The organism is Micromonospora sp. DT227 (assembly GCF_049841835.1).
Classification (GTDB): Bacteria; Actinomycetota; Actinomycetes; order Mycobacteriales; family Micromonosporaceae; genus Micromonospora.
The window spans coordinates 182,268-239,133 of the sequence record NZ_JBNCLA010000002.1 but is presented as its reverse complement, the minus strand read 5'-3'; the positions used below and the strand labels follow the sequence as shown (position 1 = coordinate 239,133).

Below are 56,866 nucleotides of genomic sequence, written 5' to 3'. Positions count from 1 at the left end.
GCACCGAGAGCATCCCGCCCGGTGACGGCAGCGCGCTCCAGGCGTTCGGCGCCGCGCTCGACCAGTTGCTGGCGGAGGTGGACGCCGGCACCCGCGACCACCGCTGCGACGTGCGGTTCGGCCGGGACGTGGTGGCGGTGCTCGACGCCGCCGAGACCGCCCGGGCGCAGGGGCGCACGGTCGACGTGTGAGAAAACCCGTCGCGGGGCGGCGGGCCGGCCGCTAGCGTCGCGCGCATGTTCACGCATGCCCTGATCGACGCGGCCGTCGCGCCGGCCGCGTCCGGGCTCCTTCTGGTCGCCCGCCCGCGGGTCCGGCACCCGGCCCTGGCCGGCCGGGACGCCCACCGCGCCTGACGCCCCGCGTCCCGACCACCTTCCCAGGGCCGTCCGAGTCCCGATCCACTCGGACCGCCCGCCCGTGCGATCCACGCCGGCTCGTCGAGCCCGGCGGCGTCCTGGCTCCTTCCGGACCCCGCCGCCGTCCGGCGTGGCGTCGACCTCTGCGCAGCGGTCCGTACCCGTCGCCGTCCGGCGACAGACAGGACGAACCCGTGGCGCCCCGCCGACTCCGCACCACCGCACGCGACCGGTCCCGTCGCGTACTGTCCCAGAACTTCCTCGCCGATCCGGCCGCCGTCGCACGGATCGTCCGGGCGGCCCGCCCCGGCCCGGCCGACCTGCTGCTGGAGGTGGGCGCCGGACGCGGCCAGCTCACCCGCCCGCTCGCCGCGCGGTGCGGGCGGCTGATCGCGTACGAGGTGGACCCGGCCGTGTTGCCGGAGCTGACCGCGACCTGCGCGCCGCTGCCGCACGTCGAGGTCCGGGCGGCCGACTTCCTCTCCGCGCCGCCGCCCGAGGAGCCGTTCTCGGTGGCCGGCAACATCCCCTGGTCGCTGACCGCGGCCGTGGTCCGGTGGTGCCTCGCCGCGCCCGGACTGCGCGCGGCCACGCTGCTCACCCAGCTCGACTACGCCCGCAAACGCGCCGGCGACCACGGCCGGTGGAGCCGGCTCACGGTGCTCACCTGGCCGGAACACCACTGGCGGCTGGCCGGGCGGGTGCCCCGGGGCGCGTTCCGGCCGGTGCCCGCGGTGGACGGCGGCATCCTGCGCCTGGAGCGCCGGACCGAGCCGCTGCTGGCGTCGGGCGTGCTGCCCGCGTACCGGAGGATGGTGGAGCTGGGCTTCGGCGGGGTCGGCGGCTCGCTCGCGGCCTCGCTGCGCACCGCCCACCCGCGCCGCCGGGTCGACGGCGCGTTGCGGGCCGCGCGGATCGCGCCGGACACCCCGGTCGGGTTGGTCTGGCCCGAGCAGTGGCTGGTGCTGTTCCGCCTGCTGCACGCCGCTGATCCGGGACGGGCCGGCAATTCGGGGCCATCCGCGGCGGCGCCGACTCCGAATGCCTACCGTGCTGGCAGACGGAGCGGACGGAAGGCGGGACCGGATGACCGAGGGCGACAGCGCCGGTGACGTGCCGGGGCGGTCGAGGCTGCACGTCGTGCCCCCGGCCGCCCCGGACCAGCGGGCGGAGACCGACGAACTGGTGCGGGCGGTGGCGCGCGGCGACGAGGCGGCGTTCGAACGCCTCTACGACATCGTGTCGCCCCGCGTCTACGGACTGGCCCGACGCGTGCTCCGCGACCCGGCGCAGGCCGAGGAGGTCGCGCAGGAGGTGCTGGTCGAGGTGTGGCGCACCGCCGCCCGCTTCGACCCGGCCAAGGGCTCGGCCACCGCCTGGGTCTTCACCATCGCCCACCGCCGGGCCGTGGACCGGGTCCGGTCCGAGCAGGCCGGCGCCGACCGCACCCGCCGCGTCGCCGCCGGATCCGCCGAGACGCCGTACGACGAGGTGGCCGAGGAGGCGGCGGCCCGGTGGGAACGGCAGCAGGTGCGGCACTGCCTGGACGTGCTCACCGAGATGCAGCGCGAGGCGATCACGCTGGCCTACTACGGCGGGCACAGCTACCGCGAGGTGGCCGGCCTGCTGGGCGCCGCGCTGCCCACCGTCAAGACCCGCATGCGGGACGGGCTGATCCGTCTCCGCGACTGCCTGGGAGTGGAGTTCAGCCGATGACCGACATCCACGCGCTCGCCGGGGCGTACGTGCTCGACGCGGTGGACGACGTCGAGCGGGCCGCGTTCGTCCGGCACCTGGCCGGCTGTGAGAGCTGCGCGCTGGAGCTGGCCGAGTTCCACGAGACGGCGGCCCGGCTGGCCGACCCGACCTGGTCCGTGCCGCCGCCCGCGTTGCGCACGTCGGTGCTGGCGGAGATCCGGCGTACCCCGCAGGAGCGACCCGGCCCGGTCGGTCGGGCGGCCCGCGACCGGACCGGGGGGTGGCGCCGTCGGGCGGCCGTCGCGGCCGCCGCCGTGCTGCTGGCCGGCGGCGCGGGCACGGCCACCTGGACCGTCCAGGAGCAGCGGGTACGCGACGCGCGCACCGAAGCCGGCGCGGCGCGGGACGAGGCGGGCCGGATCCGTGCCGTGCTGGCCGCGCCGGACGCGGTGGTCCGGACCGGAGCGGTTCCGGCGGGCGGCCGGGTCACCGTGGTGGCGTCGCCGAGCCGGAACGAGGGAGTGGCGCTGCTCGACGGGTTGACCGTCCCCGCCGCTGGCCGGGCCTACCAGCTCTGGCTGATCGACGGCGCGACGGCCACCTCGGCCGGCGTGCTGCCGGCTGGCCGGGGTGGCGGTTCGACGCTGCTGTCCGGGGTGCGGGGCAAGGGTCTCCTCGGGGTGACCGAGGAGCCGGCGGGCGGGTCGGCGCGGCCGACCACGACCCCGCTGGTGGCGGTCGCGCTCGCCTGATCTTTTTCGCGGACCGACCCATCCACGGGCCGGTGGGCACCGAATCCCTTCCAGACCGACAGTTCACCATCTGAAGGGATTTACCTGATGCGTCCCATGAAGCTCACCGCTGTCGCCCTTGCCGCCACGCTCAGCCTCGGCCTCGCCGCCTGCGGCGGGGACGACACCGACACCGCCGCGCCGGCCAGCAGCGCCCCGATGAGTTCCGCGCCGGCCAGCAGCGCGCCCGCGATGGCCGACGGCCAGTTCGGCCCCGGCTGCGCCGCGGTGCCTACCGACGCGTCGAACCCGGGCAGTTTCGCCGCCATGGCCAAGGTGCCGGTGGCCACCGCCGCGTCCGGCAACCCGGTGCTGAGCACGCTGGTCACCGCCGTCAAGCAGGCCGGCCTGGTCGACTCGCTGAACAGCGCGCAGGGCCTCACCGTCTTCGCGCCCAGCAACGACGCGTTCGGCAAGCTGCCCAAGGCCGACCTGGACAAGGTGCTCGCCGACAAGAAGATGCTGACGGACGTGCTGACCTATCACGTGGTCGAGGGCCGGCTCGGCCCGGACCAGCTCGCCGGCGCGCACAAGACGCTCCAGGGCGGCGAGGTGACGGTCGCCGGCAGCGGCACCGAGTTCACCGTGAACGGCAACTCCATGGTGATCTGCGGCAACGTGCAGACCGCCAACGCGACCGTCTACATCGTCGACTCGGTCCTGATGCCGAAGTCCTGACGCGGCCGGCGATCGGCGAGAGGAGAGACCGATGATCCGCCGTACCCTGGCGGCCGCCGGGACGGGCCTGCTCGTGGCCGCCGCCGGGGTGGCGGTCGCGGAACTGCTCGCCACCGCCGTCCGCCCCCAGGCGGCGCCACTGGTCGCGGTCGGCGGCGCCGTCGTGGACGGTGCGCCGACCCCGGTCAAGGAGTGGGCGGTGCGCACGTTCGGCACGTACGACAAGCCATTGCTGCTGGGCGGCATCGGGCTGGCGTTGGCCCTGCTGGCCGCGCTGACCGGGATCGCCGCCCGGCGCCGCCCGGCGCTCGGCCTGCTCGGGCCGGCGGTGCTCGGGCTGGCCGGCGTCGGCGCCGCGCTGACCCGACCCGACGCCGGCCCGGCCGACGCCCTGCCGGCCCTGGCCGGCGCCGCGGTGGCCGCCGGCCTGCTGCGTCGGCTGCCCCTGCCCGGCCGGCCGGCCGCCCCGAACACCCCGGACGCCGCCGCCGACCCGGTGGGGGTGGGCCGGGCGGCGTCCGGGGGCGGCGCGGCCGGTTCCGCCGGGGTGGGCGGTCCCGGCGGGGGCGGCTCTGATGGGGACGGCCATGGTGCGGGCGGCTCCGGTGGCTCGGGATCGGCGGGCGGGCCGACGCGGCGGGCGGTGGTGCGGAACGCGACGCTGGTCGCTGCCGGAACCGTGGTCGCCGCGGCCGGCGCGGCCGTGCTGCGCCGGCTGAACGTGGCCGACGCGGCCCGGTCCCGGGAGGCCGTCCGGCTGCCCGCGCCGGCCTCGCCGGCCCGGCCGCTGCCCGCCGGCGTGGCACCCGGCTTCCGCACCCCGACCGAGGAGTTCTACCGGGTGGACACCGCGCTCACCGTGCCCCGGCTCGACGTGGACACCTGGCGGCTGCGGCTGCACGGCCTGGTGGCGCGACCGGTCGAGGTGAGCTTCGCCGAGTTGCTCGACCGCGGCCTGATCGAGCGGGACGTCACGCTGAGCTGCGTGTCCAACGAGGTCGGCGGCCCGTACGTGGGGACCGCCCGGTGGCTCGGCGCGCCGCTCGCCCCGTTACTACGCGCGGCGGGCATCCGGGCCGGCGCCGACCAGCTCGTCGCCCGCTCGGACGAGGGAATGACCATCGGCACCCCGATCGAGACGCTCCTCGACGGCCGGGACGCCATGCTCGCGGTCGGGATGAACGGGGCGCCGCTGCCCTTCGCGCACGGCTTCCCGGTCCGGATGCTCACCCCCGGCCTGTACGGCTACGCGGGCGCGTGCAAATGGGTCACCGAGTTGGAGGTGACCACCTTCGACGCCTTCGACGCCTACTGGGTGCGGCGGGGCTGGGCGCGGGAGGCGCCGGTGAAGACCGCGTCCCGGATCGACCGGCCCGCGCCGTTCGCCCGCATCCCGGCCGGACCCGTCACCGTGGCCGGGGTGGCCTGGGCCCAGCACCGGGGCATCGCGGCGGTGGAGGTGTCGGTAAACGGTGGCCCGTGGCGGGCGGCCGAGCTGCTGCCCACCGCCTCCACCGACACCTGGGTGCAGTGGCGCTACGCCTGGCCCGCCACGGCCGGCCCGCACAGTCTTCGGGTACGCGCCACCGACGGCACCGGGGCGACGCAGCCCGAGCGACGCCGCACCCCGTTCCCCGACGGCGCCACCGGCCACCACACCATCACCCTCACCGTGCGGTGAAAGGAGGGGCCCCCTGTTAACGCCTCCGGTAGAGGCGGGGGCCCCGCTTAACACGCGGCATCGTGCGGGGGCCCCGCTAGCCGGTGTACGGGGCCAGCGCCTCGCCCAGCTCGCCGGGGGTGTCGAACTCCTCGGCCGGCAACGTCCGGAGCATCTGGAGCGTCTCGGTGCTGGCGCCGTTCTCCTGGGCCCAGCGGACCAGGTCCTCCCGGGAGACCGGGTAGTCGAGTCCGGCGACGAACTCCTGCAACTGCGCGTCGCTGACGGTCATGTCGCGCGGCTACCCGCTGGGCGGCGCGGCATGCCGGTCCCGACGGCGGTTTGCCCAGGCGGGGCCCGGGTAGCCGCGGACATGCTGGTTCAGCGGCTCGGCGCACCGAGCGACTTCGACCCCCTGCTGGAGCGCGTCCGCGACGCCCGCATCGTGATGATCGGCGAGGCGACGCACGGCAGCTACGACTATTACCGCCTGCGCGAGCAGTTGACCCGGCGGCTCATCGCCGAGCAGGGGTTCGACTTCGTCGCGGTGGAGGGGGACTGGCCGGACTGCGACCGGGTGCACCGTTCGGTGGTGGGCGCACCGGGCGGACTGGCCGATCCGATGGTCGCGTTGGAGCGGTTCGAACGCTGGCCCACCTGGATGTGGGCGAACGCGGAGGTGGCCCGGTTCTGCCGGTGGCTGCGCGCCTGGAACCTGGAGCGGCCGGAGGGGGAGCGGGCGGGTTTCCACGGCCTCGACGTCTACTCGCTCTGGGAGTCGATGCAGGCCATCTTCGACTACCTGGGCGAGGAGGACCCGGCGTCGCTGGAGGCGGCCCAGGAGGCGTACCGCTGCTTCGAGCCGTACGGCAAACAGGCCGAGGAGTACGGCCTGGCCAGCCGGTTCGTCTCCGCCCGGTGCGAGGAGGAGGTGGTCCGGTTGTTGGCGCGTACCCGGGAACAGGCCGCCGCGGACGGCCCGGACCGCTTCTCGGCCTGGCAGAACGCGGAGGTGGTGGCCGGCGCGGAACGGTACTACCGGGCCATGATCGGCGGCGGCCCGGAGTCGTGGAACGTCCGCGACATCCACATGGCGGACACGCTGGACCGGCTGCTCGACCGCTACGGGCCGGACGCGCGCGGCGTCGTGTGGGCGCACAACACGCACGTCGGCGACGCGCGGGCCACCGAGATGGCGGCGGACGGCATGGTCAATATCGGTCAGCTCGGTCGGGAACGGCACGGCCGGGACGCGGTGGCGCTGATCGGCTTCGGCAGTTGGCGGGGGAGTGTGATCGCCGCCCCGCGCTGGGGCTCCCCGGCCGAGACGATGGTGGTGCCGCCGGCCCGGGAGGGGTCCGTGGAGCACCTGTTGCACGAGTTGATGCCGGACCGGGCGGTGCTGGTCTTCGGCGGCCCGGACGAGCCGGAGTGGGTGACCGGGGAGGCGGACCACCGGGCCGTCGGCGTGGTGTACGACCCGAGCTTCGAATCGTGGGGCAACTACGTGCCGACCCGGCTGGGGGAGCGGTACGACGCGTTCGTCTGGTGCGACGAGACGACCGCCCTGCATCCCCTGCCGGCGTTGGTGACACCGGGCGAGATGGAGACGTATCCCGCTGGCGTGTGAGGTGGGGTGTTAAGCGGGGCCCCCTGCTATACGCCAGGCGTTAACAGGGGGCCCCTCCTTTCACTTCACCGGGGCGGGCTCGCGTTCGGCGAGGTGGGCGCGCAGGCCCTCGCCCTCGACGTCCACGTTGGGCAGCAGCTTGTTCAGCCAGCGCGGCAGCCTCCAGGCGGCGTTGTTCAGCAGCGACATCACCGCCGGGACGATGGTCATCCGGACCACGAACGCGTCGATGGCGACACCGATCGCGAGCGCGAAGCCCATCGACTTGATGATCGGGTCGTCCAGGAAGACGAAGCCGCCGAACACCGACATCATGATGAGCGCCGCGGCGGTGACCACCCGGGCGCCGTGCCCCATGCCGTTGATGGTGGCCTGGCGGGCGGCGTCCCCGTGCACGAAGTCCTCGCGCATCCGGGAGACCAGGAACACCTCGTAGTCCATGGCCAGGCCGAACAGGATGCCGATGAGCAGGATCGGCAGGAAGCTGACCAGCGGCGCCGGCGTGTCGACGCCGAGCAGCCCGGCCAGGTGGCCCTGCTGGAACACCGCGACCGTGATGCCGAACGTGGCCGCCACGGTGAGCAGGAACCCGAGCGCCGCCTTCACCGGCACCAGGATCGACCGGAACACCAGCATCAGCAGCAGCACGGACAGGCCCACCACCAGCAGCAGGTAGACCGGGAGCGCGTCGGAGAGCTTCTCCGACACGTCGATGCCGATCGCGGTGACGCCGGTGAGCAGCACCTCGGCGTTGCCGATGCCGCCGACCTGCCGGCGGATGTCGTGCACCAGCTCCTCGGTCTTCTCCTCGGTCGGCCCGGTCTTCGGGATCACGCCGAGCAGCGCGGTGCGGCCGGACGGGTCGAGCTGCGGCGGAGCCACCGCCAGCACCCCGTCGGTCTTCTGGATCAGCGACGCGACCTGCGGCACGGCGGCCTGGGTGGCCTGCGGCGAGTCGGCGGTGACCACGACCGCGAGCCGGCCGGTGAAACCGGGGCCGAAGCCCTCCCGGATCAGGTCGTTGCTGACCCGGGCCGGGGTGCCCTCGGCGGCGGCGGAGGCGTCCGGCAACGCCAGGCGCATGTCCTGGGACGGGATCGCCAGCAGGCCGAGGCCGAGCAGGCCGACCAGGATCACCGGGATGCGGAACCGGGTCACCCAGTTCGCCCAGCGGAACCCGAAGCCGGAGCGGTCCTCCGAGCCGGTGCCCGGGTCCGCGACCGCCTCACGGTTGCGGAGCTTGCGTGGCAGCACCTTGCGGCCGGCGAAGCCGAGCAGCGCCGGGGCCAACGTGATCGCCACCAGCACGGCCACGGTGACGGTGCCGGCGGCGGCCAGGCCCATCACGGTGAGGAACGGGATGCCCACCACGGCCAGGCCGGCCAGCGCCACCACCACCGTCGCGCCGGCGAACACCACGGCGGAGCCGGCGGTGCCGACCGCGCGGCCGACCGCCTCCTCGGGGGAGAGCCCGTCGAGCAGGTTCTGCCGGTGCCGGGAGGTGATGAACAGCGAGTAGTCGATGCCGACCGCCAGGCCGAGCATCAGCGCCAGGATCGGTGCGGTGCTGGTCAGCTCGACCGCGCCGCTGAGCGCGAACAGGCCGGCCATGCCGACGCCGACGCCGATCAGCGCGTTCAGCATGGTCATCCCGGCCGCCACCAGCGAGCCGAACGTGATGACCAGGACGATCGCCGCGACCAGCACACCGAGCGCCTCGGTCGAGCCGACCTCCGGCTCGCCGTTGAGCACCTCGCCGCCGGGGGCGATCTGCCAGCCCTGCGCCTCGGCCTGCTGGCCGACCTTCTCGTACGCGTCGCGCTGCTCGGTGGTCACGTCGTCCGCGCGACCGGCGAACTGCACCTGGATCAGCGCGTACCGGCCGTCCGGCGTGAGCGCCTGCGCCTGGTAGGGGTCGATCGCGCCGACCACGCCGGGCAGCGTGGCCGCCTCCTGGGTGACCTGCTTGACCACCGCCTGGCCGGCCGGCGAGGTGAGCGCGCCGTCCTGCGGCGCCTTGACGGCGATGGTGCCGGTGGCGCCGCTGGCCGCCGGGAACCGGTCGGCGAGCAGGTCGATGGCCTGCTGCGACTCGGTGCCGGGCATGGTGAAGTTGCTCGCCGTCGGGCCCCGCAGCGTGGCCGCGGCCAGGCCGAGGCCGACGAGTACGACGAGCCAGACGACGGCGACGAGTCGCCGTCGGCGTAGGGATGCCCGGCCGAGCCGGTACAGCAGGGTCGCCATGGACCTTCCTTCGTCCTCGGGTGCGAACTGGTGGGATCAGGTGGTGGGTTCGAGCGCGCGGTGCGCCACGGCGAGCAGCGCGGGTCGCAGCTCCTCGTCGGGGATGTCCAGGAACTCGCCGCAGGTCTCGGCGATGCCGGCCAGCACGACAAGCGCGGCGACGCGGGCCACCGGCCGGTCGGAGAAGCCGGCGAACGCGGCGACCAGCCGTTCGGAGATCTGCTGGATGTGCGCGAACGCCGGCTGCTGGAGCAGGTCCGGGAACTCGCCCCGGAGCAGCGCGATCTCCCGGCGGAAGCGGACCGCCAGGTCGACGAAGCCCTCGGCGGCGGCCCGCTGGGCCGGCGCGCCGGTGAGGTCGGCGAGCCGGGCGTCGAGTGCCTCCAGCATCGCGATGGCCGGGGCCATCAGCTCGCAGAGCAGGGCGTCCTTGCTGGCGAAGTGGTAGAGCACGGTGGCCTTGGAACAGCCCACCTCACGGGCGATGTCCTGGAGCGAGGTGCCCTTGTAGCCGGTGACGGCGAACCGACGGGCCGCGGCGGTGAGCAGCTCGTCGTGGGTGGCCGGGGTAGCGCGTGCCATGCTTTCCAGCATGCCTGACCGATCGGTCAGCACCTGACCGATCGGTCAGACGGATCGCGTGGGCTTCGCCACAGGATGCTCCCGGTCGTACGCGGCCCGGGCCGCGCTGATCGACTCGCGGTGCCGCTCCGCCCAGCGGGTGAGCGCGACAAGCGACTCGTACAGCTCCCGGGCCATCGGGGTGGCGGTGTACTCCACCCTCGGCGGCACCGCCGCATGCACGTGCCGGACCAGCAGCCCGTCGCGCTCCAGGTTACGCAGCGTCAGCGTGAGCATCCGCCGGCTGATGCCCTCCACCCGCCGTTCCAGCTCGGTGAAGCGCACCGGGCCGGTCGAGGCGGCGATCAGGATGCCGATGCTCCACTTGCCGCCGACCCGGTCCAGCGCCTCCCGCACCGTGCAGGCCCGCGCCTGCGTCCCGTCCGCGGTCCGGCCGGCCGGGTCGGACGCGCACCGGTCGTCCTGGGTCGTCACCGCGGCTCCTTCTGCTCGGCCCCGACGGGAGCCTCGGTGACCATCATGCGTCACGGGTGGCAGCCGACCGCCCGGAGTGCGTACGGCTACCGCGTGCCGGGCCGGTGGAGACCTGGGTTGTTCCGGCCTACGAACTTGATGGCACGAATGCATCAGCCGCCGAGAGGGCAGCCCGGCGGCACGTTCCGGGCCGGGACCGTGCCGAGCCGGGCGACCTCAGGGGCGCCGGGCCGAGCCGACCCACACCGTGCGGACGTGCGTCACGCACCCGTTGACCCGTTCACGCCATCAAGTTCGTAGCGTGGTGGCGCATCACCCAGGCGTTCGACGTCTCGCCCAGCGGGAGTTCGGACACCCGCCTCGAGCGGGCCGTCACGCCGGCGCCGTGTCGGGGTTGCCGAGCCGCCGCCGGGCCGGGAAGGTGGTCGGATGGGTGCCGCTGACGAGACCCGGGACGGGATCTCGCTGACCAACCTGGACCAGCCGCTGTTCGACTCCGCCGGTGCGACCAAGCGCGACCTGGTCGACTACCTGGACGCGTTGCACGGGCGGATCCTGCCGGAGCTGCGCGACCGGCCGCTGTCGGTGCTGCGGGTCCGGCCCGGCCAGGAGCCGTTCATGCAGAAGAACCTGCCGAAGTACACGCCGGAGTGGGTGCGCCGCACCGAGGTCTGGGCGGAGGCGTCGCACCGGCGCATCTCGTACGCGCTCTGCGACGACCGGCGGACGCTGCTCTGGTTCGCCAACCAGCGGGCGGTGGAGTACCACCCCACGCTGGCCCGCACCGGGGCGCCCGAGCACGCCACCCACCTGGTGCTCGACCTGGACCCGCCGGCGGGGGAGACGTTCGGCGCGGCGGTACGCGTCGCGCTGCTGGTGCGGCAGGCGCTCGGCGACGCCGGGCTGGCCGGTGCGGTCAAGACCAGCGGCGCGAAGGGCCTGCACGTGATCGTGCCGGTGACACCGGAGACCACGGCCGAGGAGGCCGCCGCCGCGACCCGGGCGCTCGCGGCCCACACCGAACGGCTCGACCCGGCGCTGGCCACCACCGCGTTCATCGTGGCCGACCGCGGGGGCCGGGTCTTCGTGGACTCGACCCGCGCGCACGGGGCGACGGTGGTGGCCGTGTACAGCCCGCGGATCCGGCCCGGCGCGCCGGTGTCGTACCCGATCGGCTGGGCCGACCTGGAGTCGGCGACGCCCGCCGACTTCACCGTGAAGACCGTGCCCGCGCTGCTCGGCGACCGCGACCCGTGGGCCGAGGCGCTGCCCGCGCCGCAGTCGCTGCCGGCGGAGCTGGTCGCCGAGGGGCGGACCATCCCGGTGGCCCGGGTCCAGGCGATGCACGAGGGCAAGCGGCGGGCCCGGGCCCGCCGGGAGGCCGGCTGACCGGCAACGCGAAAGCCCGGGCACGACGGCCCGGGCTTCGAGATGTTGTCTGGTGCCCCCGGCAGGATTCGAACCTGCGCCCCCGCCTCCGGAGGGCGGTGCTCTATCCCCTGAGCTACGGGGGCTCAGCGACCCGAGAAGAGTAGCAAACCCCTTCCCGGATCACCGAATCGGTATCGCCCGCGAGTCGATCTTCGCCGGTCAGGCGGCGGCGACGGTGCGACCGCAGCTCGGCAGCGGGTGCAGCGCGATGCGGCGGGGCAGTCGTCGGGGCCACTCGTTGCGCGGCCAGGAGCCGTCCACGATCAGGTGCACGGGGCGTTGGTCGGCGCCGCTGAGCCGCAGGACGAAGTCCCGGGGCAGCGGCGGGTCCACCGACGGCGTGGTGACCATGAACCGCACCCGCCCCCGGGAGGAGACCGCGGAGACCACGTCGGCGGCGGGCATGGTGCCGCGCAGCCGGACCCGGCCGAGCCAGTAGATCTCCGCCGCGTGCTCCTGGGCCGCCCGGGTGATCGCCGGGTACTCGCTGCGTACCCACCGCTCGACCGCGCCCACGCAGAGCCCGCAGGCCCGCTCGCGCGGCTCGCGGGGGCCCAGGCCCCAGGCCCGGAGGTACGCCCCGACGGTGCCGGCGTCCATGGCCAGTGCGAACCGGCGTTCGATGAGCGTGGTCAGGCTCTGCCGTGTCCACAGCTCCTCGTCGAGGCCGAACTCGTCCGGGTGGACGCCCCGCAGCACGTCGATGAGTTCGAGTTCCTGTTCGCGGCTGAGCGTTCCCGGCTCGCCTTGCCGCAGTCCGCGACGGACGGCTGCCACCGCTCCGTCACCGCCGATGGTGTGGCGTCGGCACCAGCTGGTCACCGACCGCCCTGCGTCTCTGAGTGCAACCCCCACGTCCTGCGCAACGACCCCGAATCACAACTGGTCACGATATGTGGGTAGAAAAAGTCTACGAACGGCATAACGGACAAAGTTGCCAGCCTCGGACATGTCGGAGCCCGCGTCGCGGGCGCGACGCGGGCTCCGGTGCGCGGAGGGCGGGACGGTCAGGGCGTGCCACCCAGGCGCTTGAGCGCCGCGGTGAGGTTGGCCAGGTCGTTCTGCTGGGTGTTCTTCATGACCTGGGCGACCGCCAGCACGTCGTCGTCGTGCCCCTCGGCGAGGATGCCGTCGATCATGTGGACCCCGCCGATGTGGTGCTGGATCATCATCTTCAGGAACATCACGTCGAACTCGCGACCGCTCGCCGACCGCAGCTTCGCCATCTCCTCGGGGGTGGCCATGCCCGGCATCAGGCCGTTCCTGACCAGCCCGGCGCCGTCCGGCATCCACGCCATCGGGGCCTGATCGCCGGTCGGGTCCAGCTTCCAGGAGCGCAGCCAGGTCTGCATGGTGCCGATCTCACCCTGCTGCCCGGTGGCGATGTCCACCCCGACCTGGCGGACCTCCGCGTCCTGCCCCTGGCGGAACGCCAGCAGACCCATGGCCACCGCCTGGTTGTGGTGGGCGGTCATGTCCCGGGCGAAACCGGCCTCGGCCGAGTTCTGGCCCGGGCGGGTGAGCGTCGGGGTGAGCAGGCCGCCGGCGTACCCGAGGAGCAGCCCGACCACGACGGCGGCGGCCACGGCCAGCAGGCCGTAACGGCGCGCCGCCGGCCGGCCGGCCTCGTCGGCGGCCGGGGCCTCGTCCAGCTCGCTGTCGGTGGTCACCGGGGCGGTCATCGCGGCGTCCTCACTGGGTGGGCTGCTCGGGCATGTTCTGCTGGAGGTTGTCACGCGGGGTGGTGCCGGTGGCCGTCACGCCCTGGTCGCAGAGCGCGTTCGGGCCCTCGATCGAGGCGTTCACCCGCAGCGTCTTGATGAACTCGTCGATCCGGCCGTCGTCGGCGTTGTCGACCTTGAGCTGGAAGCCCCAGGCCTGGAGCGAGATCGGCTTGTCCAGCCCCTCGTACGGGCTGAGCATCAGCTTCTCCTTGCCCTGCACCTTGCTCTTGAGCTTCGCCACCTGGTCGGCCGGCAGGTCCGGGCGGTAGGTGATCCAGACCGTGCCGTGCTCCAGGCTGTGCACCGCGTGCTCGTTGGCGATCGGGGCGTCGTAGACGTCGCCCATGCAGTTCTGCCACGCCTGGTTGTGCGGGCCGGCGACCGGCGGGGAGACGTCGTACTTGATCGTGCCGGGCTGGTGGTTTCCGCCCTTGACCAGGTCCTTGTCCTTCTTGCGGAAGTCGGTCATGCCGTCGATCGCGTCGGCCCGCTTCTGCCAGGGCTGGGCGCCCTGGTAGACCGCCCAGGCGCCGATGCCGATGATGCCGACGGCCAGCACGCCGACCGCGACGAAGAGGGCGATCGGGCCCCACGAGCGACCCTGGCTCACCTTGACCGGGGTGACCGGCTTGCGGCCCTTGCCCCCGGCGCCCGCCCGGGGGCCCTTGCCGCCGCCGGGCTTGGTCGCGCCGGCCTTGGTGGCGGGCTTCTCGGCAGCCGCGGGCCGGCCGGCGGCCGGCTTCTTGCCGGTGCTGACCACGGTGGGACGGCGTTCCGGGCCGCCCGGGGTGCTGATGCTCATCGTGCCTCGTCAGGTCGGTCGGTCAGGGGAGCGCGGGGCCTGTTCACATGCTGGGTCGCCGCCGCGGTGCCCGAGTCTACCCCCGATAACATGGTTCGGTGACTCCCGCAGAACTCGCCGAGGTCGTCCTCGCCGCAGCCCACGCCGTCTTCGACGAGCGGGGCCTGGACCCTGCCGCGTTGCCCGCGCAGACCACCGTCGAGCGACCCCGTAACCCCGATCACGGTGACTACGCCTCGACGCTGGCGTTGCAGCTCAGCAAGAAGGTCGGCGTGCCGCCGCGGGAGCTGGCCACCGCGCTGGCCGAGCAGCTCGGCAACGCGCCGGGGGTCAAGTCGGTGGAGATCGCCGGCCCCGGCTTCCTGAACATCCGGCTCGACGCGGCCGCCGCCGGCCAGCTCGCCAAGGTCATCGTCGAGGCCGGCCCGGCGTACGGAAGCAGCGACACCCTGGCCGGGCAGCGGATCAACCTGGAGTTCGTCTCGGCGAACCCGACCGGCCCGGTGCACATCGGCGGGGTCCGCTGGGCGGCGGTCGGCGACGCGCTCAGCCGCCTGCTGCGCGCCACCGGCGCGGACGTGGGCACGGAATATTACTTCAACGACGCCGGCTCGCAGATCGACCGGTTCGCCCGGTCACTGCTGGCCGCCGCCAAGGGCGAGCCGGCGCCGGAGGACGGCTACGGCGGCGCGTACATCGCCGAGATCGCGGCCGAGGTGATCCGGCGCCGGCCCGAGGTGCTGGACCTCGACGACGCCGCCGCCCAGGAGGTGTTCCGGGTCGAGGGCGTCCAGCTCATGTTCGCCGAGATCAAGTCCTCGCTGCGCGACTTCGGGGTGGAGTTCGACACCTACTTCAACGAGAAGGACCTGCACGACCGGGGCGAGCTGGAGGCGGCGCTGACCCGGCTGCGCGAGCAGGGGCACGTCTTCGAGTCCGAGGGCGCGACCTGGCTGCGCACCACCGACTTCGGCGACGACAAGGACCGGGTGCTGCGCAAGTCCAACGGCGAGTGGACCTACTTCGCCGCCGACTGCGCCTACTACCTCGACAAGCGGGAGCGCGGCTTCGAGCGGGTCGTGATCATGCTGGGCGCCGACCACCACGGTTACATCGGCCGGATGAAGGCGATGGCCGCCTGCTTCGGCGACGACCCGGCGCGCAACCTGGAGATCCTCATCGGCCAGCTCGTCAACCTGGTCCGCGACGGCGCCCCGGTGCGGATGAGCAAGCGGGCCGGCACCGTGGTCACCCTGGAGGACCTGGTCGACGCGATCGGCGTGGACGCCTCCCGGTACGCGCTGGCCCGTTACTCGGCCGACTCACCGATCGACATCGACGTGGAGCTGTGGACCCGGGCCAAGAACGACAACCCGGTCTACTACGTCCAGTACGTGGCCGCCCGCACGGCCGGGGTGGCCCGCAACGCCGCCGAGATCGGGCTGACCCGGTCCGACGCCGCCGCGTTCCGCCCCGAGCTGCTCGGCCACGAGAAGGAGAACGAGCTGCTCAAGGCGCTCGCCGAGTTCCCCGCCGTGGTGGCCACCGCCGCCGAGCTGCGCGAGCCGCACCGGATCGCCCGCTACCTGGAGGAGAGCGTCGCGCAGGCGTACCACCGGTTCTACGACAACTGCCGGATCGCGCCGCAGGGCGACGAGGAGATCACCGACACCCACCGGGCCCGGCTCTGGCTCAACGACGCCACCCGGGTGGTCATCGCCAACGGCCTGCGCCTGCTCGGCGTCTCCGCGCCGGAAAGGATGTGATCCCCGGTGCGCGCGCATGAGGCCGGCGCCCTGCACGGCGACATCGGCAACCGGGGTCCCGCCTGGCTGCGTACCCCGGTCGACGTCAACGCCCTGGTGCCGCAGCTCTGGCCGCGCCACGTGGCGCGCGGCCCGGCCGGCGCGCTGACCGTCGCCGGCCTGGACGTCCGCGACGTGGCCGCCGAGTTCGGCACCGCGGCGTACGTGCTGGACGAGGACGACCTGCGCGGACGCTGCCGCGAGTTCCGGGCCGCCTTCCCGGACGCGGACGTCTACTACGCCGGCAAGGCGTTCCTCTGCCGCGCGGTGGTCCGCATGATCGCCGAGGAGGGCCTGTTCCTCGACGTCTGCACCGGCGGTGAGCTGGCCACCGCGCTCTCGGCCGGGATGCCGCCGGAACGGATCGGCTTCCACGGCAACAACAAGTCGGTGGCCGAGCTGACCCGGGCGGTGGACACCGGCGTGGGCCGGATCATCGTCGACTCGTTCACCGAGATCGACCGGCTCACCGCGCTGGCCCGCGAGCGTGGGGTCCGCCCCCGGGTGCTGCTGCGGGTCACCGTCGGTGTGGAGGCGCACACCCACGAGTTCATCGCCACCGCGCACGAGGACCAGAAGTTCGGCTTCTCCCTCGCCGGCGGCGCCGCCGCGACGGCCGCGTTCCGGATCCTCGACGAGGACGTGCTGGAGCTGCGTGGGCTGCACTCGCACATCGGCTCGCAGATCTTCGACGCCAGCGGCTTCGAGGTCTCCGCCCGCCGGGTGCTCGCCCTCCAGGCGCAGATCCGCGACGCCCGCGGCGTGGAGCTGCCCGAGCTGGACCTGGGCGGCGGCTTCGGCATCGCGTACACCACGCAGGACGACCCGGCGTCCCCGCACGAGCTGGCCAAGCGGCTCCGCAAGATCGTCGACGGCGAGTGCGCGGCGGAGAACCTCGCCGTGCCGCACCTCTCGGTCGAGCCGGGCCGCGCCATCGTCGGCCCGGCCGTGTTCACGCTCTACGAGGTGGGCACGGTGAAGGACGTGGACGGCCTGCGGACGTACGTGAGCGTGGACGGGGGGATGAGCGACAACATCCGCACCGCGCTCTACGACGCGTCGTACTCGGCGACGCTGGCGAACCGCGCGTCTTCCACGGTGCCGATGCTCGCCCGCGTGGTGGGAAAGCACTGTGAGTCCGGGGACATCGTGGTGAAGGATGAATTCCTGCCCGCCGACGTGCAGCCCGGAGATCTTCTCGCGGTGCCCGGCACGGGGGCCTACTGCCGGAGCATGGCCAGCAACTACAACCATGTGCCGAGGCCCCCGGTCGTCGCCGTGCGTGACGGTCACGCCCGGGTGATCGTTCGGCGGGAGACCGAAGACGACCTGCTCGCATTGGATGTGGGATGACCTCACCGGTTCGCTTGGCGTTGCTCGGCTGCGGCACGGTCGGCAGTGACGTCGTACGCCTGCTGCACGCGCAGTCGGCCGACCTCGCCGCCCGGATCGGCGCCCCGCTGGAGATCGCCGGCATCGCCGTCCGCCGGCTCGGCCGCGACCGCGGCGACCTGCCGGTCGACCCGGCGTTGTTCACCACCGACGCGCTGGGGTTGATCAAGCGCGACGACGTGGACGTGGTGATCGAGGTCGTCGGCGGCATCGAGCCGGCCCGCGGCTGGCTGGTCGAGGCGCTGCGCGCCGGCAAGAGCGTGGTCACCGCCAACAAGGCGCTGCTCGCCGAGGACGGCGCCACGCTGCACGACGCGGCGGCCGAGGGCGGCGCCGACCTCTACTACGAGGCCAGCGTCGCCGGGGCCATCCCGCTGCTGCGCCCGCTGCGCGAGTCGCTGCACGGCGACCGGATCACCCGGGTCACCGGCATCGTGAACGGCACCACCAACTTCATCCTCTCCGCCATGGACGCCACCGGCGCCGGGTTCGCCGAGGCGCTGGAGGAGGCCACCGAGCTGGGGTACGCGGAAGCCGACCCGACGGCCGACGTGGAGGGCTTCGACGCCGCCGCCAAGGCCGCCATCCTCGCCTCGCTGGCGTTCCACACCCGGGTCACCGCCGCCGACGTGCACCGCGAGGGCATCACCGAGGTGACCGCCGCGGACGTGGCCAGCGCCAAGGCCATGGGCTGCACGATCAAGCTGCTCTGCATCGCGGCCCGGGGTGCCGACGCGGCCGGCCACGAGACCGTCAACGTCCGGGTGCACCCGGCGATGATCCCGCTGAGCCATCCGCTCGCCGGCGTCGGCGACGCGTTCAACGCGGTCTTCGTCGAGGCGGACGCCGCCGGGCAGCTCATGTTCTACGGCCGGGGCGCGGGCGGGGCGCCGACCGCCAGCGCGGTCCTCGGCGACGTGGTGGCGGTGGCCCGCAACCGCCTCGCCGGCGTGCACGCGGCCAGCGAGTCGGCCTATGCGGACCTGCCGGTGCGGCCGATGGGGGAGGCGCTCACCCGCTACCACATCAGCCTCGACGTGGCCGACCGGCCGGGTGTGCTGGCGTCGGTGGCCGGGGTGTTCGCCCGGCACGAGGTCTCGATCGCCACCGTCCGGCAGGGCCCCGCCGGCGGCGACGCCGAGCTGGTCATCGTCACCCACGTCGCACCGGACGCCGCGCTCGCGGCCACCGTGCGCGAGCTGCGCGGGCTGGACACCGTCCGGTCGGTCACCAGCGTGCTGCGGGTCGAGGGCGGCGCGTAACCCCGGCGTCCCGCCTGATGGTTAGGTCGGAGTGTGCCGGTGACCGGTCGGGCAGGCTGGTCCACGCTTGAGACGGGCCCCGGACCGGGGCGGGAGAGGCGAGGAGCGCGACATGTGGCGAGGGCTGATCGAGGCGTACCGGAACCGGCTGCCGATCACCGACGCCACTCCGGTCGTCACGCTGCACGAGGGGAACACGCCGCTGCTGCCGGCCCCGGTGCTCTCCGCCCGGGTCGGCGCGGACGTGTGGCTCAAGGTCGAGGGCGCGAACCCGACCGGCTCGTTCAAGGACCGGGGCATGACGCTCGCCGTCTCCAAGGCGGTCGAGGGCGGCGACAAGGCGATCATCTGCGCCTCCACCGGCAACACCAGCGCGTCGGCCGCCGCGTACGCGGCCCGCGCCGGGATCACCTGCGCGGTGCTGGTGCCGCAGGGCAAGATCGCGCTGGGCAAGCTGGCCCAGGCGCTGGTGCACGGCGCGAAGCTGCTCCAGGTGCAGGGCAACTTCGACGACTGCCTGGCGCTGGCCGGCAAGCTCGCCCAGGACTACCCGGTCGCGCTTGTCAACTCCGTGAACGTGTACCGGCTGCACGGCCAGAAGACGGCCGCCTTCGAGATCGTCGAGGCGCTCGGCGACGCGCCTGACATCCACTGCCTGCCGGTCGGCAACGCCGGCAACATCACCGCCTACTGGATGGGCTACTCCGAGGACCTGCACGACGGCAACGCCACGAAGGCCCCCCGGATGTTCGGCTTCCAGGCGGCCGGCGCGGCCCCGATCGTCACCGGCCAGATGGTGCCCGAGCCGTCGACCATCGCCACCGCCATCCGGATCGGCAACCCGGCGAGCTGGACGAAGGCGGTCGACGCGCGGGACGCCTCCGGTGGGCTGATCTCCTCGGTCACCGACCGGGAGATCCTCTCGGCGTACCGCCTGCTGGCCCGCGAGGTGGGCGTCTTCGTCGAGCTGGGCAGCGCGGCCAGCGTGGCCGGCCTGCTCCAGCAGGCCGCCGCCGGCCAGGTGCCGGCCGGGTCGCGGGTGGTGTGCACGGTCACCGGCCACGGTCTGAAGGACCCGGAGTGGGCCATCTCGACCGCCCCGGCGCCGGTGACCATCGCCAACGACGCCCTCGCCGCCGCCCGCTCCCTCGACCTGGCCTGAACCCCCCGCCCCGCAGGCGGGGAGCGGGACCGGGTGCGGCAGACTCAGGGCACCCCGCAGACCCCTTCCCAGGAGTGACCAACGCCCATGTCGTTGCTCGCCAGATTCAGTCTTGCCAACCGGGGCCTGATCGCCCTGATCGCGTTGGTGACCGCGGCGTTCGGCTTGTTCGCCGTGCCGTCGCTGAAGCAGCAGCTGCTGCCCTCGCTGGAATTCCCGGCGGCGTTCATCGTGGCGCCGTACCCGGGCGCCGCCCCCGAGATCGTCGAGTCCCAGGTCGCCGAGCCGATCGAGAACAGCCTCCAGGGCATCCCGGGGCTGGAGAAGGTCACCTCCACCTCGCGCGAGGGCGCGGCCACCGTCCAGGTGCAGTACGAGTTCGGCACCGACCTGGACGATGTGGTCAACAAGATGGAGACCGCGATCAACCGGGCCCGGCTCCCGGAGGGCGTCGACCCGCAGGTGATCGCCGGCAGCACCGACGACCTGCCCGCGGTGGTGGTCGCCGCGACCGGCGACGGCGACGAGCGGGCGCTGGCCGAGAAGCTGCGCGCCACCGTGGTGCCGGAGCTGGAGGGGCTGGACGGCGTCCGGTCGGTGGACGTCACCGGCGCCCGCGACCAGGTGGTGGCGATCACGCCCGACCCGGCGAAGCTGGCCGCCGCCCGGGTGGCCCCGGCCGCCATCGCGTCGGCGCTCAAGTCGAACGGCGTGGCGGTGCCGGCCGGCGCGCTGGCCGACGGCGACCGGTCGCTGCCGGTGCAGGTCGGCACGCCGATTCGCACGGTGGACGACCTGCGGGGCATCGTGCTCACCACCGCGCCGGCCGCGCAGGTGCGCCTCGGTGACGTGGCGAGGGTGGAGCAGCAGCTCGCCCCGGCGACGTCGTTCACCCGCACGAACGGCAAGCCGAGCCTGGGCATCGCGGTGACCGCCAGCCCGGACGGCAACGCGGTCGGCATCTCGCACGACATCCGTGACCGGCTGGCCGAGTTGCAGACCGCCTCCGGCGCGGAGCTGACCGTGGTCTTCGACCAGGCCCCGTTCGTCGAGCGGTCCATCGAGAGTCTCACCACCGAGGGCCTGCTCGGCCTGCTGATGGCCGTGGTGGTGATCCTGGTGTTCCTGCTCTCCATCCGGTCCACCGTGGTCACCGCGGTCTCCATCCCGCTGTCGGTGCTTGTCGCGCTGCTCGTGCTCTGGGCCGGCGACTACTCGCTGAACCTGCTCACGCTGGGCGCGTTGACCATCGCGGTCGGCCGGGTGGTGGACGACTCCATCGTGGTGCTGGAGAACATCAAACGGCACCTGGAGTACGGCGAGGAGAAACGCGACGCGATCCTGGCCGCGGTCCGCGAGGTGGCCGGCGCGGTCACCGCCTCCACGCTGACCACGGTCGCCGTCTTCGCGCCGATCGCCCTGGTCGGCGGCTTCGTCGGGCAGCTCTTCGCGCCGTTCGCGATCACCGTGACGGTGGCCCTGCTCGCCTCGCTGCTGGTGTCGCTGACCGTGATCCCGGTGCTGGCGTACTGGTTCCTCCGGCCGCGCCGCGGCGTGGACGACGAGGCCGCCCGTCGCGCCGCCGAGGAGAAGGAGCTGCGCAGCCCGCTCCAGCGGGCGTACCTGCCGGTGATCGGCTTCGCCACCCGGTCGCGGAAGAGCCGGTGGGCCACCGTGGCGCTCGGCCTGCTGGTGCTGCTGGGCACGTTCGGCCTGGCGCAGAAGCTGGAGACCAACTTCCTGGACGACTCCGGCCAGGACACCCTGGCCATCCGGCAGGAGATGCCGGCCGGCACCGGGCTCACCGGCACCGACCGGGCCGCCGCCCGCGTCGAGGAGGTGCTGAAGCGTACGCCGGGCGTGGAGACCTACCAGGTCAGCGCCGGTGGCGGGGACAACCCGTTCGCCGGGGGCGGCGGCAGCGACCGGGCCTCCTGGTCGCTGGCGCTCTCCGACGACACCGACGCCAAGGCGGTGCGGGAGACGCTGCGCAAGGAGTTCGACGCGCTCGGCCCGGAGGTCGGCGAGCTGACCTTCGGCGGCGGGCAGGACGCCTCGGCCAACCAGGTCGAGGTGGTGGTGCAGGCCGCCGACCAGGAGACGCTGACCCGGGCGGCGGAGGAGGTCCGGGCCGCGATGGCCGGCACCTCCGGCGTCGAGGACGTCACCAGCGGCCTGGCCACCCGGGTGCCCCGGGTCGAGGTGACCGTGGACCGGGTCGCCGCGGCCCGCGCGGGTCTCACCGAGGCGGCCGTCGGGCAGCTCGTCGCGCAGACGTACCGGGGGGCGCCGCTGGGCCAGGTCACGCTGGACGGCGCGGCGCAGGACGTGGTGCTGAGCAGCGGGGCGAAGCCGCCGCTGAGCGTGGCGGAGCTGCGGGCGCTGCGGGTGGGGCCGGTGACGTTGGACGCGATCGCCGACGTCAACCAGGTCGACGGGCCGCAGCAGGTGACCCGGATCGACGGCGAGCGCAGCGTCTCGGTGACCGGCACGGCCACCGGCTCGAACCTGGGCGCCACCACGGCTGAGCTCCAGAAGAAGCTGGACGCGCTGGACGTGCCGGGTGCCACGTACGTCATCGGCGGGGTGAGCGCCGACCAGGCGGACGCGTTCGCGGACCTCGGCCTGGCGGTGCTGGCCGCCATCGCGATCGTCTTCCTGATCATGGTGGCCACGTTCCGCAGCCTGACCCAGGCGCTGATCCTGCTGATCTCGGTACCGTTCGCGGCGACCGGCGCGATCGCGCTGCTGCTCGCCACCGGGACGCCGCTGGGCGTGCCGGCGCTGATCGGCGTGCTCATGCTGGTCGGCATCGTGGTGACCAACGCGATCGTGCTGCTCGACCTGATCAACCAGTACCGGGCACAGGGCATGGGCGTCACCGAGGCGGTGGTCGAGGGCGGCCGGCGCCGGCTGCGACCGATTCTGATGACTGCGGTCGCCACCGTGTTCGCGCTGCTGCCGATGGCGTTCGGGCTGACCGGTGAGGGCGGGTTCATCTCGAAGCCGCTGGCGATCGTGGTGATCGGCGGTCTGCTCAGCTCGACGCTGCTGACGCTGGTCCTGGTGCCGACGCTCTACACCATGGTCGAGCGCACCAAGGGCTCGTTCCGGGGCCGCCGGGACCGCCGCCGGGGCGTGCCGGGGCCGACCGGCCCGGCCGCGCCGGTCGAGCGGGCCGAGGTCCCGACGCCGGTGACCGTGGGCGGCGGCGAGGGGCCGGTCGCGCCGCCCGAGCCGCCGGCGCGCCCGTCCGGGGCGCTGGTCGACGGCACGGACCAGTTCGAGGTGCTCCGGCTGCCGAAGAGCCGCCGTTCCCCTCTTCCCCCGACCGAGTGAAAGGCGGGGGCCCCGCTTAACGCTTTCTGCATAAGCGGGGCCCCCGCCTAACACCTCCCCCGGTAAGGCCTCGCGGAGCGGTACGCTCGGTGAGCTGGTGCCTACTTTGGGTGCGGGGGCGCGATGGCGGACGGCAGAGGCCGGTGGGGTCGCCGAGCGCTGCTGCGCCGGTCGGCGCTGCTGCTCGGCGGCGCCGCGCTGGGTTCCGCCGCGACAGTGGAGAGCACGTGGGTGGCCGACCGCCGGCTGCCGCTGGCCGGCGGCCCGGCCAGCGCCACGCTCGGCAACCGCCGCCAGGACGTCGGCGGGGGCGGCGTGCAGGTGGTGTGGGGTGTCCGCACCGATGAGCCACTGGTGGCGCTGACGTTCGACGACGGGCCGCGGCCACAGTGGACGCCGATGGTGCTGGACACCCTGGCCGAGCACCGGGTGCCGGCCACGTTCTTCCTGGTCGGTGAGCGGGCCCGCCGGCACGCCGCGCTGGTGCGCGGCCGGATGGGCGGCCACGAGGTGGGCAACCACAGTTGGGCGCACCACGACCTGGCCCGGATGGACGCCGCGACGGTCCACGACGACCTGCGCCGCAGCCACGACGCGATCACCGCGGCCACCGGCACGGCGCCCCGGCTGCTCCGCCCGCCCTGGGGGCACCTGGGCGGGGCGGTGCTGTACGCGGCGGCCCAACTGGACTACCGGCTGGTGCTCTGGACACTCCAGATGGTGGAGAGCGAGTTCCCGCACGACCCGGGCGGACACGCCCGGCGCATCGTGGCCGACGTGCGGCCCGGCACCATCCTGCTCGGCCACGACGTCGGCGACGAGCGGCGGCTGGTCGCGCTCCGCGGCCTGCCCGACCTGATCGCCGGGCTGCGCGCCCGGGGCTTCGCGTTCGTCACCGTCTCCGACCTGCTGCGTCGCACCGCCGCCCCGGGAGCCGCCCGATAGGGTGCCGGCGTGTCACCCACCCTCTCGGTCCTCGTCCGCAACCGCGACTTCCGCAACCTGTTCCTCGCCGAGCTGGTGGTCTTCGGCGCCGACTGGTTCGTCATGGTGCCGCTGCTCGTGCTGCTGCCGGAGCTGACCGGCAGCGGGATCTGGGGCGCGCTGGTGCTGGCCGTGGACACCGGCACCACCGCCCTGCTGCTCCCGTACGCGGGCACCGTCGCCGACCGGTTCGACCGCCGCAAGGTGATGATGGCGGCCAATGTGGCCGCGTTCGCCGGCATCCTGCTGCTGCTCGGTGTGCGCGGCGCCGGGACCGCCTGGCTGGCGCTGCTGGCCATCGCGGTCGTGGCCGTGGCGAAGGCGTTCTACTCGCCGGCCGCCCAGGCCGCGCTGCCCAACGTGGTCGATCCGGTGGACCTGGCGGCGGCCAACGCGGTCGCCGGCTCGGCCTGGGGCACGATGGCGGTGGTCGGCGCCTCGCTCGGCGGCATCCTGAGCGCCGCCGCCGGCCCGTACGCCTGCTTCTGGGTGGCCGCGGCGGGCCTGGCCGGGGCGGCGGCGCTGGCCGCGCTGATCCGGCGGCCCCTCCAGGCGCCCCGGGACCCGGCGGCGGTCGTGCCGCGCCCCGCGGCGGCGATCCGCGAGGCGCTCGGCTACATCGCCCGCCGGCCGCGCGTGCTCGCGCTGGTGACGGTGAAGTCGGCGGTCGGCCTGGGCAACGGCGTGCTGACCGTCTTCCCGCTGCTGGCCGGCGTGTACGGGGTCGGGGCGGTCGGCGCCGGTCTGCTGTTCGCCGCCCGGGGCGCCGGCGCGCTGGTCGGCCCGATCCTGATGCGCCGGGTGCTCAGCAACCGGGCCTGGCTGCTCACCGGCCTGGCGCTGTCCATGTCGACGTACGGCCTGGCCTACCTGGGGGCCTCGGCGGTGTCCTGGTTCCCGCTGGTGCTGGTGCTGGTCTTCCTGGCCCACCTCGGGGGCGGCAGCAACTGGGTGCTGTCCAACTACGCGCTCCAGGGCGAGGTGCCGGACCGGCTGCGCGGCCGGGTCTTCGCCACCGACATGATGCTCGCCACGCTGGCCATCGCGCTCAGCCAGCTGGTGGTGGCGCTGGTGGTGGACCGGGTGGACGAGCGCACCGTGCTGGCCGGCTGCGGCCTGGTCACCGTGGTCTACGCGATCGGCTGGCGGTTCGCCACCCGGCGCCTGTCGCTCACCGATCCGGCGCAGCCGCCGGCCGGTTGACCGGGGTGCTGCTGGCCGGCGTGCTCCGGTCGTGGTGCGGCGGCGAGCGGGTGCGGCGGGACGGGCGGTCCGTCCGGCGGTCCCACGCTGCGGGCGGTCCGTCGCGGTGTCGGTGCCAGGCCCTAGCATGAGCCGGTGCCGACGACTTTCGCCTCCGGTCCGGTCCGGGTCCGGGTGCCCGCGACCAGCGCCAATCTCGGCCCCGGTTTCGACGCGCTCGGGCTGGCCCTCGGCCGGCACGACGACGTGACGGCCGAGGTGACCGGCGGCGGCGTCCGGGTGGCGGTCACCGGCGAGGGCGCCGGTGAGCTGCCGGCGGACGACCGGCACCTGGTGGTGACCGCCATGCGGGCCGCGTTCGACGTGCTGGGCGCACAGCCCGCCGGCCTGGCGCTGGAGTGCGTCAACCGGATCCCGCAGGCCCGTGGTCTCGGTTCGTCCTCGGCGGCCATCGTGGCCGGGGTGCTGGCGGCCCGCGCGCTGGTGGTCGACGGCGGGCAGCGGCTGGACGACGCGGCCGCGCTGCGCCTGGCGGCGGAGCTGGAGGGGCATCCGGACAACGTGGCCCCGTGCCTGCTCGGCGGCTTCACGATCGCCTGGACGGAGCCGTCCGGCGCCCGGGCGGTCTCGCTGCCGGTGGCGTCCGCCGTCCGGCCCACCGTCTTCGTGCCGGCCGAGCGGGGCCTGACCGCGGCGGCCCGGGCCGCCCTGCCGGCCACCGTGCCGCACGCCGACGCCGCGGCCAATGCGGGCCGGGCCGCGCTGCTGGTGCACGCGCTGACCGTCGACCCGGCGCTGCTGCTGCCGGCCACCGTCGACCGCCTGCACCAGGAGCAGCGCGCCCCGGGAATGCCGGCCAGCGCCCGGCTGGTCGCCGCGCTGCGTGCGGCGGGTGTGGCTGCCGTGATCAGTGGGGCGGGCCCGACCGTGCTGGCGCTCTCCGACGTGCCGGCGGGCTTCGAGCTGGGAACAGAATGGCGCCGGTGGGAGTTGCCGACAGATGTCAGCGGAGCCCGGGTTTTCCGGGGTACACTTTGACACGCCGAGCGGGACCCTGTTGCCGCAGGTCGGAAGAGTTGATTACCCTCTAGACCGAGCACAGCCGCGAAGCATGCGATCTTCCTGCGGTTCGGCGCACCCCCGAAGCTCTCGGCGGTCAGCCCGTCACCCCTGCCAAGGCCCACGCCGCACCGCAGTTTCCGCAGGTCGCCGCAGACGGCGAGACCTGCTCACCGAGGTTGGTGAGTCGGGAGACCGCCCTGCTGCTGTGTTCAGACTCCCGCGACGCGTCCATGCGAGGCGGGTGCACCGAGGCCGCCCGGCCACCTGGTTCCACGACCCCGGGCAGCCCCGGCCTATCGAGGGAAGGAATCCATTGAGCGACACCACCGACGTGACGTCGGATGTTTCCAACGTCGCTGGCGATGCCACCACCGCCGCCCCCACGCGCCGTCGGCGTAGCGGTACCGGCCTGTCGGCGATGCTGCTGCCGGAGCTCCAGAGCCTGGCCGCGTCGCTCGGCATCTCTGGTACGGCTCGCATGCGCAAGGGCGAGCTGATCAGTGCGATCACCGAGCGGCAGGGCGGCGCCGCCGCCGGTACCCCTCGACCGCGGGCCGAGGTTGCGGCTGCGGCGGCTCCCGCACGCGAGGAGGTGCACGCCGAGGTCCGTGAGGAGCGGGCCGAGGCCGGGCGTCGTCCCGCCGAGAAGGCGCCGGCCGCCGAGGCGACCGAGGGCCGCACCCGTGGCCGCCGTACCCGGGCCACCACCGCGGCCACCGAGGCGCGTCCGGCCGAGGCATCCGCCGTGGAGGCGCCCGCCGAGACCGGCGAGCGGACCGAGCGGCCCGAGCGCGGTGCTGACCGGACCGAGCGGCCCGAGCGTGGTGCTGACCGGACCGAGCGGGCCGAGCGCGGTGCCGAGCGGACCGAGCGGGCCGAGCGTGGTGCCGAGCGGGCCGAGCGCGGTGCCGATGGCGGTGGCGAGCGGGCCGAGCGCGACGAGCGTGCCGAAGGCCGGGGCCGTGACCGGGGCGAGCGCACCGACCGGGGTGAGCGGGCCGACCGCAACGATCGGGGTGAGCGTGCCGAGCGGGGCGATCGCAACGAGCGTGCCGACCGGGGTGAGCGTGCCGAGCGGGGTGACCGCAACGATCGGGGCGACCGCAACGACCGGAGCGACCGCAACGACCGGGGTGAGCGTGCCGAGCGGAGCGATCGCAACGACCGGGGCGACCGCAACGACCGGGGTGACCGCAACGACCGGGGGCAGCGCGCCGAGCGGGACAACCGCGACAACGACGACGACGACGAGGGCGGCGGCCGGCGGGGCCGGCGCAGCCGGTTCCGGGACCGTCGGCGGGGCCGTGGCGAGCGGGGCGAGAACGGCGACGGCGGTGCCGTCCGCGAGCCGCAGGTCGGCGAGGACGACGTGCTCGTCCCGGTGGCCGGCATCATCGACGTGCTCGACAACTACGCCTTCGTCCGGACCACCGGCTACCTGGCCGGCCCGAACGACGTGTACGTCTCGATGTCCCAGATCAAGAAGTACGGCCTGCGCCGCGGTGACGCCATCACCGGCGCGGTGCGGGCGGCCCGGGACGGCGAGCAGCGGCGCGACAAGTACAACCCGCTGGTCCGGCTGGACACCATCAACGGCATGGAGCCGGACGAGGCGAAGCGCCGGCCGGAGTTCTACAAGCTCACCCCGCTCTACCCGCAGGAGCGGCTGCGGCTGGAGACCGAGCCGCACATCCTGACCACCCGGGTCATCGACCTGGTCATGCCGATCGGCAAGGGTCAGCGGGCGCTCATCCAGTCGCCGCCCAAGGCGGGCAAGACGATGGTGCTGCAGGCGATCGCGAACGCGATCACCCGCAACAACCCGGAGTGTCACCTGATGGTGGTGCTGGTGGACGAGCGGCCCGAAGAGGTCACCGACATGCAGCGGTCGATCAAGGGCGAGGTCATCGCGGCCACGTTCGACCGTCCGCCGCAGGACCACACCACGGTGGCCGAGCTGGCGATCGAGCGGGCGAAGCGCCTGGTCGAGCTGGGGCACGACGTGGTCGTGCTGCTCGACTCGGTGACCCGGCTGGGTCGGTCGTACAACCTGGCGGCGCCGGCCAGCGGCCGGATCATGTCGGGTGGTATCGACTCCACCGCGCTCTACCCGCCGAAGCGCTTCCTCGGCGCGGCCCGCAACATCGAGAACGGCGGCTCGCTGACCATCATCGCCACGGCGCTGGTGGAGACCGGGTCCATGGCGGACACGGTCATCTTCGAGGAGTTCAAGGGCACCGGCAACGCCGAGCTGAAGCTGGACCGGAAGATCGCCGACAAGCGCGTCTTCCCGGCGATCGACATCAACCCCACCGGTACGCGCAAGGAGGAGGTCCTGCTCGCGCCGGAGGAGTTGGCGATCATCCACAAGCTCCGCAAGGTGCTGCACTCGCTGGACTCGCAGGCCGCGCTCGACCTGCTCCTGGACCGGCTCAAGCAGTCCCGCACCAACATCGAGTTCCTGATGCAGATCGCGAAGTCCACTCCGGGCGAGTGACCTGACGGACCGACGACGAGGGGCACGGCCACCGGCCGTGCCCCTCGTTCGCGTCGGCGACCCCCGGCCTGCTGAAGTTTTTCTACGGTTCAGCCGCGAGGTATTGAAACTTCTGTTCAGGGTCGGGTTGACTGTCGTCCATGCGATTGCGCAGTCGATCCATCCGTTCCGCCGGCGTCCTGCTGCTGACGCCGCTGCTCACCCTCGCCCCGCCGATGCCGTCCGCCGCGGCGGCCACCCCGTCGACCACGGCGGCCCCGGGCACGGCGACCCCCACGGGCACGGCGGCCGAGGACGCGCCGGCGGCCTCCTCCCGACCCGAGTCGGCGGTCACGCTGGCCGCGGTGGAACCCGCCGGTGGCCTGGAGACCGCGAAGACCACCCGGCCGGTCGCGCCCGGTCTCGACCTGACCTCCTTCGACAGGTACGACGCCGCCGGCTGGCTGCGGGCCGACGCGCTCACCGCCGACCTGTCCGGCGGGCTGACCGTTGATTACGTCAACTCCGGCGCGGTCACCCGGGACGAGCCGCTGCGGGCGGCGGCGGACCGGTCCCGCGCCGTGGCGGCCGTGAACGGCGACTTCTTCGACATCAACAACTCCGGTGCCGCCCAGGGCGTCGGCATCCGTTCCGGTGAACTGGTGCAGTCGCCGGTCACCGGGCACCCCAACGCGGTCGGCATCAGCGCCGGCGGCCTCGGCCGGGTGGTCGAGGTCGGCTTCGAGGGCACCGCCGCGCTGCCCGCCGGCCCGGTGCCGCTGACCCAGTTCAACAACATGGTGCAGCGCGACGGCGTGGGCGTGTTCACGCCGCTCTGGGGCGCGTACCCCCGGCAGCGCGCGGTGGACGGCGCGGCGCGGGTGGTCGAGGTGACGGTGACCGGCGGGCGGGTGGCCACGGTCGCCACCACGGCGGGGGAGGGACCGATCCCCGCCGGCAGCACGGTGCTGCTCGGCCGGGAGGCCGGGGCGGACGCGCTCGCCGGGCTGCGTGCCGGCGACGCGGTGGACCTGTCCTGGCGTCCGCGCGCCTCCGACGGCGGCGACCTGCGCGCCGCGGTGGGCGGCGGGAACGTGCTGGTCCGGGACGGCGTGGTGCAGAGCATCGCCGACCAGTCGCTGGCTCCGCGTACGTCGGTCGGCTTCTCCGCCGACGGACGTCGGATGATCATGCTGACGGTGGACGGCCGGCAGGTGGACAGCCGTGGTGTCACCCAGACCGAGATGGGCCGGATGATGGTCGAGCTGGGCGCCGCGAACGCGCTCAACCTCGACGGCGGCGGCTCCTCCACGCTGCTGGCCCGGGAGCCCGGCGCGGCGGCGGTCCAGGTGGAGAACAGCCCGTCCGACGGCAGCGAGCGGCCGGTGCCGAACGGGCTGGCCGTCTACGCGCCGAAGGGCAGCGGCCGGCTCACCGGGTACTGGCTGGAGACCGCGAGCGACCCGACCGCCGCGCCGGGCGTCGCCCCGGTCCGCGGCGGCCGGCCGGACCGGGTCTTCCCGGGCCTCACCCGCCGGCTCACCGCTGCCGGTCACGACGAGACGTACGGGCCGGCGGCCGGCGAGCCGCGCTGGCGCGCCACCCACGGCCGGGTGGACGGCGACGGCATCTTCCGGGCCGGCAGCCCCGGCCGGAGCACCGTCACCGCCGCGCGCGGGCGGGCCCGGGGCACGCTCGACCTGACCGTGCTCGGTCCACTGGCGCGGATCGACGCCACCGTCGACCGGGTCGGCCTCGACGGGGCCGGCGACACCGGCCTGTTCGGCGTGGTCGGCTACGACGCCGAGGGCAACACCGCGCCGATCGAGCCGGCCGACCTGAAGCTGGAGTACGACCACGACCTGCTCTCCGTCACCCCCACCGCCGACGGCAACCTGTCCGTGACGGCGCTCGGCGGGTCCGGCTCGGCGCTGGTCACCGCCCGGGTCGGCGGGCACCGCACGGTGCTGCCGGTGACGGTCGGACTGACCGACGTGCCGGTGGCCGGCTTCGACGACGCCGCGTCCTGGCGGTTCAGCCAGGCCCGGGCCACCGGCGCGGTCGCCCCGGCGGACGGGCACACCGGCGCCGGCCTGAAGATGTCGTACGACTTCAGCCAGTCCACCGGCACCCGGGCCGCGTACGCCGACCCGCCGGCCTGGATCGACGTGCCCGGCCAGCCGCAGGCGTTCGGCATGTGGATCAAGGCGAACGGCGCCGGCGAGTGGCCGAGCCTGCACCTGCACGACGCGCAGGACACCCAGTTCGTGCTGCGCGGCCCGTACCTGGACTGGACCGGCTGGAAGTACGTCGAGTTCGCGGTGCCGCCCGGCGTGCAGTACCCGGTGCGGGTGCGCCGGTTCTACGTGGCCGAGACCGACCCGGCGAAGCAGTACCGCAGCGAGGTGGTGATCGACGACCTGGTGGCCCGGGTGCCGCCGGACGTGCAGGCGCCCGCGGAGCCGAACCGCACCGACCGGGTGGTGCTGCGCGACGGCACCGTCGACGGCGCGCCCTGGCGCTTCGCGGTGCTCTCCGACGCCCAGTTCGTCGCCGCCGACCCGGACAGCGAGTTGGTCGCCCAGGCCCGCCGTACGCTGCGCGAGGTCCGCGCCGCCCGGCCGGACTTCCTGATCATCGACGGCGACTTCGTGGACACCGCGTACCCGGCGGACTTCGCGCTGGCCAAGCGGATCCTGGACGAGGAGCTGGGCGGCGAGGTGCCCTACCACTACGTGCCGGGCAACCACGAGATCATGGGCGCCCCGATCGACAACTTCCGCAGCGTGTTCGGGGACACCACGCGTGTCTTCGACCACCGGGGCACCCGGTTCCTCACCCTGAGCACGGCCAGCGGCTCACTGCGCGGGGGCGGCTTCGACCAGGTGGAGCTGCTGCGCCGGACGCTTGACGAGGCGGCTGCCGATCGCGCCGTCGGCTCGGTGGCGGTGCTGTTCCACCACCCGCCGCGCGACCCGAGCCCGGTCAAGGCCAGCCAACTGGGGGACCGGAAGGAGGCCGCGCTCGTCGAGCAGTGGCTGGCCGACTTCCAGCACCGCACCGGCAAGGGCGCGTTGATGGTCAACGGGCACGTCGGCACGTTCCACGCCGACCGGGTGGACGGTGTCCCGTACGTGATCAACGGGAACGCGGGCAAGGACCCGTCCACCCCGGCCGGGCTGGGCGGTTTCACCGGCTGGACCGAATTCGGGGTGGACCCGGTCACCGCACGGGAGGCGGAGCGGGCCCGCCGCGACCCGCTCGCCGAGGGGCCGGAGTGGGTGGCCGCGGAGACGCACGCCCACGTCGACCGGCTTGCGCTGGACGCGCCGGCCCAGGTGCGCCTCGGCGCCCCCGCGACGGTCGTCGCCACGCTCACCCAGCCCGGCGGCCGGCAGGTGCCGGTGGGGCCGCCGGTGAGCGCCGACTGGGCGGGCTCGCCCAACCTGCACGTCGGCGACGCGACCGGGGTACGCCCGTGGCACGTGGCCCGGTTCGACCCGTCGACCGGTCAGCTCACCGCGCTGCGTGCCGGCGCACGGATCCTGCTCACGGTCACCGTCAACGGCGTCCGCGCCGAGGCCACGGTGACCACCACCGCGGCGGCGCAGGCGCGCCCCGCCGCATGAGGCCCGGCGGGGGCTCCTCGTCCTGGGGGAGGAGCCCCCCCCGGCCCGGGTTTCCCGTCTCGTCGATCATGAAGTTGGCGGCGACAAAACGGACAGAAATCCCGGCCAACCTCATGATCGACTGGGTGGGCGGCGGGTGGGCGGCGGGTGGGCGGCGGGTGGGCGGCGGGTGGGCGGCGGAGTGGGCGGCGGAGTGGGCGGCGGGGTGGGGGAGTGGTGGGGCGGGGGGTGGGAATGCCGAGGGGTGGCCGGGCGTTACTGCTGCCGGACCTGCTGTGCCGGCCGGCCGACGCCCATGGCACACTGGTCAATCGGCCACCGGTTCCGGTTCACGCCCGAGCCCGTCACCACGACGGGGCACACCGACGGCGACCCGGCGACCACCCACGAAAGGACCGAGGCGACATGAAGCCCAACATCCACCCGGAGTACGCGACCACCGAGGTCCGCTGCTCCTGCGGCAACACGTTCACGACCCGCAGCACCGCCAAGGGCGGCGCCATCAGCGTCGAGACCTGCAGCGCCTGCCACCCGTTCTACACCGGTAAGCAGCGCGTGCTGGACACCGCCGGTCGGGTCGCGAAGTTCCAGCAGAAGTACGCCAAGGTTCAGGCCAAGAAGGCCAAGTAGCTCCGTCGACGACGCCCGTGTCCGGCCCCGTGCCGGACACGGGCGTTCGTCCGTTTCCGCCCGGCGTCTTCTGAAGGAGCATCCGCAGCATGAGCAGTGAGCGCCTGGCCGCCCTCCTCGACGAGTACGCCGAACTGGAGAAGCGGCTGGCCGACCCGGCCATCCACGCCGACCAGGGCACCGCCCGGCGGGTCGGCCGGCGGTACGCCGAGCTGGTGCCGCTGCACAAGGCGGCCGGCGAGCTGGAGCAGGCCCGTGCCGACCTGGTCGCCGCGCGCGAGCTGGCCGCCGAGGACCCGGCGTTCGCCGCCGAGGCGGACACCATCGCGGCGACCCTGCCGGCGCTCGAGGAACGGCTCGCCGAGCTGCTCATCCCGCGTGACCCGCACGACGCGAAGGACGTGATCGTCGAGATCAAGGCCGGCGAGGGCGGTGAGGAGTCGGCGTTGTTCGCCGGTGACCTGCTGCGGATGTACACCAGGTACGCCGAGCGCCGGGGCTGGACCACCGAGGTGATCGACGCCCAGGACTCCGACCTCGGCGGCGTGAAGGACGTCTCGCTGGCGATCAAGACCAAGGGCGTGCCCGAGGGCGGCAACGGCGTCTGGTCCCGGCTCAAGTGGGAGGGCGGCGTGCACCGGGTGCAGCGCGTCCCGGTGACCGAGTCGCAGGGCCGGATCCACACCAGCGCGGCCGGCGTGCTGGTGCTGCCCGAGGCGGAGGACGTGGACGTCACCATCGACGCGAACGAGCTGCGGATCGACGTGTTCCGCTCGTCCGGGCCCGGCGGCCAGTCGGTCAACACCACCGACTCGGCGGTCCGGATCACCCACGTCCCGACCGGCATCGTGGTGTCCTGCCAGAACGAGAAGTCGCAGCTCCAGAACCGCGAGCAGGCGATGCGGATCCTGCGCGCCCGGCTGCTCGCCGCGGCCCAGGAGCAGGCCGACGCCGCCGCCTCGGACGCCCGCAAGGCGCAGGTCCGCACCGTGGACCGGTCGGAGCGGATCCGCACCTACAACTTCCCGCAGAACCGGATCACCGACCACCGGATCGGCTACACCGCGTACAACCTCGACCTGGCGCTGGCCGGCGAGCTGGACGGGGTGCTCGACGCGCTGACCGAGGCGGACCGCGCGGCCCGGCTGGCCGGCGAGACCGAACTGTCCCGCCGCTGAGGGAGCGCTGTTAAAAGGGGGCCCTGCCTATACCGGAGGCGTTAACACGGGGCCCTTCCTTACACCCCTCAGCTGGCGCGGAGGCGGTCCTTCGCGCGCAGCATCTCCCGGTCGGCCAGCTCGAACGCGGCGCCCAGCGCCTCCCGGACGCTGATCGTGGTGCTGCCGTCGACCTCCGCGAACCCGATGGTGACCCCGACCGGGGTGCCCGGGACCAGGGTGTCCCAGTCCTCGGTGCGTACGGCCGCCTCGATCCGCCGGGCCACCTCGACCGCCTCCGGCATGCCGGTGTCCGGGAGCACCACGACGAACTCGTCGCCGCCGTAGCGGGCCACGAAGTCGCCCCGCCGCATCACCCGGTTGATCACGCCGGCGACCCGTTGCAGCACCAGGTCGCCGGAGTGGTGCCCGTGCCGGGTGTTGACCGCCTTGAACCCGTCGAGGTCGCAGACGCCGATCACCACCCGCTCGCCCCGGGACACCACCGCACCGAGGTAGCGCTCCAGCCGGCGGCGGTTGGGCAGGCCGGTGAGCGGGTCGGTGAGCGCCTCGCCCTCGTACCGGGCGGCCTCGCGGCGCATCTCCTCGTGGTCGATCCGGGCGGCGATGCCGTCGATGTAGACGTCCCGCAGGCGGTCGCTGCGCCGGGCGGCCAGCCGGAACGCGTGCCGGTCCGCCCGGTGCGCGCCGGCGTGGTCGCCGGCCCGGGCCAGCGCGATGCTGCGCAGCCGGGGCTGTTCGGCGGCGCCGAGCGTCTCGTCGGAGACCCGGATCGCGTCCAGCCGGGTGACCCCCTCGATCGGCCGGCCGGCGGCGACCGCCAGGCAGACCTGGCCGAGCTGGCGCAGGTCGCGGGCGCGGGCGCTGTCCCCGCCGTGGCCGAGCAGGCGGGTCGGGTCGGCGTCCCCGGCGGACTCCACCCGGTCGCCGAGCGCGGCCCGGCGGGCGGCGGCGTACCCGTACGCGGCGAGGCTGCTGGGCCGCAGGTTGGCGGCCCGCCCGCCGCGCAGGAACCGGGCCAGGTCGCCGGCCACGTCGCGCAGCACCCGCAGGCAGCCGTCGCTGTCGCCGTTGTGGTCCAGGGCCACCGCGTTGCGCAGCCGGATCCCCGGCGCGGCGAACGTCTCCTCCGGGATGCCCGCGCCCAGTCCGACCTCGCGCGCGCGTTCGATCGCGCCGAGCGCGTGGCCGTGGAAGCTGAGGTACGAGTACGCCATCGCCAGGTCGTGCCAGCCCCAGGCGGTGTCCCGGTCCGGCGTGTCGTCGGCGCCGAGCGCGCGGGCGGCCCGGACCAGGTGCATCACGCACCGGTCGAGCGCGCCCTGGTGGTGGGCGGCGAGCGCGGCCAGCGCGTTGAGGTGCCCGTGCAGGTAGGGCTCGGCCAGGTCACGCACGGCGGCCGAGGCGTCCTCGACGGCCCTGGTGAACTCGGCGGTCCGACCGAGATTGATCAGCGCGGACAGGCGTTGCACGAGCGCGTCGGCGCGGGCGTACGGGTCGTCGGTGGTGCGGATCACGCGTTCGAGCAGCACGCACGCCTCGGCGGAACGGCTCGCCTCCTGCAACGCCCGGGCACGTCGGAGGGCGTCAACCTGGTCCTCGACCTGGTCGAGCCAGCCCACTCGCGACCTCCCTGACGTGTGCGCCCGGACGCACCCGCTCGTGTGGCGACCCGCGACGCTTCATGATTATTGCGTGAGCACACTCCCGCAACACCCGTCCGAAGGGACAGAACGCGAACGCGTCTCGCCGATGATCGCCCGGGCGGCCCGGACACTGGCCGCCGCCGGGGTGGCGGCGCCGCGGGCGGAGGCCGAGCAGTTGGCCGCGTACGTGCTGGGGGTGCCGCGCGGCCGGCTGGCGCTGGCCGACGGGTTCACCGCGGTCCAACGTGACCGCCTGGCGGCGCTGCTCGACCGGCGGGTGGCCCGGGAGCCGTTGCAGCACCTCACCGGCGCGGCCGGTTTCCGGCACCTGGAGCTGGCGGTCGGGCCGGGGGTGTTCGTGCCCCGGCCGGAGACCGAACTGCTCGCCGGCTGGGGGGTCGAGGTGGCCCGGCGGCTCGCCGCGCCGCTCGTGGTCGACCTGTGCAGCGGCTCCGGCGCGATCGCGCTCGCGGTCGCCCAGGAGGTGCCGGCGGCCCGGGTGGTGGCGGTGGAACGCTCCCCGGCCGCGCTGGCCTGGCTGCGGCGCAACGCGGCCCTGCGGGCCGACGCGGGGGACCGGCCGGTCGAGGTGGTGGTCGCCGACGTCACCGACCTGGAGCTGCTGGCGGAGCTGGCCGGCCGCGTCGACGTGCTGCTGTGCAACCCGCCGTACGTGCCGCGCGCGGTGACCGTGCCGCCGGAGGTGGCCGGCCACGACCCGGACGAGGCGGTGTTCGGCGGCGCGGACGGCCTGGACGTGATCCGGCCGGTGGTGGCCCGCGCCGCGACGCTGCTGCGTCCGGGCGGGGTGATCGGCGTCGAGCACGACGACACGCACGCCACGGCGGTGCCGGCCCTGCTCGCCGGCGACGGCCGGTACGAGCACGTGGCGGAGCACCGGGACCTGGCCGGGCGGCCCCGCTGGGCGACCGCGTCCCGGCGGGCGGACGGCCGACACGCCGACCCCGGCGCGGCGTGGCAGACTGACTCCTCGTGATGCTCTACGACTGTCGGTCGCCCGCCGACCGGGACCGCGGCATCGCCGCTGCCATCGAGGCCGTCAAGAACGGGGAACTCGTCGTCCTGCCGACCGACACGGTCTACGGCATCGGGGCGGACGCGTTCACGCCGTACGCGGTGAAGGCCCTGGCGGACACCAAGGGTGGCACCCGGCAGGCGCCGCCGGTGCTGATCGGCTCCCGGCACACCCTCGACGGCCTGGTCTTCTCGCTGCCCCAGGTGGCCCGCGACCTGGTCGAGGCGTTCTGGCCGGGCGCGTTGACGATCGTGGTGGAGCACTCGCCGAGCCTGGCCTGGGACCTCGGCGACACCAGCGGCACGGTGGCGGTGCGGATGCCGCTGCACCCGGTGGCCTTGGAGGTGCTGCGGGAGACCGGTCCGATGGCGGTCGCCTCGGCCAACAAGGTCGGCCAGCCCGCCGCGCTGACCGCCGAGGAGGCCCGCGACCAGCTCGGGTACGGCGTCCGGGCCTATCTGGAGGCCGGGCCGGCGGTGGACCCGGTGCCGAGCACCATCGTCGACCTGACCGGCGAGGTGCCGCGGGTGCTGCGCCAGGGCGCGGTGTCGGTGGCGAAGCTGCGCGAGGTGGCGCCGGAGCTCCTCGACGAGCGGGGGGTCTGAGTGCCGCCCTTCACCGTCCTGCACGTCTGCATGGGCAACATCTGCCGGTCGCCGATGGCCGAGCGGCTGCTGCTGCTCGCCGTGCGGGAGCGGCTGGCCCGGCTCGACGTCGACCCGGCCGGCTCGGACGCGCTGGTGCACAGCCACAGCGCCGGCACCGGCGGCTGGCACGCCGGCGAGGAGATGAACCCGCCGGCCGCGCGACAGGTGACCGCGCGCGGTGGTGACGTGGCCGGGTTCGCCGCGCGGCGGTTGCGCTCGGATCTGATCGACGCCGCCGACCTGGTGCTCACCGCCACCGCCGACCAGCAGGAGTACGTGGTGGCGCTGCGGCCGGACGCCGCCGGGCGCACGTTCGTGCTGGGCGAGTTCGGTCGGCTGCTGGGTGGCCTGGACCGGTCCGCCCTGCCGCCCGCCGGGCCGACGCCGGAGGCGGTGCACGCCCGGGGGATGGCGCTGGTGGCCGCCGCGGACGCGGCCCGCCGGGGCGACCCGGCGTTGTCCACCGACGACCTGGACGACCCGTGGGGCCGGGGCGACCAGTGTTTCAGCCGGGTGGCCGACGAGATCGAGGAGACGGTCCAGCCGCTGGCCGCCGCGTTGCTGCCCTGAGGTTCATCCTTTCTCGCGAACTTCCTGCGCATTTCGGCGAAGGGGCCGGCAAAAACGGCAAATCCGGTCATTCTTGACGGGTCCGTACGGCCGGCTCCTGCGGGGAGAGCTGATGAACCGCGCCCATCTCGACAAGCTGTTCACCGTGCTGCTCGCCGGCGTGCTCGCCGGACTGGCCCTGGCCGCCGCCGCGCTGCCGGCCGCGCTGGTCTTCGGGCTGGGCGTGAAGAACCTGATGCCGTACACCGAGCTGCCGGAGGCGCTCCGGGCGCCGCAGCCGGCGCAACGCGCCAACCTGTACGCCAACGACGGCCGCACGCTGATCACCTCGTTCTACGTCGAGGACCGGGTGGACGTGCCGGTCGGCGAGGTGGCGCCGGTGATGCGGGACGCCATCGTGGCCGCCGAGGACGTGCGCTTCTACGAGCACCACGGCGTCGACGTGCGGGGCGTGCTGCGGGCGTTGACGGCCAACCGCACCGAGGGCACCCGGCAGGGCGCCTCCACGCTGACCATGCAGTACGTGCGCAACGCGCTGGCCGGTGACCCCCGGCTGACCGAGGCGCAGCGGACCGCCGCCACCGAGATCACCGCCGGCCGCAAGATCCGCGAGATGCGGTACGCGCTGACGCTGGAACGCCAGGTCGGCAAGGACGAGATCCTCGGGCGCTACCTGAACATCGCGTACTTCGGCGCCGGGGCGTACGGCATCGCCGCCGCCAGCAAGCGCTACTTCTCCACCACGCCGGACCGGCTCACGCTCGCCCAGGCCGCGCTGCTCGCCGGGCTGGTGCGGGCACCGGACCACGACGACCCGATCAACGGCGACGCCGGGGCGGCGCTGGACCGCCGGGCGTACGTGCTGGACCGGATGGTGGAGACCGGTCGGGTGAACGCGGCGGAGGCGACCGCGGCCAAGGACACCGAACTGGCCCTCAAGCCCAGCACCACCCCGAACGACTGCGCCGCGGTGCCCGCCGGCCACAACGACTGGGGTTTCTTCTGCGACTGGTTCACCCAGTGGTGGAACGCCCAGCCGGCGTTCGGCAAGACCGTCGACGAACGGCAGCGCACGCTGCGCCGGGGCGGCTGGTCGATCGTCTCCTCGCTCGACCCGGACGTGCAGGCCAAGGCGAGCGAGCAGGTACGGACGGTCTACCCGGAGACGATCGCGCGGGCCGCGCCGACCGCGGTGGTGCAGCCCGGCACCGGACGGGTGCTGGCCATGGCGGTCAACCGCGGCTACGGCGTGGGCGACAACCCGGCCGGGCAGCAGAACTACCCGAACACGGTCAACCAGCTCGTGGCCGGGGGCGGCGACATCACCGGCTACCAGGCCGGCTCCACGTTCAAGCTGTTCGCGCTGCTGGCCGCGCTGGAGTCCGGGCTGCCGCTGGACACCGAGTTCGACGCCCCCCGGGTGTACGTCACGAAGTACCCGGTCTCCGGTGGCCCGGCCAGTTGCGGCGGCCGGTGGTGCCCGGCGAACGCCAACACGTACTGGATGGACGGCGACCGTGACATGTGGGACGCGTTCGGCCGCTCGGTGAACACCTACTTCGCCTGGCTGACCGAGCGGGTCGGCGCGGACCGGGTGGTCGAGATGGCCCAGCGGCTGGGCATCGTGTTCCGCGCGCCGCAGGACGCGAAGATGGCCCGGGACGGGGCGGCGAACTGGGGACCGTTCACCCTCGGCGTCTCCGCCACCACGCCGCTCGACCTGGCCAACGCGTACGCCACGGTGGCCGCCGAGGGGACCTGGTGCCGGCCCACCCCGGTCGTCTCCATCACGGACGCGACCGGCCGGCGGGTGGCCGCCGGGGACGCCGACTGCCGGCAGGTGCTGGACACCGAGGTGGCCCGCGCGGCGGCCGACGCCAGCCGCTGCCCGGTGGGCGACCAGTCGATGTACCGCAGGTGTGCCGGCGGCACGGCCGAGGAACTGGCCCCGGGTCTGCGCCGCCCGTTGGCCGGCAAGACCGGCAGTTCGGAGCGGAACGCCACGGAGACCGTGGTCGCGTTCACCCCGCAGCTCGCGGTGGCCACCATCGCCGCGAACCCGGACGACCCGCGCGACGCGGTCGGCGGCGGTGTGCAGAAGCGGCAGATCGCCGCTGTCGGCCGCATCCTCGCCTGGGCCCTGCGCGACCAGCCCGTCCGCGACTTCGTCCCCCCGGGCGAGTCAGTCGCCTTCCAGCACACAAGCCCCCGCACCGGCAACTGACCCCCACCCCCACCCTCGGTCGGGCGCTGTTTCACGGAAAGCGTGGCCAAACGGCCCGGAACAGCCACTCTTTCCGTGCAAGAGGCCCCTGGGGGAGTGGGGGTGGGTGGGGTGGGGAGGGTGGTCAGGGGGTGGGGTGTTCGGCGTTGCGGGCGATGTTGCGGGCCATGCCGCCGAAGACGACGGCGTGGAACGGGGCGACCGAGGCCCAGTAGAGGTGGCCGGGCAGGCCGTGCGGGAGGAAGACGGCGCGCTGGACGTACCGGCTGTGGCCGCCCTCGGCCGGCTCGGCGCGCATCTCCAGCCAGGCCCGGCCGGGCAGCCGCATCTCGGCGCGCAGCCGCAGCAGCTCACCCGGGACGATCTCCTCCACCCGCCAGAAGTCCAGCGCCTCGCCGACCTGGAGCCGGTGCGGGTCGCGCCGGCCGCGGCGCAGCCCCACGCCGCCGACCAGCCGGTCCAGCCAGCCGCGCACGGACCAGGCCAGCGGGAACGAGTACCAGCCGTGCTCGCCACCGACACCCTCGATGACCCGCCACAGCGCCGCCGGTGGGGCGCCCACCTCCTGTTCCCGCAGGTCGGTGTAGGCGGTGCCGCCGGACCAGTCCGGGTCCGAGGGCAGCGGCTCGGCCGGCGCGTCCGGCCCGCTCGCGGTCGACCAGCGCGTCTCCACCTCCGCGTCGCGCACCTTGGCCAGCGCCAGGTCGACCGCCTGGTCGAAGCCGGTCAGCCCGTCGGGCGGGTCGGGCACGTACCGGGCGATGTCGTGCTCGTGCGCCACCGCCTCGTGGATCAGGCTCTCCACCAGCGGCCGGGCGATCGCGTTCGGCACCGGGGTGATCAGACCGACCCAGTGCGAGGAGAGCCCGGGGGTGAGCGGGCGCACCGGCAGGATGATCCGGGGCCGCAGCCCGGCCACCCGGGCGTAGCGCTGCATCATCTGCGCGAACGTCAGCACGTCCGGCCCGGCGATGTCGAAGCCACGGTTCACCTCGGGCGGCAGCTGCGCGCAGGCGGCCAGGTAGCGCAGCACGTCCCGGACCGCGATCGGCTGGATCCGGTTGCGTACCCAGCGGGGGGTGATCATCGCCGGCAGCCGCTCGGTCAGGTAGCGCAGCATCTCGAACGAGGCCGAACCGGAGCCGATGATCACCGCGGCTCGCAGCACCGCGGTCGGCACGCCGCTGTCGAGCAGGATGTGGGCCACCTCCGCCCGGGAGCGCAGGTGCGCCGAGGGCAGGCCGTCCCGTCCCGCCGGCTCCGGCCCCCCGAGGTAGACGATCCGGCGTACGCCCGCGGCGCGCGCCGCCTCCGCGAAGTTCGTCGCCGCCTCCCGGTCGGCCGCCTCGAAGCCACGCTGGCCGAGCGAGTGGACCAGGTAGTACGCGACGTCCACGCCCTCGAACGCGGCCGGCAGCGTCTCCGGCCGGCGCAGGTCGCCCTCGACGATCTCCGCTTCGGCGGCCCAGGGCACGTCGCGCAGCCGCCCGGCCTTGCGGGCCAGGCAGCGCACGGTGTGCCCCTCGGTCAGGAGGCGGGGCGCGAGGCGCCCGCCGATGTAGCCGGTGGCACCGGTGACGAGGCATCTCACGGGCTCCAGTGTGCGGCTCCGTAGACTCCTTCGCTGTGGAGAACGCGAGGGAGCGGCAGATGACCACGGTGTTCCCGGCGTACCCCCGTGGCTGAGTCGGGGACGCGCGCGGCGGAGGCGGTCGCGGACCGTGGGTGGCGACTGCGCCACCTGCCCGTCCTGTTGGCCGCGGTGGCCGTGCTGGCCGCGGTGGCGGCGGTGGCCGGCGGGGTGTGGCGCGGCGCGGACGGCGCGCTCGGCGCTGCCGGCGGGGTGGCCGTCACGGCGGCCAGCTACACGCTCACCACCGTGGTGCTGGCCTGGGCCGACGCCCGCGATCCGCAGCTCGTGCTGCCGTTCGGGCTGGGCCTCTACGTGGCCAAGATGACCGCGCTCGGCGGCGTGCTGGTGCTTGTCGCCGCCACCGGCTGGCCCGGGCTGATCCCGTTCTGCCTGGGCCTCGCGGCGGGCGTGGTGATCTGGACCGGCGTGCACATCTGGTGGCTCGCCACCGTCCACGCGCGACGGGTCGCGCGCTGACGTCGTCCCATCCTTCGGGCGACGCGCCGGAGTGTCTGCGATCGGTCATTCTCTCAGTGGCGCGGGAGGAGTACGGTGCCTCCAGACGACTTCGCCCGCCCGTGTCCCACACAACCAGGTTGTGCGGGGGGTGAGGCACAACCTCTTCTGCCTTGCTGATATCGTTCGCCCCGTCATGGCCGGTGACCAGAAACCCCCCAACGCTGGCGGCTCGGGCGACGTTCCGTCCGGTGCCGGTCAGGGTTGGACCGCGCTCTCATACCTCATCGGGGGCATGCTCGTCTGGGGTTTCGTCGGCTGGCTGGTCGACCGTTGGCTCGATACCGGCGGCGTCGCCACCGGCATCGGGGTCGTGCTCGGCATGGCCGGGGGCATCATCCTGGTCGTCCGCCGGCTGGGCACGCCTACTTAGGAAGGGACGCGGTGTTCGGACAGGCGAACGTCCTGGCTCAGGGCCAGGCGGAATTCCCACCGAGCGTGGGGGACTTCTACCTGCCCAGCATCCTGCCCTGGGGTGCGGAGAACTCGTACTGGTTCACCAAGATCACGGCGATGGTGTGGGTCGCCGTCGGCATCTTGATCATTTTCTTCCTGGTCAGCTACCGGAAGCCGCAGCTCGTCCCCACCAAGAAGCAGTGGTTCGCCGAGTCGATCTACGGCTTCGTCCGCAACAACATCGCGGTGGACATGATCGGGCACGCGGGGGTGCGGTTCGCGCCGTACTTCACCACCCTCTTCTGCTTCATCCTGCTGACGAACTTCTTCGCGATCGTGCCGTTCTTCCAGATCTCGCCGAACTCGCACATCGCGTTCCCGGCCATCCTCGCCGTGATCAGCTACCTGATGTTCAACTTCGTCGGCATCCGGCACCACGGCTTCGTGAAGTACTTCAAGAACTCTCTGATCCCGCCGGCGCCGTGGTACATCCTGCCGCTGCTGATCCCGATCGAGTTCTTCTCGACCTTCCTCGTCCGGCCGTTCTCGCTCGCCGTCCGTCTCTTCGCGAACATGTTCGCCGGCCACATGCTCCTGCTGGTCTTCACGCTCGGCGGCTTCGCCATGCTCAGCGCCAACGTCTGGCTCGCGCCGGTCTCGGTGCTGTCCTGGGTGATGACGATCGCACTGACCTTCCTCGAGTTCCTGGTGATCTGTCTGCAGGCGTACGTCTTCACGGTGCTGACCGCCAGCTACGTGCAGGGCGCGCTCGCCGACGAGCACTGATCCGATCTTTCGCACCAACCGTTGTCGTCCCGCGTGAGAGTCACGCGTGATAACCAGGAGGAACCAACCAATGGACATCTACGCCGCGGTAGAGGGCAGCACCGCCGCCATCGGCTACGGTCTCGCGGCCATCGGCCCGGGCATCGGCGTGGGCCTGGTCTTCTCGGCCTACATCCAGTCGACCGCCCGCCAGCCGGAGTCGTCCCGGATGACCCTTCCGTACGTCTGGATCGGCTTCGCCGTCATCGAGGCCCTGGCGCTGCTGGGCATCGCGTTCGGCTTCATCTGGGCCGGCTGACCCAACCCCTCTGACCGGGAGGTTTTCCATGTTCTTCCTCGCCGCTGAGGGTGGTGAGACGACCCACAACCCGATCATCCCTGTCTGGCAGGAGATCGTGGTCGGGCTGGTCGCCTTCGGTGTCCTCTGCTTCGTGCTGATGAAGTTCGTCTTCCCGCGCATGGAGCAGACGTTCCAGGCCCGGGTGGACGCGATCGAGGGCGGCATCAAGCGCGCCGAGGCCGCCCAGGCCGAGGCGAACCAGCTGCTCGAGCAGTACCGCGCCCAGCTCGCCGAGGCGCGTACCGACGCCGCCCGGATCCGGGACGACGCCCGGGCCGACGCCGAGGGCATCCGTCAGGACATCCTCGCCAAGGCGCGCGAGGAGTCCGACCGGGTCATCGCCGCCGGCAAGGAGCAGCTCCAGGCCGAGCGGGCCACCATCGTGCGCGAGCTGCGCACCGAGATGGGCACCATCGCGGTGGACCTGGCCAGCAAGATCGTCGGTGAGTCGCTGGCCGACGAGGCACGTCGCAAGGGCACCGTCGACCGGTTCCTGAGCGGTCTCGAGAGCACGGGGGCCCGCTGATGCAGGCCGCCAGCCGGGAGTCGTACGCCGCCGGGGTCGAACGCCTCGACGCGTACGTCCGCGGCGCGGAGCCGTCGGCGGTGGCCTCCACCGCCGACGACATCCTCTCCGTCGCCGCCCTGCTGCGGCGCGAGCCGCGGCTGCGCCGGGCGCTCTCCGACCCGGCCCGCTCCGGTGCGGACCGCACGGCCCTGCTGACCGGGATCCTCAGCGGCAAGGTCGGCGCGGAGGCGCTCGACCTGCTCACCGCGCTGGTCGCCGGTCGCTGGTCGACCCCGTCGGAACTGCTCGACGGCGTCGAGCGGCTGGGCGTGGAGGCGCTCCTGGCGAGCGCCGACTCGGCCGGCGAGCTGGGTGAGGTCGAGGACGAGCTGTTCCGCTTCGGGCAGGTCGTCTCCGGCTCCGCCGAGCTGTCCAACGCGCTCTCCGACCCGATGGCCCCGGCCGAGCGGCGGTCCGGCCTCGCCGGCCAACTGCTCGACGGCAAGGCCCGGCCGGTCACCGTCCGCCTCGTCGAGGCCGCGCTCGCGGGCTTCGGGGGTCGCTCCTTCGGCGGCGCGCTCACCCGGCTGGTCGAGCTGGCCGCGGACCGGCGGGACCGTCAGGTCGCGTACGTGACCGTGGCGGCCCCGCTGACCGAGGAGGAGGAGCGACGCCTCGGTGCCCGCCTCTCCGACATGTACGGTCGGGAGGTGTCCGTCAAGCAGACGGTCGACCCCGACGTGCTCGGCGGGGTGCGCGTACGGGTCGGCTCCGACCTGTACGACGGCACCGTCCTGCGCCGCCTCAACGAGACCCGCAACGCGCTCGCGAAGCGCTGACCAGCGTCTTGCAGCCCTGATTTCGACGCCATCGGACCGGTCGGTACCTGGTATCCCGGGCCCCTGAACTTTAAGGAAGCAGAGGATGGCCGAGCTGACCATCTCGACGGAGGAGATCCGCGGCGCCCTGGAGCGCTACGTCTCCTCCTACACGGCCGACGTCTCCCGTGAGGAGGTCGGCACCGTCGCCGATGCCGGCGACGGCATCGCCCACGTCGAGGGTCTGCCCTCGACCATGACCAACGAGCTCCTGGAGTTCGAGGACGGCACGCTCGGCGTGGCGCTGAACCTCGACGTGCGCGAGATCGGTGTCGTCGTCCTCGGCGACTTCGGCGGGATCGAAGAGGGTCAGCGCGTCAAGCGCACCGGCCGGGTGCTCTCCGTGCCGGTCGGTGACGCGTTCCTCGGCCGCGTGGTCAACGCGCTCGGCGAGCCGATCGACGCCATCGGCGACATCGCCAACGAGGGCTTCCGCGAGCTGGAGCTCCAGGCCCCGAACGTGATGGCCCGGCAGTCCGTCTTCGAGCCGCTGCAGACCGGCATCAAGGCCATCGACGCGATGACCCCGGTCGGCCGTGGCCAGCGTCAGCTGATCATCGGTGACCGGAAGACCGGCAAGACCACCGTCGCGCTGGACGCCATCCTCAACCAGCGGGACAACTGGCGCTCCGGCGACCCGACGAAGCAGGTCCGCTGCATCTACGTCGCGATCGGCCAGAAGGCCTCCACCATCGCCTCCATCAAGGGGACGCTGGAGGCGGCGGGCGCGATGGAGTACACCACCATCGTCGCCTCCCCGGCCTCCGACCCGGCCGGCTTCAAGTACCTCGCGCCCTACACCGGCTCGTCCATCGGACAGCACTGGATGTACGGCGGCAAGCACGTCCTGATCGTCTTCGACGACCTGAGCAAGCAGGCCGAGGCGTACCGGGCCGTGTCGCTGCTGCTGCGCCGCCCGCCGGGCCGTGAGGCGTACCCGGGTGACGTCTTCTACCTGCACTCCCGCCTGCTGGAGCGCTGCGCGAAGCTCTCCGACGAGCTGGGCGGCGGCTCGATGACCGGCCTGCCGATCATCGAGACCAAGGCGAACGACATCTCGGCGTTCATCCCGACCAACGTCATCTCGATCACCGACGGTCAGATCTTCCTCGAGACCGACCTGTTCAACCAGGGCGTCCGGCCGGCCATCAACGTCGGCACCTCGGTCTCCCGGGTCGGCGGCGCCGCGCAGGTGAAGCCGATGAAGAAGGTCGCCGGCTCGCTGCGGCTCAACCTGGCCCAGTTCCGTGAGCTGGAGGCGTTCGCCGCCTTCGCCTCCGACCTGGACCGCGCCTCGCAGAACCAGCTCGCCCGTGGTTCCCGCCTGGTCGAGCTGCTCAAGCAGCCGAACTACTCGCCGTACCCGGTCAACGAGCAGGTCGTCTCCGTCTGGGCCGGCACCGAGGGCAAGCTGGACGACGTCCCGGTCGGCGAGGTCCGCCGCTTCGAGTCGGAGTTCCTCCAGTACCTCCGGCACAAGCACGAGGGCGTGCTGGCCTCGATCGCGGACAACAAGTGGGGCGACGACATCATCGCCTCGCTGGACTCGGCCATCGCCGAGTTCAAGCAGGTCTTCCTGGGCAAGGAGGACGAGGTCCGCGTCAACGAGGCCCCGGCCGAGCCGCTGGAGGGCGAGCAGACCCGCGAGACGGTGACCCGCTTCCGCGACGGCACCACCGACCGCCCCGCCGAGAGCTGATCCGATGGCCGCCCAGGTACGCGTTCTCCGACAGCGGATCCGTTCCGCCAAGGGGATGAAGAAGATCACCAAGGCGATGGAGCTCGTCGCGACGAGCCGCATCGCCAAGGCCCAGGCCAAGGTGGCGGCCTCGCTGCCGTACGCCGAGGCGATCACCGGCGTGCTGACGGCGCTGGCCTCCAACGCGCGGATCGACCACCCGCTGCTCACCCCGCGTGAGCGGGTGCGGCGGGCGGGCGTCCTGCTGGTCACCGCCGACCGCGGTCTGGCCGGCGGGTACAGCTCGAACGCGATCCGGACCGCCGAGTCGCTGATCGCCCGGCTGCGCGCCGACGGCAAGGAGCCGGTGCTCTACGTCATCGGCCGCAAGGGCGTGGCGTTCTACCGGTTCCGCAACCGGGAGATGGCCGCCAGCTGGACGGGCTTCTCCGAGCAGCCGTCGTTCGACGACGCCCGCGAGGTCGGTGACACGCTGATCAAGGCGTTCACCGCCGGCGCGGACGACGCGGACGGCCACGCCGGGGCGGACGGGGTCCTCGGCGTGGACGAGCTGCACATCGTGTACACCGAGTTCAAGTCCCTGATGACGCAGAACCCGGTGACCCGGATCGTCGGCCCGATGCAGGTCGAGGACCGGCCGCGGTCCGAGGGCCTGCTGCCGGCGTACGAGTTCGAGCCGGAGCCGGAGTCGCTGCTCGACGCGCTGCTGCCGAAGTACATCAACACGCGCATCTACGCGGCGTTGCTGGAGTCGGCGGCGAGTGAGTCGGCCGCCCGTCGGCGGGCGATGAAGAGCGCCACCGACAACGCCGAAGACATGATCGAGAAGTACACGCGTGAGATGAACTCGGCCCGTCAGGCCGGGATCACCCAGGAGATCAGTGAGATCGTCGGCGGCGCGAACGCGCTGGCCGCGTCGGGAAGTGAAGTGTGATGACTGTATCCGCAGTGGAGACCAAGACGGCCACGGGTCGCGTGGTCCGGGTCATCGGCCCGGTCGTCGACGCCGAGTTCCCGCGCGACGCCATGCCGGGTCTGTTCAACGCCCTGCACGTCGACGTGACGCTCTCCGGCGGTGAGAAGACGCTGACCCTGGAGGTCGCCCAGCACCTGGGTGACAACCTGGTCCGCGCCATCTCCATGCAGCCGACCGACGGCCTGGTCCGCGGCGCCGACGTCCGGGACACCGGCTCGCCGATCAGCGTGCCGGTGGGCGACGCGGTCAAGGGCCACGTGTTCAACGCGATCGGCGAGTGCCTCAACCTGACCGAGGGCGAGACGATCCAGGCGGACGACCACTGGGGCATCCACCGCAAGGCCCCGGCCTTCGCGGACCTGGAGCCGAAGACCGAGATGCTGGAGACCGGCATCAAGGTCATCGACCTGCTGGCCCCGTACGTCAAGGGCGGCAAGATCGGCCTGTTCGGCGGCGCCGGCGTGGGCAAGACGGTGCTCATCCAGGAGATGATCACCCGGGTGGCCCGGAACTTCGGTGGTACCTCGGTCTTCGCCGGCGTGGGTGAGCGCACCCGCGAGGGCAACGACCTCATCGCCGAGATGACCGAGTCCGGCGTCATCGACAAGACCGCGCTGGTCTACGGCCAGATGGACGAGCCGCCGGGCACCCGGCTGCGGGTCGCGCTCTCCGCGCTCACCATGGCGGAGTACTTCCGCGACGTGAAGAAGCAGGAGGTGCTGCTCTTCATCGACAACATCTTCCGCTTCACCCAGGCCGGTTCCGAGGTCTCCACGCTGCTCGGCCGCATGCCGAGCGCGGTGGGTTACCAGCCGACCCTGGCCGACGAGATGGGCGAGCTCCAGGAGCGGATCACCTCCGTCCGGGGCCAGGCCATCACCTCGATGCAGGCGATCTACGTGCCCGCCGACGACTACACCGACCCGGCGCCGGCCACCACGTTCGCCCACCTCGACGCGACCACCAACCTGGAGCGGTCGATTTCCGACAAGGGCATCTACCCGGCCGTGGACCCGCTGGCGTCCTCGTCCCGGATCCTCGCCCCGGAGTTCGTCGGCGAGGACCACTTCGCCGTCGCCACCGAGGTGAAGCGGATCCTGCAGCGCTACAAGGACCTGCAGGACATCATCGCCATCCTGGGCATCGAGGAGCTCTCCGAGGAGGACAAGCTCACCGTCGGCCGCGCCCGCCGGATCGAGCGGTTCCTCTCGCAGAACACCTACGCGGCCGAGCAGTTCACCGGCGTGCCGGGCTCGACGGTCCCGATCGCGGAGACCATCGACGCCTTCCGCCGGATCAGCGAGGGGGAGTTCGACCACTTCCCGGAGCAGGCGTTCTTCATGTGCGGCGGCCTGGAGGACCTCAAGGCCAAGGCCGAGGAGCTGATGGGTGAGGAGGGCTGAGAGCCCGCTCACACCACGAAGGCCGTCCCGACATCTCGTCGGGGCGGCCTTCGCCTGTTCACGACCGGTCCCGTACCAGATGCCCGGTTGGCCGGCAAGCGGTCCGCCGAAGCGCGCGGTACCGTTCGTGACACGAATTCGCGTCACCGTCGTTGATCTCTGCAACGAAACGGACCCCTGCGCCCGTCTCCTCTTCGTGGGCGCGACGATAGGAGATGCTCGTGGGTAAGGGCGGCACGGACCGGGGCAAGCGGTCCATGTGGCGTGGCGTGCCGCGGTGGGCCCGGGTCAGCACCATCCTCGGCATCGTCATGATGGTGCTCAGCGGCTCGGTGCTGGTGGGCTACCACACCCTCGTCGCGCGCTACGAGGGCGCGGTCGGCAAGGGCGACCTCTTCGGCGACCAGGCGGCCGGCGCCACCGAGAAGAAGAGCGACATCAAGGGCCCGCTCAACATCCTGCTGGTCGGCATCGACCCCCGCACCTCGACGGCCCGTCCGCTCTCCGACTCGATCATGATCCTGCACGTGCCGGCCGGCATGGACCGGGGCTATCTCTTCTCGCTCCCGCGCGACCTGCGGGTGGACATCCCGGCCTTCCCGAAGGCCGACTACTCCGGCGGCACCGACCGGATCAACGCCGCCATGTCGCACGGCAGCAACGTGCCGGGCAAGAACCCGAGCGCCGCGCAGGGCTTCGAGCTGCTCGCCAAGACCGTGCAGGAGGTCACCGGCATCAAGCGCTTCGACGCCGGCGCGATCATCAACTTCAGCGGGTTCAAGAAGATCGTGGACGCCATGGGTGGCGTCGACCTGTACATCGAGCGCGACGTGAAGTCCGAGCACCTCCAGCCGGACGGCACGCCGCGCCAGCTCAAGCCGGGCGGGGGTGGCTACCTCGGCCCGCAGGCCCGGTACAAGAAGGGCAACGCCCACCTCACGGGCTGGCAGGCGCTGGACTACGTCCGGCAGCGCTACCCCAAGAACGGCGTGCCGGACGCGGACTACGGCCGGCAGCGGCACCAGCAGCAGTTCGTCAAGGCGATGGTGAGCCAGGCGTTCAGCGCCGACGTGGTGGCCAACCCGGTCAAGTTGGACCGGGTGCTGCGGGCCGCCGGGCAGTCGCTGGTCTTCAACGGCCGGGGCAACAGCGTCGTCGACTTCGGCCTCGCGCTCAAGGACATCCGTCCCGACGCCATCGAGACGATCAAGCTGCCCGGCGGGCCGATCGGGAGCGGCAGCGCCTACCGGGGCGAACAGCTCCTCGCGCCGGCCGACGACTTCTTCGCCGCCCTGCGTGCCGAGCAGTTGGACGCGTTCCTGCTGGAGCACCCCGACTTCAAGCAGAAGAGCCAGTAGCCTGAGCGGGTGCGGAGTGCCGTGGCCCGGCTCTCACCACCCGCGTTGGGTGGCGCCCGGGGGCGCGACTAGACTTTCGGCAATCCGCCGCCGCAGCAAGGAGACAGCGTGGCACAGCAGCTTCACGTCGAGCTCGTAGCCGTCGAGGAGAAGGTCTGGACCGGTGAGGCCGAGATGGTCGTCGCCCGGACGACCGAGGGTGAGCTCGGTGTGCTGCCGGGGCACGCGCCGCTGCTCGGCCAGCTCGCGGAGCCCAGCCAGGTGCGCATCAAGCAGGCCGGTGGCCAGCAGGTCGCGTACGACGTCGCCGGCGGCTTTCTGTCGGTCACCGGTGAGGGCGTGACCGTCCTCGCCGAGAGCGCCACCCCGGCCACTCCGGCCCGCTGAGCCGACCCGCCGATGGAGATCGTGGAAGGGATCGGAATCGGCGTCGCGGTCGTCGTCGTCGCGCTTCTGATCCTCTTCATCCGGCGGGCCCTGTTCACCCGTAGTGGGGGAATCATCCGGCTGAGCGTCCGGGTCACCACGATGCTCGACGGCCGTGGTTGGTCACCCGGCTTCGGGCGGTTCGCCGGCGATCAGCTCCGCTGGTACCGCATGTTCAGCTTCGCGCTCCGCCCGAAGCGGGTGCTCTCCCGCAAGGGGCTGGCGGTGGAGCGCCGCCGACTGCCCGAGGGGCAGGAGCGCCTCTCCATGCCGGCGGACTGGGTGATCCTGCGCTGTACCAGCGACCATGCTCCGGTCGAGATCGCCATGGCGCGATCCACGGTGACCGGTTTCCTCTCCTGGCTCGAGGCCGCCCCTCCGGGGGCGGCCTCGCCACGTCTGGCCTCCCAGGACTGGCCCGCCGCCTGACGCCCCCGTCCCGTCCCCGGTCCCCGCCCCCCTGCACTGCGCCGATCTTGCAGTTGCTGCCCGCGTAATGCCGGTTTTGTGCCGTTATGGCCGGACCACAACTGCAAGATCGACGGTCGGGATGTCGGGGGCGTTCCCGCGTGGGGTGGGATGTCCGGTTTCGGGGTGGTGGGCGGCACGCTGGCGGTGGAATGGGTCGGGGGGTCGCGGCGTTGTATCCCGGTGCACGGCCGAGGAAGGCAAGCGCCCCGCCAGTCCCCTGGGAATGACGGTGGGGCCCCGGTCGTTGCACAGTCTTCCGGCGCCCGCGTCGAGGCCCCCGCCCCGCGAGCAGCCAGAACTTTTCTTGAGCGCCTGACGGTGCCCGCACCTCCCCCGGTGCGTTGACCCCCGAATGGAGCCCCCACCATGAACACGATGCTGCGTAAGAGCGTTCTGGGTATTGCTGGTCTGGCCTTCACCGGTGGTGTGTTCGCCGGTCCGATCGCCGGTCACGTCGAGTCCGCGCATGCCGCCACCGCCAGCAAGCCGGTTGCGGTGGCGAGTGTGCAGGGTGAGCAGTCGACGATCAACCTCAACGACGAGCAGACGGCCAACGTCAAGGCGATCATCGCCGCGACGAAGAAGGCTGGCCTGCCCGAGCGGGCGGCGGTGGTCTCGATCGCGACGGCGTTGCAGGAGTCGAAGCTGGAGAACCTGGGCCACCTCGGCGACAAGAATGACCACGACTCGCTGGGCCTGTTCCAGCAGCGCCCCTCCAGTGGGTGGGGCACCCCGGAGCAGATCACCGATCCCGAGTACTCGACCCTGGCGTTCCTGAAGGGGTTGAAGCAGGTCGACGGGTGGCAGGACATGCCGGTGACCAAGGCCGCCCAGACCGTGCAGGTGTCCGCCTACCCGGATGCGTACGCGCAGTGGGAGAAGCAGGCCACCGACCTGGTCAACCAGCACTGGACCAAGTAAGACCGAGCGTGAAGGCCGGCACCCCGGACAGGGGTGCCGGCCTTCAGCGGCTCACCGGTCGACGGCAGTGGTAGACCAGGGCCGGTGGCAGGTTCGCCCAGACCGTCCGCCCGATCGTCACCTCCTCGAACGCCCTGGTCAGCAGGTGCCGGAAGCGGCGGGCGGGCCGGGTCGCGAGCGCGTGCCGGTACGCGAACGTGGTGAACACGCCGCTCGGCCGCAGCGCCGCCCGCACCGCGTCGAGAACGGCCAGTTGCCGCCCGGCGCCGAAGGCCGCCCAGGGCAGCCCGCTCACCACCACGTCGGCGGCGGGCAGGTGCCGCTCGGTCAACACCCGGTCGAGGGTGGCGGCGTCGGCGCGTACCACCTCGACGGCGGCGTGACGACGGGCCAGCGCGGCGGCGAAGCTCGGGTTCAGTTCGACCGCCAGGTGCTGGCCGCGTCCGGCCAGCCGCTGCTGGATGGCCCGGGTGAAGGCGCCGGTGCCGGGGCCCAGCTCCACCACCAGCGGATGCCCGTTGCGGGGCACGGCGGCGGTGATGTCCCGGGCGAGGACCGACCCGCTGGGCAACACCGCGCCGGTGGCGAACGGGTGCCGGGCGAACTGGCCGAGGAAGGTGGGGGCGTCGCTGATCACGCCGACCGACGGTAGGCGCGTGGACGCCGCCCGGGTCTCGTGCGGCGGGCCGGCACACCGGCCAGTCGGAGGAGGGGCACCGGCCGGTGGAAGGGCCGGCCGCCGCGTCCGGCTCCGTATGGTGGCCGCATGGGGGGCAGGCGGTGGAGCTGGTGGCCCGAGCTGCTGCTCGGGCTCGGCACGGCCGCGCTGGGGTTGATCAGCACCCGGATCGTCATCCCCGGCATTCCGCGCGAGGCCTGGGCGGGGGTCTTCGCGGTGCTCACCGGCCTGGTCCTGGTGGGCGTCCGGCGCTGGCCGTGGCCGGTGCTGCTCGCCACGTCGGCGTTGCTGGTGGTGGCCGACGCGGTGACGGTGACCGGCGCGGACACCGCCCAGTTCGCCGCCGCGGTCGCGTTGGGCTACGTCGCGTACCGGTCGAGCTGGCCGGCCACGGCCGCCGGGTACGCGCTGCTGCTGACCGTGACGCTGGTCAACGTGATCGACCCGGGCAACGCGGAGGTCCTCCGCGGCGGTGTCGGCGTGTTGCGGCTGGTGATGCTGGCCGGGATCGCCGCCGCGCCGGTGGCTTTCGGCCGCTACCTCAGCGGCGTGCGCCAGGCCGCCCGCGCGGCCGAGGAACGGGCCCGGGAGGCGGAGGAGCGGCGGGCGACGGAGACCCGGATGGTCCGGCTGACCGAGCGCACCGCGATCGCCCGGGACCTGCACGACATCGTCGCGCACCACGTCGCGGCGATCGCGCTGCGGGCCGGCGCCGCCCGGTACGCGGTACAGCACACCGGCCGCCCCGACGAGGCGGTGTTGGCGCTCGACGAGCTGCGGGACACCGCCGGTCAGGTGCTGGACGAGCTGCGGGAACTGCTGGAGGTGCTCCGTGACCCGGACGCGGTGGCGCCGGCCGAGACGTCCGTCGATCCGGCGCAGGTGATCCGGGACGCGGCCCGCCGGGTGCGGGAGGCCGGCCTGGCGGTGCAGGTACGGATGCCCGAGGTGCTGCACATGCCGCTGGTGGGAGGCACGACCGCGGCCCGGGTGGTGCAGGAGGCGCTGACCAACAGCCTGAAGCACGCCGGGCCGGGCGCGGTCGTCTCGGTCGACGTCCAGGTGACCGGTGGCGCGTTGCTGATCGAGGTGTGGGACAGCGGCCCGGCGCGTCCGGGCCCCCGGTTGCCGGCCTCGGGGCACGGGCTGCGGGGCATGCGGGAGCGGGTGGGCCTGCTCGGTGGGACGCTCGTCGCGGGTGGCACGGAGGGTGGCGGCTGGCGGGTCCGGGTACGGCTGCCGATCAGGGAGAACGAATGATCAGAGTGTTGGTGGTCGACGACCAGGCGCTGGTCCGGGCCGGGGTGGGCCTGGTGCTGCGGACGGCCGGGGGCTTCGAGGTGGTGGGCGAGGCCGGCGACGGCCACGAGGCGGTCCGGCTCGCCGAGCGGCTACGGCCGGACGTCATCCTGATGGACCTGCGGATGCCCCGGCTCGACGGCATCGAGGCGACCCGGCGGATCCTGCGGCAGCAGCCGGCGGCCCGGGTGCTGGTGCTGACCACGTTCGCGGACGACGCGAACGTCTACGGGGCGCTCGGCGCGGGCGCGCAGGGGTACCTGGTGAAGGACGGCGCCCCGGAGGAACTGGTCGACGCGGTGCGGCGGGCCGCCCAGGGTGAGCCGCTGCTCGCCCCGCCGGTGCTGGCGCGGGTGCTGCGCCGCGCGCTCGCCGCGCACGACCGCGACCGTACCCCCGATCCGGCCGTCGCGGGGCTGGGCCTGCTCAGCCCGCGGGAGCGGGAGGTGCTGGCGCTGGTCGGGGCGGGACTGTCGAACGCGGAGATCGCCGCCCGGCTGCACCTCGGCGTGACCACGGTGAAGACGCACGTCTCGGCCGCGATGGAGAAGCTGGAACTGCGGAACCGGGTGCAGGCCGCGGTGGTGGCGCACCGGCTCGGTCTGGTCGACGACGGGTTCAACCCGGTGCCGGATCCGGGTGGACCCTAGGGCCACGACCGGCCACCCGGAGGACCCGCCCCGGCCGCGGGCAGGACTTCACCGGCCGACGCCGCGGCGACGCTGGTAGGCATGACCTTCCTGGATTCCCTGGTGGACCGGCTCGACACCCTGCCGCCGGGCCTTCTTCTGCTGGTCGCGGCGGCGGTGCTCGCCGGCGAGGTGGGGCTGCTGGCCGGGTTGGTGCTGCCGGCCGCGACCACCATGCTGACGGTCGGCCTGCTGGCCCGTGCCGGCCGCGTCGACCTGGGCGCCGCGCTGGCGGTGACCACCACCGCCGCGTTCGCCGGGGACCAGCTCGGCTATCTGGAGGGGCGGCTGCTCGGCCCCCGCCTGCGTGGTGGGCCGGTCGGCCGGTGGGTGGGGGAACCTCGCTGGCGGCGGGCCGAGGCGCTGGTCGCCGCCCGGGGCGGGACCGCGGTGCTGCTGGGTCGCTGGACCGCGTTCGTCCGCACGCTGGTGCCCCGGGTGGCCGGGGCGGCCGGACTGCCGTACCGCCGGTTCGTGCTCTTCGACGGCCTGGCGGTCGTCGTCTGGGTGCCCGGCACCGTGCTGGTGGGCTGGGCGGCCGGCGGACTGCCGGCCGGTCTCCCGGCCGCCGCCGGGGTGGCGGTGGTGGTGGCGGTCGCGCTCGCGGTGGCGTTCCGGCGTCTGCGGGTACGCCGACGGCGCGCGGCCCGCCGCGCCTGCTCCGGGCCGGTGTCGGCGCGGGCGGGCGGCACCCGCCGCCGGCCGGGTTCCCGCCGGCCGGGGGCGGGCCGGACCGCGCCCGTCCGGCGGGGCGCGGTCGACCGCTGCTGACCCGGCCGGCCGCTCCGCCGGAATCCGGTCACCGGGTACGACTGGCTGCCGTCAGGTCGGGTATGCGGGCCTGCGCGTGGTGCGGCCCGCTGACGGTCAGCGCTTCCCGCCCGGCACCCATAGCACGTCGCCGCCCGGATTTGCCGTTCTTGACAGGATAAAGAGCAGATCGGAGAGCCGGTTGAGATACTTTGCCGGGAGCGTGCTGGTCCGATCGGGGTCGTGCGCGACCAACGCCCATGCCGCACGCTCGGCGCGCCGGGCGGTCGTCCGTGCCACGTGCAGCAGCGCCGCGCCCGCGGTGCCGCCGGGGAGGATGAAGGAGTCGAGCTTGCCCAGGCGCGCGTTGAACTCGTCGCACCAGCCCTCGAGGCGCTCGACGTACTCCTCGGTGACCCGCAGCGGCGGGTACGCCGGGTCCGGCTCGACCGGCGTCGCCAGGTCCGCGCCGACGTCGAACATGTCGTTCTGCACGGACTCCAGCACCCCGCGCAGCTCGTCCGGGAGCTGCCCCAGGGCGAGCGCGACGCCGATCGAGGCGTTGCACTCGTCGACGTCCGCGTACGCGGCGATCCGCGGATCGGTCTTCGGCACCTGCTCGTTGTTGCTCAGCCTGGTCATGCCGGCGTCGCCGGCCTTGGTGTAGATGCGCGTGAGGTGGACGGCCATGACGCACAGCCTACGGATACCTGACCTGACCATCCCGGTACGGCCCGACCGGCCGACCGCGGTGGGGCCGGGCGACGCCGGCGACCCGGCGGTCAGCGACGTCGACGTCATCCGGGTACGCGGGGACGCC

The 56,866-nt window shown here is 73.4% G+C and carries 51 protein-coding genes, 1 tRNA gene and 1 pseudogene (2 of these 53 only partly in view); 41 read left to right on the top strand and 12 right to left on the bottom strand.

The annotated features are described in order from the left end of the window. The 6 genes and pseudogenes from ACLQ2W_RS10065 to ACLQ2W_RS10040 form a co-directional block, all read left to right on the top strand. Positions 1-191 carry the 3' end of a Gfo/Idh/MocA family protein gene (locus tag ACLQ2W_RS10065; RefSeq protein WP_425786182.1) on the top strand. Its footprint begins 706 nt before the window's first position, so only the last 191 of its 897 coding nucleotides appear in the window; its start codon lies beyond the left edge, outside the window; the stop codon is at positions 189-191. Positions 192-553: 362 nt separating this feature from the next. Next, positions 554-1,345: pseudogene (gene erm / locus ACLQ2W_RS10060) on the top strand (ErmE/ErmH/ErmO/ErmR family 23S rRNA (adenine(2058)-N(6))-methyltransferase); the annotation flags it as partial. A gap of 100 nt (positions 1,346-1,445) precedes the next feature. Next, complete coding sequence (gene sigK, locus ACLQ2W_RS10055) at positions 1,446-2,075, top strand: ECF RNA polymerase sigma factor SigK (protein ID WP_425786181.1); 630 nt, start codon at positions 1,446-1,448, stop codon at positions 2,073-2,075. Further along, positions 2,072-2,809 carry an anti-sigma factor gene (locus tag ACLQ2W_RS10050; protein WP_425786180.1) on the top strand — a complete coding sequence of 246 codons (738 nt, stop codon included), beginning with the start codon at positions 2,072-2,074 and terminating at the stop codon, positions 2,807-2,809. Before sigK ends, ACLQ2W_RS10050 begins: the two co-directional genes overlap by 4 nt. Before the next feature lie 87 nt (positions 2,810-2,896). Then, the gene (locus tag ACLQ2W_RS10045; RefSeq protein ID WP_357302610.1) at positions 2,897-3,526 is read left to right on the top strand and encodes a fasciclin domain-containing protein; all 630 of its coding nucleotides are present in this window, start codon (positions 2,897-2,899) and stop codon (positions 3,524-3,526) included. Positions 3,527-3,557: 31 nt separating this feature from the next. Beyond that, entirely contained in the window at positions 3,558-5,207 is a 1,650-nt protein-coding gene (locus ACLQ2W_RS10040) for a molybdopterin-dependent oxidoreductase (protein WP_425786179.1), read from the top strand. Positions 5,208-5,283: 76 nt separating this feature from the next. Here ACLQ2W_RS10040 and ACLQ2W_RS10035 read toward each other — a convergent pair whose 3' ends face one another. After that, positions 5,284-5,478 carry a DUF2795 domain-containing protein gene (locus ACLQ2W_RS10035; RefSeq protein WP_425786178.1) on the bottom strand — a complete coding sequence of 65 codons (195 nt, stop codon included), beginning with the start codon at positions 5,476-5,478 and terminating at the stop codon, positions 5,284-5,286. 81 nt (positions 5,479-5,559) lie between these two features. On the opposite strand from ACLQ2W_RS10035, the gene ACLQ2W_RS10030 reads away from it, so the two are divergent. Then, positions 5,560-6,816: an erythromycin esterase family protein gene (locus ACLQ2W_RS10030; RefSeq protein WP_107156967.1), complete on the top strand. Its 1,257-nt coding sequence runs from the start codon at positions 5,560-5,562 to the stop codon at positions 6,814-6,816. Between the two features lie 60 nt (positions 6,817-6,876). Here the strand turns inward: ACLQ2W_RS10030 and ACLQ2W_RS10025 are convergent, their stop codons facing one another. From ACLQ2W_RS10025 to ACLQ2W_RS10015, 3 genes are read right to left on the bottom strand one after another with little or no spacing between them, the layout of a single operon-like run. Beyond that, entirely contained in the window at positions 6,877-9,060 is a 2,184-nt protein-coding gene (locus tag ACLQ2W_RS10025) for an MMPL family transporter (protein WP_425786177.1), read from the bottom strand. Positions 9,061-9,096: 36 nt separating this feature from the next. Next, the gene (locus ACLQ2W_RS10020; protein ID WP_396777824.1) at positions 9,097-9,642 is read right to left on the bottom strand and encodes a TetR/AcrR family transcriptional regulator; all 546 of its coding nucleotides are present in this window, start codon (positions 9,640-9,642) and stop codon (positions 9,097-9,099) included. 45 nt (positions 9,643-9,687) lie between these two features. Further along, positions 9,688-10,038: a winged helix-turn-helix transcriptional regulator gene (locus tag ACLQ2W_RS10015; protein ID WP_425786475.1), complete on the bottom strand. Its 351-nt coding sequence runs from the start codon at positions 10,036-10,038 to the stop codon at positions 9,688-9,690. A gap of 507 nt (positions 10,039-10,545) precedes the next feature. Here ACLQ2W_RS10015 and ACLQ2W_RS10010 point away from each other — a divergent pair. Continuing rightward, entirely contained in the window at positions 10,546-11,505 is a 960-nt protein-coding gene (locus ACLQ2W_RS10010; RefSeq protein WP_425786176.1) for a DNA polymerase domain-containing protein, read from the top strand. A gap of 50 nt (positions 11,506-11,555) precedes the next feature. Here ACLQ2W_RS10010 and ACLQ2W_RS10005 read toward each other — a convergent pair. From ACLQ2W_RS10005 to ACLQ2W_RS09990, 4 genes are all read right to left on the bottom strand, one after another. Next, positions 11,556-11,630: transfer RNA gene (locus ACLQ2W_RS10005), tRNA-Arg, on the bottom strand. Positions 11,631-11,706: 76 nt separating this feature from the next. Further along, positions 11,707-12,402, bottom strand: coding sequence for a winged helix-turn-helix domain-containing protein (locus tag ACLQ2W_RS10000; protein ID WP_281937651.1), 696 nt, complete (start codon positions 12,400-12,402; stop codon positions 11,707-11,709). 152 nt (positions 12,403-12,554) lie between these two features. Further along, positions 12,555-13,229 carry a DUF305 domain-containing protein gene (locus ACLQ2W_RS09995; RefSeq protein ID WP_405091009.1) on the bottom strand — a complete coding sequence of 225 codons (675 nt, stop codon included), beginning with the start codon at positions 13,227-13,229 and terminating at the stop codon, positions 12,555-12,557. Between the two features lie 10 nt (positions 13,230-13,239). Next, positions 13,240-14,073 (bottom strand): DUF3105 domain-containing protein, encoded by an 834-nt coding sequence (locus tag ACLQ2W_RS09990; RefSeq protein WP_425786175.1) that lies wholly within the window; start codon positions 14,071-14,073, stop codon positions 13,240-13,242. A 98-nt stretch (positions 14,074-14,171) separates the two neighbouring features. Here ACLQ2W_RS09990 and argS point away from each other — a divergent pair, with 98 nt between their 5' ends. The 12 genes from argS (at position 14,172) to prfA (ending at position 34,195) form a co-directional block, all read left to right on the top strand. Then, positions 14,172-15,839: an arginine--tRNA ligase gene (gene argS, locus ACLQ2W_RS09985; RefSeq protein WP_425786174.1), complete on the top strand. Its 1,668-nt coding sequence runs from the start codon at positions 14,172-14,174 to the stop codon at positions 15,837-15,839. Between the two features lie 6 nt (positions 15,840-15,845). Then, positions 15,846-17,231, top strand: coding sequence for a diaminopimelate decarboxylase (gene lysA / locus ACLQ2W_RS09980; protein ID WP_425786173.1), 1,386 nt, complete (start codon positions 15,846-15,848; stop codon positions 17,229-17,231). Further along, positions 17,228-18,532 carry a homoserine dehydrogenase gene (locus ACLQ2W_RS09975; RefSeq protein WP_405091006.1) on the top strand — a complete coding sequence of 435 codons (1,305 nt, stop codon included), beginning with the start codon at positions 17,228-17,230 and terminating at the stop codon, positions 18,530-18,532. The genes lysA and ACLQ2W_RS09975 overlap by 4 nt, the downstream gene beginning before the upstream one ends. Before the next feature lie 112 nt (positions 18,533-18,644). Then, the gene (gene thrC / locus ACLQ2W_RS09970; RefSeq protein WP_425786172.1) at positions 18,645-19,694 is read left to right on the top strand and encodes a threonine synthase; all 1,050 of its coding nucleotides are present in this window, start codon (positions 18,645-18,647) and stop codon (positions 19,692-19,694) included. 87 nt (positions 19,695-19,781) lie between these two features. Next, entirely contained in the window at positions 19,782-23,033 is a 3,252-nt protein-coding gene (locus ACLQ2W_RS09965) for an efflux RND transporter permease subunit (protein ID WP_425786171.1), read from the top strand. Positions 23,034-23,156: 123 nt separating this feature from the next. Continuing rightward, entirely contained in the window at positions 23,157-23,978 is an 822-nt protein-coding gene (locus tag ACLQ2W_RS09960) for a polysaccharide deacetylase family protein (protein WP_425786170.1), read from the top strand. A gap of 9 nt (positions 23,979-23,987) precedes the next feature. Further along, entirely contained in the window at positions 23,988-25,220 is a 1,233-nt protein-coding gene (locus ACLQ2W_RS09955; RefSeq protein WP_425786169.1) for an MFS transporter, read from the top strand. Between the two features lie 135 nt (positions 25,221-25,355). Next, on the top strand, positions 25,356-26,258 hold the full coding sequence (gene thrB, locus ACLQ2W_RS09950; protein ID WP_405091001.1) for a homoserine kinase: 903 nt from the start codon (positions 25,356-25,358) through the stop codon (positions 26,256-26,258). Between the two features lie 337 nt (positions 26,259-26,595). After that, positions 26,596-28,779: a transcription termination factor Rho gene (gene rho, locus ACLQ2W_RS09945; RefSeq protein WP_425786168.1), complete on the top strand. Its 2,184-nt coding sequence runs from the start codon at positions 26,596-26,598 to the stop codon at positions 28,777-28,779. Positions 28,780-28,919: 140 nt separating this feature from the next. Continuing rightward, on the top strand, positions 28,920-32,387 hold the full coding sequence (locus tag ACLQ2W_RS09940) for a phosphodiester glycosidase family protein (RefSeq protein ID WP_425786167.1): 3,468 nt from the start codon (positions 28,920-28,922) through the stop codon (positions 32,385-32,387). Positions 32,388-32,792: 405 nt separating this feature from the next. Further along, positions 32,793-33,017, top strand: coding sequence for a 50S ribosomal protein L31 (gene rpmE, locus ACLQ2W_RS09935; RefSeq protein WP_073828674.1), 225 nt, complete (start codon positions 32,793-32,795; stop codon positions 33,015-33,017). An 89-nt stretch (positions 33,018-33,106) separates the two neighbouring features. After that, entirely contained in the window at positions 33,107-34,195 is a 1,089-nt protein-coding gene (gene prfA / locus ACLQ2W_RS09930; protein ID WP_281937625.1) for a peptide chain release factor 1, read from the top strand. 68 nt (positions 34,196-34,263) lie between these two features. Here prfA and ACLQ2W_RS09925 read toward each other — a convergent pair whose 3' ends face one another. Further along, positions 34,264-35,817 carry a diguanylate cyclase domain-containing protein gene (locus ACLQ2W_RS09925; RefSeq protein WP_425786166.1) on the bottom strand — a complete coding sequence of 518 codons (1,554 nt, stop codon included), beginning with the start codon at positions 35,815-35,817 and terminating at the stop codon, positions 34,264-34,266. A 130-nt stretch (positions 35,818-35,947) separates the two neighbouring features. Between ACLQ2W_RS09925 and prmC the strand changes: the two genes are divergently transcribed. The 4 genes from prmC to ACLQ2W_RS09905 all read left to right on the top strand — a co-directional run bounded on the left by prmC (position 35,948) and on the right by ACLQ2W_RS09905 (position 40,318). After that, positions 35,948-36,838, top strand: coding sequence for a peptide chain release factor N(5)-glutamine methyltransferase (gene prmC, locus ACLQ2W_RS09920; protein ID WP_425786473.1), 891 nt, complete (start codon positions 35,948-35,950; stop codon positions 36,836-36,838). Beyond that, positions 36,838-37,482, top strand: coding sequence for an L-threonylcarbamoyladenylate synthase (locus tag ACLQ2W_RS09915; RefSeq protein ID WP_281937619.1), 645 nt, complete (start codon positions 36,838-36,840; stop codon positions 37,480-37,482). Before prmC ends, ACLQ2W_RS09915 begins: the two co-directional genes overlap by 1 nt. After that, the gene (locus ACLQ2W_RS09910) at positions 37,483-38,094 is read left to right on the top strand and encodes a phosphotyrosine protein phosphatase (protein ID WP_425786165.1); all 612 of its coding nucleotides are present in this window, start codon (positions 37,483-37,485) and stop codon (positions 38,092-38,094) included. 112 nt (positions 38,095-38,206) lie between these two features. Then, positions 38,207-40,318, top strand: coding sequence for a transglycosylase domain-containing protein (locus tag ACLQ2W_RS09905; protein WP_425786164.1), 2,112 nt, complete (start codon positions 38,207-38,209; stop codon positions 40,316-40,318). A gap of 124 nt (positions 40,319-40,442) precedes the next feature. Here the strand turns inward: ACLQ2W_RS09905 and ACLQ2W_RS09900 are convergent, their stop codons facing one another. Next, positions 40,443-41,909, bottom strand: coding sequence for an SDR family oxidoreductase (locus ACLQ2W_RS09900; protein WP_425786163.1), 1,467 nt, complete (start codon positions 41,907-41,909; stop codon positions 40,443-40,445). 87 nt (positions 41,910-41,996) lie between these two features. On the opposite strand from ACLQ2W_RS09900, the gene ACLQ2W_RS09895 reads away from it, so the two are divergent. The 13 genes from ACLQ2W_RS09895 to ACLQ2W_RS09835 all read left to right on the top strand — a co-directional run bounded on the left by ACLQ2W_RS09895 (position 41,997) and on the right by ACLQ2W_RS09835 (position 52,629). After that, positions 41,997-42,428 (top strand): hypothetical protein, encoded by a 432-nt coding sequence (locus ACLQ2W_RS09895; RefSeq protein WP_425786162.1) that lies wholly within the window; start codon positions 41,997-41,999, stop codon positions 42,426-42,428. Between the two features lie 175 nt (positions 42,429-42,603). Beyond that, positions 42,604-42,840 carry an AtpZ/AtpI family protein gene (locus ACLQ2W_RS09890; RefSeq protein ID WP_107157102.1) on the top strand — a complete coding sequence of 79 codons (237 nt, stop codon included), beginning with the start codon at positions 42,604-42,606 and terminating at the stop codon, positions 42,838-42,840. A gap of 11 nt (positions 42,841-42,851) precedes the next feature. Then, positions 42,852-43,649 (top strand): F0F1 ATP synthase subunit A, encoded by a 798-nt coding sequence (atpB, locus tag ACLQ2W_RS09885; RefSeq protein WP_281937609.1) that lies wholly within the window; start codon positions 42,852-42,854, stop codon positions 43,647-43,649. Between the two features lie 70 nt (positions 43,650-43,719). Continuing rightward, positions 43,720-43,947 (top strand): ATP synthase F0 subunit C, encoded by a 228-nt coding sequence (locus ACLQ2W_RS09880; RefSeq protein ID WP_091422600.1) that lies wholly within the window; start codon positions 43,720-43,722, stop codon positions 43,945-43,947. A gap of 28 nt (positions 43,948-43,975) precedes the next feature. After that, a complete protein-coding gene (locus ACLQ2W_RS09875; protein ID WP_107156993.1) occupies positions 43,976-44,515 on the top strand; it encodes a F0F1 ATP synthase subunit B in 540 nt (179 codons plus the stop codon). Continuing rightward, positions 44,515-45,336 (top strand): F0F1 ATP synthase subunit delta, encoded by an 822-nt coding sequence (locus ACLQ2W_RS09870; protein ID WP_425786161.1) that lies wholly within the window; start codon positions 44,515-44,517, stop codon positions 45,334-45,336. Before ACLQ2W_RS09875 ends, ACLQ2W_RS09870 begins: the two co-directional genes overlap by 1 nt. An 85-nt stretch (positions 45,337-45,421) precedes the next feature. After that, positions 45,422-47,074, top strand: coding sequence for a F0F1 ATP synthase subunit alpha (gene atpA, locus ACLQ2W_RS09865; protein WP_405090989.1), 1,653 nt, complete (start codon positions 45,422-45,424; stop codon positions 47,072-47,074). Between the two features lie 4 nt (positions 47,075-47,078). Continuing rightward, complete coding sequence (locus ACLQ2W_RS09860; protein WP_405090988.1) at positions 47,079-48,008, top strand: F0F1 ATP synthase subunit gamma; 930 nt, start codon at positions 47,079-47,081, stop codon at positions 48,006-48,008. Then, positions 48,008-49,453 (top strand): F0F1 ATP synthase subunit beta, encoded by a 1,446-nt coding sequence (atpD, locus tag ACLQ2W_RS09855; protein ID WP_405090987.1) that lies wholly within the window; start codon positions 48,008-48,010, stop codon positions 49,451-49,453. The genes ACLQ2W_RS09860 and atpD overlap by 1 nt, the downstream gene beginning before the upstream one ends. Before the next feature lie 215 nt (positions 49,454-49,668). Beyond that, a complete protein-coding gene (locus tag ACLQ2W_RS09850; RefSeq protein WP_425786160.1) occupies positions 49,669-50,811 on the top strand; it encodes an LCP family protein in 1,143 nt (380 codons plus the stop codon). Positions 50,812-50,919: 108 nt separating this feature from the next. Next, positions 50,920-51,198, top strand: a complete 279-nt coding sequence (locus ACLQ2W_RS09845) for a F0F1 ATP synthase subunit epsilon (RefSeq protein WP_047893558.1) — start codon at positions 50,920-50,922, stop codon at positions 51,196-51,198. Positions 51,199-51,210: 12 nt separating this feature from the next. Next, on the top strand, positions 51,211-51,666 hold the full coding sequence (locus ACLQ2W_RS09840; protein WP_425786159.1) for a DUF2550 domain-containing protein: 456 nt from the start codon (positions 51,211-51,213) through the stop codon (positions 51,664-51,666). Between the two features lie 408 nt (positions 51,667-52,074). Next, positions 52,075-52,629, top strand: coding sequence for a hypothetical protein (locus tag ACLQ2W_RS09835; protein WP_425786158.1), 555 nt, complete (start codon positions 52,075-52,077; stop codon positions 52,627-52,629). A gap of 43 nt (positions 52,630-52,672) precedes the next feature. Here ACLQ2W_RS09835 and ACLQ2W_RS09830 read toward each other — a convergent pair whose 3' ends face one another. Continuing rightward, positions 52,673-53,266 carry a class I SAM-dependent methyltransferase gene (locus tag ACLQ2W_RS09830; protein WP_425786157.1) on the bottom strand — a complete coding sequence of 198 codons (594 nt, stop codon included), beginning with the start codon at positions 53,264-53,266 and terminating at the stop codon, positions 52,673-52,675. A gap of 129 nt (positions 53,267-53,395) precedes the next feature. Between ACLQ2W_RS09830 and ACLQ2W_RS09825 the strand changes: the two genes are divergently transcribed. The 3 genes from ACLQ2W_RS09825 (at position 53,396) to ACLQ2W_RS09815 (ending at position 56,067) form a co-directional block, all read left to right on the top strand. After that, positions 53,396-54,568 (top strand): sensor histidine kinase, encoded by a 1,173-nt coding sequence (locus ACLQ2W_RS09825; RefSeq protein WP_425786156.1) that lies wholly within the window; start codon positions 53,396-53,398, stop codon positions 54,566-54,568. Beyond that, the gene (locus tag ACLQ2W_RS09820) at positions 54,565-55,257 is read left to right on the top strand and encodes a response regulator (protein WP_425786155.1); all 693 of its coding nucleotides are present in this window, start codon (positions 54,565-54,567) and stop codon (positions 55,255-55,257) included. The genes ACLQ2W_RS09825 and ACLQ2W_RS09820 overlap by 4 nt, the downstream gene beginning before the upstream one ends. Positions 55,258-55,338: 81 nt before the next feature. Further along, positions 55,339-56,067, top strand: a complete 729-nt coding sequence (locus tag ACLQ2W_RS09815; RefSeq protein WP_425786154.1) for a DedA family protein — start codon at positions 55,339-55,341, stop codon at positions 56,065-56,067. 96 nt (positions 56,068-56,163) lie between these two features. Here ACLQ2W_RS09815 and ACLQ2W_RS09810 read toward each other — a convergent pair whose 3' ends face one another. Beyond that, positions 56,164-56,736 carry a cob(I)yrinic acid a,c-diamide adenosyltransferase gene (locus ACLQ2W_RS09810; RefSeq protein ID WP_425786153.1) on the bottom strand — a complete coding sequence of 191 codons (573 nt, stop codon included), beginning with the start codon at positions 56,734-56,736 and terminating at the stop codon, positions 56,164-56,166. Between ACLQ2W_RS09810 and murA the strand changes: the two genes are divergently transcribed. Beyond that, positions 56,735-56,866: the start of a UDP-N-acetylglucosamine 1-carboxyvinyltransferase gene (gene murA, locus ACLQ2W_RS09805; protein WP_425786152.1), read on the top strand. The gene runs 1,299 nt beyond the window's last position; only the first 132 of its 1,431 coding nucleotides appear in the window; it begins with the start codon at positions 56,735-56,737; the stop codon falls past the right edge of the window. The genes ACLQ2W_RS09810 and murA overlap by 2 nt on opposite strands.

Coding starts and splice junctions, on each gene's coding strand:
- ACLQ2W_RS09995 (WP_405091009.1), bottom strand. CDS start 13,229: ATGACCGCCCCGGTGACCACCGACAGCGAGCTGGACGAGGCCCCGGCC.
- ACLQ2W_RS09960 (WP_425786170.1), top strand. CDS start 23,157: ATGGCGGACGGCAGAGGCCGGTGGGGTCGCCGAGCGCTGCTGCGCCGG.
- ACLQ2W_RS09975 (WP_405091006.1), top strand. CDS start 17,228: ATGACCTCACCGGTTCGCTTGGCGTTGCTCGGCTGCGGCACGGTCGGC.
- ACLQ2W_RS10010 (WP_425786176.1), top strand. CDS start 10,546: ATGGGTGCCGCTGACGAGACCCGGGACGGGATCTCGCTGACCAACCTG.
- ACLQ2W_RS10025 (WP_425786177.1), bottom strand. CDS start 9,060: ATGGCGACCCTGCTGTACCGGCTCGGCCGGGCATCCCTACGCCGACGG.
- ACLQ2W_RS09840 (WP_425786159.1), top strand. CDS start 51,211: ATGGAGATCGTGGAAGGGATCGGAATCGGCGTCGCGGTCGTCGTCGTC.
- ACLQ2W_RS09875 (WP_107156993.1), top strand. CDS start 43,976: ATGTTCTTCCTCGCCGCTGAGGGTGGTGAGACGACCCACAACCCGATC.
- ACLQ2W_RS09850 (WP_425786160.1), top strand. CDS start 49,669: ATGCTCGTGGGTAAGGGCGGCACGGACCGGGGCAAGCGGTCCATGTGG.
- ACLQ2W_RS09820 (WP_425786155.1), top strand. CDS start 54,565: ATGATCAGAGTGTTGGTGGTCGACGACCAGGCGCTGGTCCGGGCCGGG.
- sigK (WP_425786181.1), top strand. CDS start 1,446: ATGACCGAGGGCGACAGCGCCGGTGACGTGCCGGGGCGGTCGAGGCTG.
- ACLQ2W_RS10045 (WP_357302610.1), top strand. CDS start 2,897: ATGCGTCCCATGAAGCTCACCGCTGTCGCCCTTGCCGCCACGCTCAGC.
- ACLQ2W_RS10040 (WP_425786179.1), top strand. CDS start 3,558: ATGATCCGCCGTACCCTGGCGGCCGCCGGGACGGGCCTGCTCGTGGCC.
- ACLQ2W_RS09940 (WP_425786167.1), top strand. CDS start 28,920: ATGCGATTGCGCAGTCGATCCATCCGTTCCGCCGGCGTCCTGCTGCTG.
- ACLQ2W_RS09825 (WP_425786156.1), top strand. CDS start 53,396: ATGGGGGGCAGGCGGTGGAGCTGGTGGCCCGAGCTGCTGCTCGGGCTC.
- ACLQ2W_RS09810 (WP_425786153.1), bottom strand. CDS start 56,736: ATGGCCGTCCACCTCACGCGCATCTACACCAAGGCCGGCGACGCCGGC.
- atpA (WP_405090989.1), top strand. CDS start 45,422: ATGGCCGAGCTGACCATCTCGACGGAGGAGATCCGCGGCGCCCTGGAG.
- atpD (WP_405090987.1), top strand. CDS start 48,008: ATGACTGTATCCGCAGTGGAGACCAAGACGGCCACGGGTCGCGTGGTC.
- thrC (WP_425786172.1), top strand. CDS start 18,645: ATGTGGCGAGGGCTGATCGAGGCGTACCGGAACCGGCTGCCGATCACC.
- ACLQ2W_RS09815 (WP_425786154.1), top strand. CDS start 55,339: ATGACCTTCCTGGATTCCCTGGTGGACCGGCTCGACACCCTGCCGCCG.
- ACLQ2W_RS09890 (WP_107157102.1), top strand. CDS start 42,604: ATGGCCGGTGACCAGAAACCCCCCAACGCTGGCGGCTCGGGCGACGTT.
- ACLQ2W_RS10035 (WP_425786178.1), bottom strand. CDS start 5,478: ATGACCGTCAGCGACGCGCAGTTGCAGGAGTTCGTCGCCGGACTCGAC.
- ACLQ2W_RS09880 (WP_091422600.1), top strand. CDS start 43,720: ATGGACATCTACGCCGCGGTAGAGGGCAGCACCGCCGCCATCGGCTAC.
- prfA (WP_281937625.1), top strand. CDS start 33,107: ATGAGCAGTGAGCGCCTGGCCGCCCTCCTCGACGAGTACGCCGAACTG.
- ACLQ2W_RS09915 (WP_281937619.1), top strand. CDS start 36,838: ATGCTCTACGACTGTCGGTCGCCCGCCGACCGGGACCGCGGCATCGCC.
- rpmE (WP_073828674.1), top strand. CDS start 32,793: ATGAAGCCCAACATCCACCCGGAGTACGCGACCACCGAGGTCCGCTGC.
- ACLQ2W_RS09990 (WP_425786175.1), bottom strand. CDS start 14,073: ATGAGCATCAGCACCCCGGGCGGCCCGGAACGCCGTCCCACCGTGGTC.
- ACLQ2W_RS10050 (WP_425786180.1), top strand. CDS start 2,072: ATGACCGACATCCACGCGCTCGCCGGGGCGTACGTGCTCGACGCGGTG.
- ACLQ2W_RS09870 (WP_425786161.1), top strand. CDS start 44,515: ATGCAGGCCGCCAGCCGGGAGTCGTACGCCGCCGGGGTCGAACGCCTC.
- ACLQ2W_RS09860 (WP_405090988.1), top strand. CDS start 47,079: ATGGCCGCCCAGGTACGCGTTCTCCGACAGCGGATCCGTTCCGCCAAG.
- ACLQ2W_RS10020 (WP_396777824.1), bottom strand. CDS start 9,642: ATGGCACGCGCTACCCCGGCCACCCACGACGAGCTGCTCACCGCCGCG.
- ACLQ2W_RS09905 (WP_425786164.1), top strand. CDS start 38,207: ATGAACCGCGCCCATCTCGACAAGCTGTTCACCGTGCTGCTCGCCGGC.
- prmC (WP_425786473.1), top strand. CDS start 35,948: ATGATCGCCCGGGCGGCCCGGACACTGGCCGCCGCCGGGGTGGCGGCG.
- ACLQ2W_RS09965 (WP_425786171.1), top strand. CDS start 19,782: ATGTCGTTGCTCGCCAGATTCAGTCTTGCCAACCGGGGCCTGATCGCC.
- ACLQ2W_RS10030 (WP_107156967.1), top strand. CDS start 5,560: ATGCTGGTTCAGCGGCTCGGCGCACCGAGCGACTTCGACCCCCTGCTG.
- ACLQ2W_RS09835 (WP_425786158.1), top strand. CDS start 52,075: ATGAACACGATGCTGCGTAAGAGCGTTCTGGGTATTGCTGGTCTGGCC.